At 36.8% G+C, this 57,671-nt stretch carries 49 protein-coding genes and 2 pseudogenes; 27 read left to right on the top strand and 24 right to left on the bottom strand.

The window, feature by feature from the left end; translation table 11 throughout:
• Positions 1-45: 45 nt before the first annotated feature.
• The 4 genes from ACOH2D_RS12140 to ACOH2D_RS12125 all read right to left on the bottom strand — a co-directional run bounded on the left by ACOH2D_RS12140 (position 46) and on the right by ACOH2D_RS12125 (position 5,511).
• Complete coding sequence (locus tag ACOH2D_RS12140) at positions 46-876, bottom strand: sensor histidine kinase (protein WP_348035036.1); 831 nt, start codon at positions 874-876, stop codon at positions 46-48.
• 933 nt (positions 877-1,809) lie between these two features.
• A complete protein-coding gene (locus tag ACOH2D_RS12135) occupies positions 1,810-2,316 on the bottom strand; it encodes a hypothetical protein (RefSeq protein ID WP_449535396.1) in 507 nt (168 codons plus the stop codon).
• Positions 2,317-2,727: 411 nt separating this feature from the next.
• Positions 2,728-3,849: a DUF2891 domain-containing protein gene (locus ACOH2D_RS12130; protein ID WP_449535395.1), complete on the bottom strand. Its 1,122-nt coding sequence runs from the start codon at positions 3,847-3,849 to the stop codon at positions 2,728-2,730.
• A 123-nt stretch (positions 3,850-3,972) separates the two neighbouring features.
• On the bottom strand, positions 3,973-5,511 hold the full coding sequence (locus ACOH2D_RS12125) for a YifB family Mg chelatase-like AAA ATPase (protein ID WP_449535394.1): 1,539 nt from the start codon (positions 5,509-5,511) through the stop codon (positions 3,973-3,975).
• 273 nt (positions 5,512-5,784) lie between these two features.
• Between ACOH2D_RS12125 and ACOH2D_RS12120 the strand changes: the two genes are divergently transcribed.
• Complete coding sequence (locus ACOH2D_RS12120) at positions 5,785-7,254, top strand: SLC13 family permease (protein ID WP_449535393.1); 1,470 nt, start codon at positions 5,785-5,787, stop codon at positions 7,252-7,254.
• A gap of 248 nt (positions 7,255-7,502) precedes the next feature.
• Here the strand turns inward: ACOH2D_RS12120 and ACOH2D_RS12115 are convergent, their stop codons facing one another.
• The 5 genes from ACOH2D_RS12115 to ACOH2D_RS12095 all read right to left on the bottom strand — a co-directional run bounded on the left by ACOH2D_RS12115 (position 7,503) and on the right by ACOH2D_RS12095 (position 13,434).
• Positions 7,503-8,468 (bottom strand): YheT family hydrolase, encoded by a 966-nt coding sequence (locus ACOH2D_RS12115; protein ID WP_348036704.1) that lies wholly within the window; start codon positions 8,466-8,468, stop codon positions 7,503-7,505.
• A gap of 88 nt (positions 8,469-8,556) precedes the next feature.
• Entirely contained in the window at positions 8,557-10,179 is a 1,623-nt protein-coding gene (ade, locus tag ACOH2D_RS12110) for an adenine deaminase (protein ID WP_449535392.1), read from the bottom strand.
• Positions 10,180-11,490 (bottom strand): tRNA lysidine(34) synthetase TilS, encoded by a 1,311-nt coding sequence (tilS, locus tag ACOH2D_RS12105; protein ID WP_449535391.1) that lies wholly within the window; start codon positions 11,488-11,490, stop codon positions 10,180-10,182.
• Entirely contained in the window at positions 11,490-12,125 is a 636-nt protein-coding gene (locus ACOH2D_RS12100; protein WP_348036698.1) for a hypothetical protein, read from the bottom strand. Before ACOH2D_RS12100 ends, tilS begins: the two co-directional genes overlap by 1 nt.
• A gap of 19 nt (positions 12,126-12,144) precedes the next feature.
• Positions 12,145-13,434: an anthranilate synthase component I family protein gene (locus tag ACOH2D_RS12095; protein ID WP_449535390.1), complete on the bottom strand. Its 1,290-nt coding sequence runs from the start codon at positions 13,432-13,434 to the stop codon at positions 12,145-12,147.
• Between the two features lie 81 nt (positions 13,435-13,515).
• On the opposite strand from ACOH2D_RS12095, the gene ACOH2D_RS12090 reads away from it, so the two are divergent.
• The 3 genes from ACOH2D_RS12090 (at position 13,516) to ACOH2D_RS12080 (ending at position 16,656) form a co-directional block, all read left to right on the top strand.
• Positions 13,516-14,406 carry an aldose 1-epimerase family protein gene (locus ACOH2D_RS12090; RefSeq protein ID WP_449535389.1) on the top strand — a complete coding sequence of 297 codons (891 nt, stop codon included), beginning with the start codon at positions 13,516-13,518 and terminating at the stop codon, positions 14,404-14,406.
• A gap of 112 nt (positions 14,407-14,518) precedes the next feature.
• A complete protein-coding gene (locus ACOH2D_RS12085; RefSeq protein ID WP_348036692.1) occupies positions 14,519-15,871 on the top strand; it encodes a DEAD/DEAH box helicase in 1,353 nt (450 codons plus the stop codon).
• A gap of 5 nt (positions 15,872-15,876) precedes the next feature.
• Positions 15,877-16,656 carry a S1/P1 nuclease gene (locus ACOH2D_RS12080; RefSeq protein ID WP_449535388.1) on the top strand — a complete coding sequence of 260 codons (780 nt, stop codon included), beginning with the start codon at positions 15,877-15,879 and terminating at the stop codon, positions 16,654-16,656.
• Between the two features lie 626 nt (positions 16,657-17,282).
• Here the strand turns inward: ACOH2D_RS12080 and ACOH2D_RS12075 are convergent.
• Entirely contained in the window at positions 17,283-17,639 is a 357-nt protein-coding gene (locus ACOH2D_RS12075; protein ID WP_348036688.1) for a hypothetical protein, read from the bottom strand.
• A 306-nt stretch (positions 17,640-17,945) separates the two neighbouring features.
• Here ACOH2D_RS12075 and ACOH2D_RS12070 point away from each other — a divergent pair, with 306 nt between their 5' ends.
• Positions 17,946-20,186, top strand: coding sequence for a TonB-dependent receptor (locus ACOH2D_RS12070; RefSeq protein WP_449535387.1), 2,241 nt, complete (start codon positions 17,946-17,948; stop codon positions 20,184-20,186).
• A gap of 75 nt (positions 20,187-20,261) precedes the next feature.
• Positions 20,262-20,720 (top strand): heavy-metal-associated domain-containing protein, encoded by a 459-nt coding sequence (locus ACOH2D_RS12065; RefSeq protein ID WP_449535386.1) that lies wholly within the window; start codon positions 20,262-20,264, stop codon positions 20,718-20,720.
• A gap of 214 nt (positions 20,721-20,934) precedes the next feature.
• Here the strand turns inward: ACOH2D_RS12065 and ACOH2D_RS12060 are convergent, their stop codons facing one another.
• Together ACOH2D_RS12060 and ACOH2D_RS12055 are read right to left on the bottom strand one after the other, a co-directional pair.
• Positions 20,935-22,290, bottom strand: coding sequence for a tyrosinase family protein (locus ACOH2D_RS12060; protein WP_348036682.1), 1,356 nt, complete (start codon positions 22,288-22,290; stop codon positions 20,935-20,937).
• 20 nt (positions 22,291-22,310) lie between these two features.
• On the bottom strand, positions 22,311-24,422 hold the full coding sequence (locus ACOH2D_RS12055; RefSeq protein ID WP_449535385.1) for a fibronectin type III domain-containing protein: 2,112 nt from the start codon (positions 24,420-24,422) through the stop codon (positions 22,311-22,313).
• A 785-nt stretch (positions 24,423-25,207) separates the two neighbouring features.
• Between ACOH2D_RS12055 and ACOH2D_RS12050 the strand changes: the two are divergent.
• Positions 25,208-25,375: pseudogene (locus ACOH2D_RS12050) on the top strand (glycosyltransferase); the annotation flags it as partial.
• Between the two features lie 522 nt (positions 25,376-25,897).
• Here ACOH2D_RS12050 and ACOH2D_RS12045 read toward each other — a convergent pair.
• The 4 genes from ACOH2D_RS12045 to ACOH2D_RS12030 all read right to left on the bottom strand — a co-directional run bounded on the left by ACOH2D_RS12045 (position 25,898) and on the right by ACOH2D_RS12030 (position 30,287).
• Positions 25,898-26,260: a hypothetical protein gene (locus ACOH2D_RS12045; RefSeq protein WP_348036678.1), complete on the bottom strand. Its 363-nt coding sequence runs from the start codon at positions 26,258-26,260 to the stop codon at positions 25,898-25,900.
• 522 nt (positions 26,261-26,782) lie between these two features.
• Positions 26,783-27,403 carry a MarC family protein gene (locus tag ACOH2D_RS12040; protein ID WP_348036676.1) on the bottom strand — a complete coding sequence of 207 codons (621 nt, stop codon included), beginning with the start codon at positions 27,401-27,403 and terminating at the stop codon, positions 26,783-26,785.
• 506 nt (positions 27,404-27,909) lie between these two features.
• Positions 27,910-29,502 carry an FMN-binding glutamate synthase family protein gene (locus ACOH2D_RS12035; RefSeq protein ID WP_348036674.1) on the bottom strand — a complete coding sequence of 531 codons (1,593 nt, stop codon included), beginning with the start codon at positions 29,500-29,502 and terminating at the stop codon, positions 27,910-27,912.
• 227 nt (positions 29,503-29,729) lie between these two features.
• Positions 29,730-30,287 carry an HdeD family acid-resistance protein gene (locus tag ACOH2D_RS12030; protein WP_348036672.1) on the bottom strand — a complete coding sequence of 186 codons (558 nt, stop codon included), beginning with the start codon at positions 30,285-30,287 and terminating at the stop codon, positions 29,730-29,732.
• Between the two features lie 419 nt (positions 30,288-30,706).
• Here ACOH2D_RS12030 and ACOH2D_RS12025 point away from each other — a divergent pair, with 419 nt between their 5' ends.
• Together ACOH2D_RS12025 and ACOH2D_RS12020 are read left to right on the top strand one after the other, a co-directional pair.
• Positions 30,707-31,333 carry a DedA family protein gene (locus ACOH2D_RS12025; protein WP_348036670.1) on the top strand — a complete coding sequence of 209 codons (627 nt, stop codon included), beginning with the start codon at positions 30,707-30,709 and terminating at the stop codon, positions 31,331-31,333.
• Positions 31,334-31,492: 159 nt separating this feature from the next.
• Positions 31,493-32,203, top strand: a complete 711-nt coding sequence (locus ACOH2D_RS12020; RefSeq protein WP_449535384.1) for a DUF1003 domain-containing protein — start codon at positions 31,493-31,495, stop codon at positions 32,201-32,203.
• A 64-nt stretch (positions 32,204-32,267) separates the two neighbouring features.
• On the opposite strand, the gene ACOH2D_RS12015 is transcribed toward ACOH2D_RS12020, so the two are convergent.
• Complete coding sequence (locus ACOH2D_RS12015) at positions 32,268-33,989, bottom strand: APC family permease (protein ID WP_348035000.1); 1,722 nt, start codon at positions 33,987-33,989, stop codon at positions 32,268-32,270.
• 451 nt (positions 33,990-34,440) lie between these two features.
• Between ACOH2D_RS12015 and ACOH2D_RS12010 the strand changes: the two genes are divergently transcribed.
• The 9 genes and pseudogenes from ACOH2D_RS12010 to ACOH2D_RS11970 all read left to right on the top strand — a co-directional run bounded on the left by ACOH2D_RS12010 (position 34,441) and on the right by ACOH2D_RS11970 (position 41,149).
• On the top strand, positions 34,441-35,313 hold the full coding sequence (locus ACOH2D_RS12010; RefSeq protein ID WP_449535383.1) for a universal stress protein: 873 nt from the start codon (positions 34,441-34,443) through the stop codon (positions 35,311-35,313).
• Positions 35,314-35,525: 212 nt separating this feature from the next.
• Positions 35,526-35,819, top strand: a pseudogene (locus ACOH2D_RS12005) (type II toxin-antitoxin system HigB family toxin).
• Position 35,820: 1 nt separating this feature from the next.
• Complete coding sequence (locus tag ACOH2D_RS12000) at positions 35,821-36,177, top strand: helix-turn-helix domain-containing protein (protein ID WP_449535382.1); 357 nt, start codon at positions 35,821-35,823, stop codon at positions 36,175-36,177.
• A 182-nt stretch (positions 36,178-36,359) separates the two neighbouring features.
• Positions 36,360-36,968, top strand: a complete 609-nt coding sequence (locus tag ACOH2D_RS11995) for a GNAT family N-acetyltransferase (protein ID WP_449535401.1) — start codon at positions 36,360-36,362, stop codon at positions 36,966-36,968.
• Between the two features lie 120 nt (positions 36,969-37,088).
• On the top strand, positions 37,089-37,682 hold the full coding sequence (locus ACOH2D_RS11990) for a Crp/Fnr family transcriptional regulator (protein WP_348062896.1): 594 nt from the start codon (positions 37,089-37,091) through the stop codon (positions 37,680-37,682).
• A gap of 84 nt (positions 37,683-37,766) precedes the next feature.
• On the top strand, positions 37,767-38,291 hold the full coding sequence (locus tag ACOH2D_RS11985; RefSeq protein WP_449535381.1) for a YceI family protein: 525 nt from the start codon (positions 37,767-37,769) through the stop codon (positions 38,289-38,291).
• Positions 38,292-38,303: 12 nt separating this feature from the next.
• On the top strand, positions 38,304-39,182 hold the full coding sequence (locus tag ACOH2D_RS11980) for a pirin family protein (protein ID WP_449535380.1): 879 nt from the start codon (positions 38,304-38,306) through the stop codon (positions 39,180-39,182).
• A 467-nt stretch (positions 39,183-39,649) separates the two neighbouring features.
• A complete protein-coding gene (locus tag ACOH2D_RS11975; RefSeq protein ID WP_449535379.1) occupies positions 39,650-39,934 on the top strand; it encodes a GNAT family N-acetyltransferase in 285 nt (94 codons plus the stop codon).
• Between the two features lie 294 nt (positions 39,935-40,228).
• A complete protein-coding gene (locus ACOH2D_RS11970; protein WP_449535378.1) occupies positions 40,229-41,149 on the top strand; it encodes a WD40 repeat domain-containing protein in 921 nt (306 codons plus the stop codon).
• Positions 41,150-41,421: 272 nt separating this feature from the next.
• Here the strand turns inward: ACOH2D_RS11970 and ACOH2D_RS11965 are convergent, their stop codons facing one another.
• Complete coding sequence (locus tag ACOH2D_RS11965) at positions 41,422-43,089, bottom strand: formate--tetrahydrofolate ligase (protein ID WP_449535377.1); 1,668 nt, start codon at positions 43,087-43,089, stop codon at positions 41,422-41,424.
• 1,205 nt (positions 43,090-44,294) lie between these two features.
• Between ACOH2D_RS11965 and ACOH2D_RS11960 the strand changes: the two genes are divergently transcribed.
• From ACOH2D_RS11960 to rapA, 9 genes are all read left to right on the top strand, one after another.
• Complete coding sequence (locus ACOH2D_RS11960; protein WP_449535376.1) at positions 44,295-46,337, top strand: BCCT family transporter; 2,043 nt, start codon at positions 44,295-44,297, stop codon at positions 46,335-46,337.
• Positions 46,338-46,745: 408 nt separating this feature from the next.
• Positions 46,746-47,045 (top strand): type II toxin-antitoxin system RelE/ParE family toxin, encoded by a 300-nt coding sequence (locus tag ACOH2D_RS11955; RefSeq protein ID WP_348034857.1) that lies wholly within the window; start codon positions 46,746-46,748, stop codon positions 47,043-47,045.
• 3 nt (positions 47,046-47,048) lie between these two features.
• On the top strand, positions 47,049-47,333 hold the full coding sequence (locus tag ACOH2D_RS11950; protein ID WP_348034856.1) for an addiction module antidote protein: 285 nt from the start codon (positions 47,049-47,051) through the stop codon (positions 47,331-47,333).
• Positions 47,334-47,544: 211 nt separating this feature from the next.
• The gene (locus ACOH2D_RS11945; RefSeq protein WP_449535375.1) at positions 47,545-47,736 is read left to right on the top strand and encodes a hypothetical protein; all 192 of its coding nucleotides are present in this window, start codon (positions 47,545-47,547) and stop codon (positions 47,734-47,736) included.
• 93 nt (positions 47,737-47,829) lie between these two features.
• The gene (locus ACOH2D_RS11940; RefSeq protein WP_449535374.1) at positions 47,830-48,378 is read left to right on the top strand and encodes a DinB family protein; all 549 of its coding nucleotides are present in this window, start codon (positions 47,830-47,832) and stop codon (positions 48,376-48,378) included.
• Between the two features lie 293 nt (positions 48,379-48,671).
• Positions 48,672-49,340: an RluA family pseudouridine synthase gene (locus ACOH2D_RS11935; protein ID WP_348034853.1), complete on the top strand. Its 669-nt coding sequence runs from the start codon at positions 48,672-48,674 to the stop codon at positions 49,338-49,340.
• Between the two features lie 310 nt (positions 49,341-49,650).
• Complete coding sequence (locus ACOH2D_RS11930) at positions 49,651-49,776, top strand: hypothetical protein (protein ID WP_449535373.1); 126 nt, start codon at positions 49,651-49,653, stop codon at positions 49,774-49,776.
• A gap of 310 nt (positions 49,777-50,086) precedes the next feature.
• On the top strand, positions 50,087-50,794 hold the full coding sequence (locus tag ACOH2D_RS11925; RefSeq protein WP_449535372.1) for a DsbA family oxidoreductase: 708 nt from the start codon (positions 50,087-50,089) through the stop codon (positions 50,792-50,794).
• A 246-nt stretch (positions 50,795-51,040) separates the two neighbouring features.
• On the top strand, positions 51,041-53,869 hold the full coding sequence (gene rapA, locus ACOH2D_RS11920) for an RNA polymerase-associated protein RapA (protein ID WP_449535371.1): 2,829 nt from the start codon (positions 51,041-51,043) through the stop codon (positions 53,867-53,869).
• Between the two features lie 254 nt (positions 53,870-54,123).
• Here rapA and ACOH2D_RS11915 read toward each other — a convergent pair whose 3' ends face one another.
• The 6 genes from ACOH2D_RS11915 to ACOH2D_RS11890 form a co-directional block, all read right to left on the bottom strand.
• Entirely contained in the window at positions 54,124-54,486 is a 363-nt protein-coding gene (locus ACOH2D_RS11915; RefSeq protein ID WP_348034850.1) for an arsenate reductase family protein, read from the bottom strand.
• 242 nt (positions 54,487-54,728) lie between these two features.
• The gene (locus ACOH2D_RS11910) at positions 54,729-55,460 is read right to left on the bottom strand and encodes an oxygen-binding di-iron domain-containing protein (protein WP_449535370.1); all 732 of its coding nucleotides are present in this window, start codon (positions 55,458-55,460) and stop codon (positions 54,729-54,731) included.
• Positions 55,461-55,816: 356 nt separating this feature from the next.
• Positions 55,817-56,275: a hypothetical protein gene (locus ACOH2D_RS11905; RefSeq protein WP_348034848.1), complete on the bottom strand. Its 459-nt coding sequence runs from the start codon at positions 56,273-56,275 to the stop codon at positions 55,817-55,819.
• An 18-nt stretch (positions 56,276-56,293) separates the two neighbouring features.
• Positions 56,294-56,728, bottom strand: a complete 435-nt coding sequence (locus ACOH2D_RS11900; RefSeq protein WP_449535369.1) for a hypothetical protein — start codon at positions 56,726-56,728, stop codon at positions 56,294-56,296.
• Between the two features lie 132 nt (positions 56,729-56,860).
• Positions 56,861-57,406, bottom strand: coding sequence for a YceI family protein (locus ACOH2D_RS11895; RefSeq protein ID WP_449535368.1), 546 nt, complete (start codon positions 57,404-57,406; stop codon positions 56,861-56,863).
• On the bottom strand, positions 57,312-57,671 hold a 360-nt coding region (locus ACOH2D_RS11890; protein ID WP_449535367.1), incomplete at its 5' end, for a hypothetical protein. The genes ACOH2D_RS11895 and ACOH2D_RS11890, both read right to left, overlap by 95 nt.

Raw genomic sequence — 57,671 nt, 5'->3', positions numbered from 1 at the left:
ATTTTGAGTTCAGAAAATCCTCCAAAATTTTGTTGGCTCATATTTCTAAAGTAAATCATTAGCTTTTAAAGAACGCTCAACAATTGGATAGGCAATAGTCAGTTGGACGCCTTCATCAGGTTGCGATACCAAACGATATGAAGATTCAGTCAGTTCTGCCCTACTTTTCATGTTCAACAAACCCGAACTATCTTTTTCATCATCAATTACAAATCCAACACCGTCATCACTGGCTTTAATAAGCAACTCATCTTGTTTGTAATGTAAAACAATCTTCAATTCAGTTGCGTTCGAATGTTTTACCGTATTTGAAATGAATTCCTGTAAAATCCGGAATAAAATGATGCCATCTTTTTTATTCCCGAATGGGATCGGATTACCTTCCACTGAAAATTCCGCAGCAATTAATTTCATACGATTAAGGCGTTCAATTTCAAACTTAATGGATTCTGAAAATCCTCGATTTTGAATAACATCCGTATTTAAGGCTTTTGACAAGGTCCGGACCTCAGCTAAACTGTCCTTAATTATTTTTTGCGTTTCTACGTAAGAATCTTTAATATCTTCAGATATTTTCACACTTAACATGCCCAACTGCATGCTCGCTAAAGATAATAACTGACCAATATTATCATGTAATTCTTGACCAATATATTTAAGGGTTTGCTCTTGAATTTCTTCACTTGTCTTAGCTACAGTGTCCTCAAATTCCTTTTGCTGTTTTAATTTATCTAACAAAAGCTTGTTCTTTCGCTTTTGGAAAACGATAAAAAAAACAATAATAAGTGCCGTTACAATTACCAAAACGGCAATCATATACAATAACAAATACCGTTGGGCATCAGTACTAATCAGTCGTTCTCCGGTTTGCACCATAGTAAAGCAAAGCTAAAAGATAAATACATGAAAACATTCGCAAAGAGAAAAATTTGCCATTTTAAGAAGACAAAATTCCAATCGGCCGTTGAAAAATAAATTTCATGAAAAATCATGGGTGTTATGATTAGCCACCAAATCAAGACTGTGGAGGCAATATAGAAATGGAGTGACTTGTAAAATGTCAAAATAATTTCACTGTTCAATATTTCATAAAAATAAAGACTGACGGCTAAAAAAACTGCAAATACTGAAAGAAATTGAATAAAAGGAACAAAGCCTTCAAAAAAGGACTTATGAAAGACGATCAAACCAATCAAACAGAATGGCACATATAAAAGTACAGCAAACTTCAAAATTATTTTCAATCGTGGTGTCTTAATAATTTTTCTGAAATATAAAAGATAAAAAATGGTTCCAACGATTATCCAAAAAAAAGTTAAGAACAAATAATTAGTATTGAATATGGTCCCTTTTAAAAAATACAAGAATCCATTCTCTTTAATAAACACGGTGTAATTTCCTGAAAAATCAATTAATACTGAATAAATTAGAAAAAAAATAAAGTATTTGGCAACAGTAGATTTATATTTCCTAAGACTAAACAAGCCTATAACTGCTGCCAATGCTTCACTTGAATAAATAATCAAAAAATAATTTTCTATTAAAAATTCATTCATCTTTTGGGAGTTGAGGATATTTGGCACCTGGTGGATGTCCCCAGATTTGACTCTGGAGGGATTCCCTTTTTTGATTTAATTCTACTGCGCGCACTTAAAAAATTAGACCTTTCAGCTATTAGCTGATTTTCTAAAACCTTGTTTTCACGTCCTCAATAGTACGACTTTAAATAACCAATTACATACAGAAAGAGATCACAAAATTTGAAATAATTTTTTCATGAAATAACATATAAAGGTTAATAATTTCCTGTCACTGAGGGTAATTTGCTCTAGGAGGGTTTCCGCTGCTACCCAAATCCATTCCTCCCGCTCCAGGAATATCCCCGCCACCTGACTGCATAGAGAAATTCAACATCGAGGCCTCTGCTTTATGAGATTTTCCTGTTGGAATAAAAAACATGGTGGTATATCCTGCTTCTCCGTTTTGATCGGGATGTGCACCCAAATAGATGCGCACACCATCCATCGTGTAACCTAATTTTTCGGCCTCTCTTTCAGCATAGTTTAGATAATTTCTTACTTGATCGAGTCCATACCAAGACGAACGGTTATCACCACCTTTTCGAGTAACTAAAGAATCACTGATTAACTTGTATCTCGGATTATAAGCCTGATCTAAGGCTTTGGCTTGGTCAGGAGTAATCAGACCTTTCGGAGCGCTGCTTATCACTTCTTCTTCATTAGATTGGCAACAATAAAAATACATGGCCAATGCGCCAAAAAGTATTCCTATAACAAGAATCATAAAATTTTTCATAATTGGTTGGTTTCTTCGGTTTGGAGGATGAAAATATAGAAAATTTACATATAAATGACTAAAAAATAGATAATTCCGCAAATGAGATGCTAAGTTCTAATTAAAAAAGTCTTGCATATTTCTCGCAGAGACGCGGAGGCGCAAAGCAGCTAAATTAAATTCCAAAATAAAAAGCACCAAATTCCAAAAAGTGATTCATATAAATAAGACCCAAAAAAATCAGTAAAAAACTTCCCAAATCAGCATCACTCGCCTGAACGGACGGGCTGGTTTGCGATTGAAAAAAATCAAAAAGAAAAAGCACCAAATTCCAACGATCAGTTTGAGTAAAACCTTTAAAAAAATCAGTGAAAATCCACCAAAATCAGCGTCATCTGCGTTCTAGTCCAAACAGATAGTCTCCTCTATATTTTAATCACGCGCCACGGTATTTAGCGCATAAATAGCAAAACTTCCCAACCAATGACCGCCTTCATAACTATCACCCACAATACTTGGTAAGGAATAATTAATATGTGCATTGGCAATATTTTTGAGATGTGCATATTCTGGTAAACCTTTAGAAATCTCATATAAACTCCATGCCCGTGAAAAATTGACCCCATCGAGATGCACTAATTTCCCATCGCTTCTATCACTTACTTTCCCTGGTTCCAAAGTGAAGTTCTTGTCTCTTAACTGTGGGAGAAAATCTGACAACCACGTTTTAAATTCTTCTTTAGGAAGGACACGCTTCATCAAAGCCGCTTCTTCAAAACAAGGCGACAAAAAATCAAAGCCGCTGGGTTCCCATGTCAACGGGCAATTCGCATCATTCAAATAAAAGTCTTTCGAACGTTGTGTGATTAAAGATCCTAACGTTTCATTTCCTACAATTTTGGCGTAATCATAAGCAAATGACAACCCGAAGGCCGTATTTGAATGTTCGCCCACACGTATTGGATAATTGAGCTTTGGCAAAAACTCGAGGTATTTGGTAACAATCAAATCAGTTAAAGGTTGCAAGTTGGCTTCAAGTTCCCTTGCCAATGGCGTATCCCACGGATGTAATTCCTCAGCAAGTTTCAATAACCACGCCCAACCGTAAGTGCGCTCATAGCTCGTATTGTGTTTGTCATAAAAATAACTGACTTCGTCCATGATGTTTTCTTTAGATAGGTTTTGCAAGAGCATCTGTGTTATCTCATTTTTCTTATCCAACTCTGGAAACTGTTTCAACAAACTGACCAAACTCCAATGCCCATGAACAGACGAATGCCAGTCAAAACAGCCATAAAATGCAGGATGAAGGGTTTTTGGTTCTTTTAGATCTGCACTACTACCAATGGTTTGGCCAAGTTTGTTAGGATATTCGGTTTGGATGCAATTCATCGGCAATTCTGCTAATCGATTGGCTTCTTCCAGATGTAATGTTGGTGCTGGGATTTGTTCGATCTTTTGGGTTGGTGGGGTGGTATCTTTTTTTTCTTCGGAAGAAGAGTTGCAGGTAAAAAGTAGTAATAGGAATGGGATTGTGTAAAGGAGTGATTTCATTGTGATTATTTGTGTGTGTGACTGAGTTGTGTTTTAGTATGTTTATTGTTTTGGGATTGCATTTGGTACATGAGGTTCCTGCCGAAGTTTATCTTGAGCAAAGTCGAAAGGCAAGAAATTTATCTACCCCAACCACCCTTCGCGATCCAGACTTCGATATTGAATGGCTTCACTGATATGTGAGCCGTTTAAATCAGCCACACCTTCTAAGTCAGCGATGGTTCGTGATACTTTTAAAATACGATCGTACGCTCTGGCAGACAGATTTAACCGTTCCATGGCCGTTTTCAGCAATTGCAAGGAAGCGGCGTCCAACTTACAATGTTCGCGAATTTGCTTGCTATTCATTTGAGCGTTATAATTGACACTGTTACTTTCCTCAAAACGTTTGGTTTGTCGCTCCCTTGCCAAGGTCACACGCGCTCTAATATCTATGGACGCTTCGCCTTTGCGTTCGTCGGAAAGTTTCTCAAAAGGCACCGGCGTTACTTCAATATGAATATCAATTCGGTCCAAAAGCGGCCCTGAGATTTTACTTAAATAGCGTTGCATTTCTGCAGGCGATGACGTTACGGGTGCATTTGGATCATTGAAATAACCACCCGGACTCGGATTCATACTCGCCACTAACATAAATGACGACGGATAGGTTACCGTAAATTTAGCGCGTGAAATCGTCACTTCCCGATCTTCCAAAGGTTGGCGCATGACTTCTAAAACGTCACGTTTAAACTCTGGCAGTTCGTCCAAAAAAAGTACGCCATTGTGTGACAAGGAAATTTCTCCAGGTTGTGGATAACTGCCGCCGCCGACAAGGGCAACATTCGATATTGTGTGATGGGGGCTTCTAAAAGGGCGCTGCGACATCAATCCAGTATTGTCTTTAACTCGGCCAGCCACGGAATGAATCTTGGTAGTTTCCAAAGCTTCTCGCATGGTCATGGGCGGTAAGATACTTGGCAGACGCTTGGCCAACATCGTTTTTCCTGCTCCTGGAGGTCCAATCAAAATAATATTATGTCCACCAGCAGCGGCGATTTCCATGCAACGTTTGATGGATTCCTGCCCTTTGACATCTGAAAAATCGAATTCTGGAAAATCTAAATTTTTATAAAACTCTTCTTGAACATTAATTATAGTCCGCTCAATCGGTATGTTTTTATCAAAAAAATCAATAACCTCTTTGATATTCTCTACACCATACACTTCCAAACCAGCAACGATCGCGGCTTCTTTCGCATTTTGCATGGGGAGGATAAAACCTTTATAGCCTTCTTCTTGAGCCTTAATTGCTATTGGAAGAGAACCTTTAATGGGTTGTAAATTCCCATCTAAAGACAACTCGCCCATAATCAAATACTCCTCTAAATTTTCAGCTTGAATTTGTTCAGTGGCGGCTAAAATACCAATAGCCAACGTCAGGTCATAACTGGAACCTTCTTTGCGTAAATCGGCAGGCGACATGTTAATGATGATCTTTTTGCCAGGGATTTTATAGCCGTTATTTTGAAGTGCTGCTGCAATTCGGAAGTTACTTTCCTTGATGGCATTGTCAGGAAGTCCAACCAGATGATACCCAACGCCATTATCGCAATTGACTTCTACCGTAATTGTTGTTGCCTCAACACCAAATACAGCACTTCCAAAAACTTTTTTGAGCATAGTCGATTGATTTTGATAAATGTAGGTAGAATGATTTGAACTTCAAAGTGGAAAATCAGCATCTAATAAATAAGTGATGACAGCGATTTTACAACCTTTAACTTCCACTGGTCAGATAATCAGATGCTAAAACACTGAAAAACGATAATTCTGCGCACTCGAAATTCATGTCTAATTCCTTAAAACCGCATAACGTATTCATTTATGGGAATACTCAAAAATTTCCCTGATGGATATCAAAAAATCATATCTTAGTCGCATCAACCCAACTATATGAACAACATTAAACGCATCGGTTTCCTCTTAGGACCTCTATCATTTATCCTGATTTTATTGTTTTTTAAGCCTGAAGGATTATCTCCAGAAGCCAGAGCTATATTGGCATCCACAGCTTGGATAGCCCTTTGGTGGATTACCGAAGCGATTCCGATTGCAGTTAATGCCTTATTGTCGATTGTGCTTTTTCCATTATCTGGCGGATTGGATCTGGGTACGACCACCGAATCTTTCGGACATAAATACATTTTTTTATATATGGGCGGATTTATCATCGCCATCGCGATCGAGAAATGGAACCTTCATAAGCGGATTGCGCTCAATATCATCAATGTAATTGGCTCTGACATCAAGAAAATAATTCTCGGGTTTATGGTGGCCACGGCATTTTTGAGCATGTGGATTTCCAACACAGCTACAGCTGTGATGATGTTGCCCATCGGTATCGCCATTATCACACAACTCAAGGATAATCCGAATACCATTGAAAACGAAACGCGTTTGTTTGGAAAAGCGCTCATGCTCGCCATTGCGTATAGTGCTTCTATTGGCGGGATTGCAACCTTGATTGGGACGCCTCCCAACTTAGTTTTGGCAGGTGTAGTCTTAAATACCTACGGATATGAAATTACCTTTTTACAATGGTTTATGTTTGGATTTCCCATCTCTGTACTATTGCTTTTAATCTGCTGGAAATATTTGACCACATATGCCTTCAAATTTGAACAGAAAGAATTCCCTGGAGGCAAAACTGAAATCAAGCGCTTATTAAAAACCTTAGGAAAAATCACTTATGAAGAAAAAATGGTGGCTATTGTTTTTGGCACCACCGCATTCTTTTGGATTACGCGTTCGCTTCTTTTTGATAAATTAATTCCGAAATTGGATGATACGATTATTGCCATCATTTTCGCCATTGTATTGTTTCTTATTCCTTCTAAAAACAAAAAACACAAACTGATGGCTTGGGAAGATGCTGTGAAATTACCTTGGGGTATTATTTTACTTTTCGGTGGTGGGATGGCCATTGCCAGCGGATTTGAAACGAGCGGCTTAGCAGTTTGGTTGGGGAATCAAATGACGACTTTTTCAGGTCTATCGACTTTTCTTCTTATTTTAATGCTCATTACAGCGGTCAACTTTTTAACCGAAATCACTTCCAATTTGGCCACTACGGCGATGTTATTACCTGTATTGGCGCCGATGGCTATGACCGTCGATATCCATCCGTTTATTTTGATGGTCGCGGCTGCGGTTGCTGCGTCTTGCGCATTTATGTTACCGGTGGCAACGCCTCCTAATGCGGTTGTTTTTGGCTCTGGTTACCTGAGGATTCCGGATATGGTCAGCAAAGGGTTTATGATGAATATTATATCGATTATTGTTTTGACTTTGTTTGTATATTTCGTCTTGCCTATCCTTTGGGATTTGATACTAGAAGGGTTTCCGGAAGATTTTAAAAGTTGATTTTTTTTGACACTAATTTCACTAATTAACACAAACGACTCCATTTCAATAGAACGCTGACCTGCCCGTCCGTTCAGGCGGGTGACGCTGATTTTTGCTGATGTTCACTACACGTTATTACACAGAGTTACACGGAGATTTCACAGAGTCTCACGGAGAATTTTGAATATGCTGGTACTCCTACCAATCCCTAACACCTCATTCCTAATGCCTTTTTTCTTTGTGTCTCCCCGCCTCCGCGAGAAATTTTAATTCTTATTAATTTCCTTCACAAACTCCAAAGCGCGTTTCTCATTATAATAAACCCCGCCGCGCTGAATAAAGCCGACATGACCTCCATATTGTGGCATTTCTAAATACAGATTGGGATTGTTTTTTGCGTCTTTTACAGGAAAGCATTCTGGGGTTAAAAACGAATCGTTCAAGGCGTTGATGATAAGGCTTGGCACTTTCACATGAGGCAGAAACTGAAGACAACTGCTTTTTCTATAATAATCTAAGGCATTTTTGAATCCGTGGGCTCTTGAGGTATAGACTTCATCAAAATCGTGCAGCGTTTTGATGGTCTTAATTTCTTCTAGAGATAATTTATCGGGAAACTTAGCCTGTTTTACTTTCAGACTTTCTATCAAACTATCTCTAAATCGGTCATGAAAAGGTTTATTCAAAAAACTGTGCAATTGTTTCGAAGAATGTTCCAAACTACAAGGCACGGAGACTGCGATACATCCTTTAACTTCAGATGGCAGATCATCGCGTTCGCCCAAATATTTTAATGCCATATTTCCACCTAAACTGATACCTTTCAGATAAACTTCAGTATAATTTTTATCCTTGATCGCGTGCATCACAATGGTATGCAAATCGTCCGTTGCGCCAGAATGGTAGGCATAATACTTTCGGTTGGGTTCGCCGCTATTTCCCCTGAAATTGACACTAAGCGCATCAATCCCATTTTGATTGAAGAGTTTTGCTGCACCTGTGAGATAAGGTCGTTGGGCATGACCTTCCAATCCGCTGAGTAAAATAATAACCTTATCGGATTTTTGATCCGCGTAACTCCAATCTAAATCGATAAAATCGCCATCTGCCAATTCCATCCGTTCCCGCGATTGTTTTATTTGGACTTTTCGGATCAATCCGGAATATACGGTGGCGACAAATGCTTTTCTGAAATAGAAAGGTGGTTTAAATGTGGAATCGATAATGGGCATTAGGTTGTATGTTGTTTAGATGTTTGTTATTAAGTTGGATGCATTCCGCAGAGTTTCCCTGAGGAATTACAGAGATTCACGGAGTTTTTTATTCGACTGCAACGCTGGTAAACTTGAAGTCCTTTCCATTGAATAAACCTTTATCGCTGAGTTTTAATGCTGGGATTACTAAAAGTGCCATAAAAGATAAAGTCATATACGGTGTTTTCAAAGTACTTCCCAACTGTTTTGCCATCTCGTCTAACGCAGCATATTGTTTTCCTATGGTTTCACCATCTTGATCGCTCATGATTCCTGCAACTGGTAAGGGCAAAATCTGTACTTCAGAATCAGAAACGGCACAAATTCCGCCTTTGTTTTCAATCAGCAAATTCACGGCTTTACAAATGGCATCATCTGAAACGCCGACCGCAATAATATTATGTGAGTCGTGACCTACAGAACTCGCAATCGCACCGGTTTTTAATCCGAAGTTCTTAATAAACGCCATAGAAGGCGGCTGATCTTGATAACGATTAACCACGGCCATTTTTAAAATATCCTTTTCTAAGTTTGACACGAGATTGCCATCTTCAATCAAACTATCAGCTATCATTTCATTGGTAACCAATTGACCTTCCAAGGCTTCAATCACACGGATTTTTTTGGAGGCAGATTCAAATTTAAAATCGCCTATTTCCTTTTTAGAGGTATTGAAATTATTGAGATTTTTAAAAGCTATTTTCTCAATGAGAGAAGTTCCGTTATCATATACTAATTGGCCGTCAATATAGGTTTGCAAGGTTTTAAATGTTTTTAAATCATCCACAACAATCATATCAGCTGCATCTCCTACATTTAAAGTACCTACATCCAAACCATAATGTTTTATAGGATTGAGGCAAGCCACTTGAAGAATTTTAAAAATATCCATGTCTTTTGCAACAGCTCTCGCACACAGTTTATTGATATGATGCAATAGTAAATCATCAGGATGTTTGTCATCGCTACAAAACATCATGTTCTCATAATGTTCGGGCAGTAAATCGATCAAGGATTCAAAATTTTTGGCGGCACTTCCTTCTCTAATCAGGATTTTCATGCCTTTTTGTAGTTTTTCCAAACCTTCTTCATAGGTAAAACACTCGTGATCGGTGGTAATTCCTGCGCTAATATATTTTGTTATGTCATCCCCTAAAACTCCGGGTGCATGACCATCTACAGGTTTATTATGATGTTTTGCCCAAGCGATTTTTTTCATCACTTCAGCATCGTTAAAAAGCACTCCTGGATAATTCATCATTTCAGCCAAATACTTAATGTCCGGATTTTCGAGTAGTTTTTTGACGCCTTCAGCATCTATAATAGCGCCCGCCGATTCAAAATCAGTCGCCGGCACACATGAAGGCGCACCGAAATTGAATTTAAACGGGACTTTTTTGCCATTGGCAATCATAAATTCGACACCTTCAACACCCAGAACATTTGCTATTTCATGCGGATCAGACACTGTCGCCACGGTACCATGTTTTACTGCTAAAGGCGCAAATTCACTGGGCACCAACATGGAGCTTTCAATATGGATGTGTGCATCTATAAAACCTGGGAGAATATAGTGATCAATATTGTGATGCATCGCTTCAATGCGCTCTATTTTCCCATTTTGAATAGTGACTTCGCCTCTAAAAATTCGTTTGTTATGGATATCGACTATTTGACCTTGCAACTTCATTTATCGTAATTCTATTTTTAAAATATTGGTGGTGTTTTCTGTGACTTTAAAACGGTCATCAGCTCGTTTTCCGATGACCCAAACGACCTCTTCTCCAGAAAAAAGAATCCAAATATGCTCCTTTTCAATTAAAGACAGTTTTTCATCTTTAAAATATTTGCTCAACTTTTTCTTGCCGTTCATTCCCAACGGATAGAAGACATCGCCTTCCTGCCATTTCCGAAGGGTTAAAGGATATTTCACTTGATCAGCATCGGCATAAATAGTATTCTTTGAGGTTTCTGAGATCGCATCAACTTGGTCGAAAAACAAATGACCAACTAACGTTTTAACTTCTCGATCTTCTATTAAGATTGAAATGGGATTTTCTTGAGATGCTGAATCAATTTCGCTCAGCAACAAAAAATCGCGATCTTTTAGCAATCGATGGGTTGAAGAAAACACTTGTTTTCCGGATTGGGCATCCAATAAATGAACCACATCATGCCACGCCGTAAAATTAAAATCCTTTAATAATTGGTAGAGATAGGCTTTGGGATTGGAGAGCTTTTTTATTTTTTTAATGTTCAGTTTTATCTGATTATCGGCCACTTCAACAACTTTTTTCTGCACTTCAAGAACGGCATCTTCAATAAGATCCTGACTGTCTTGCAAATTGGAAATAGTGGTTTTAAAATTTTGAAGCAGCTGCGGATTCATCTGTTTTAAAATCGGAATAATATCATGGCGTAATTTATTCCTCAGATATTTTGTTGACGCATTGCTGCTGTCTTCTCGCCATTTCATATGTTCAGAAATGGCATATTTCTCAAGCGTTTCTCTTGAAAACGGCAATAAAGGCCGTACGATTTTGTCCGATACTTCAGGAATTCCTGTTAAACCTTCCAATCCGGTGCCTCGCGTTAAATTGATCAGGAAAGTTTCAAGATTATCATCGACATGATGTGCGGTTAGGATATAATCAAAATTTAGCTGTTCTGCCAATTCAGAAAACCAATTATAACGCAGTTCACGAGCAGCCATTTGAATTGAAATGCCTTCTTCTTCGGCATAAACTTCTGTTTCAAAACTTTCTATAAAAATCTCCAGTTCTAAATCTTCTGACAACGCTAACACAAATTCTTCATCGGCATCACTTTCTGCACCTCTTAAATTAAAATTACAATGTGCAAAAGACACTTTTAAATCTAATTTATGGCATAAATGTGCTAACACCACACTGTCCAATCCACCAGAAATCGCCAAGAGCAATCGGCTATCTTTAAGAAAATCTAAATCTGCGTCGAGATGTTGTCGAAAAGCCTGTAACATTAGTTGAATTTTAAATTGTCGATCATTTTATGAAGACTTTCTTTTTGAAGATCATCATTATATGAAATGACCATAGCAATGGCAAATCCGTTATCAAAAGCTACAAAAAACTCTTGCGTGATGTCATAATCTGGACTAAAAACTTCCATGCTGGCAAATTCTTTACCGCCAATAGTTATAGAGTTGGGCTTCTCTTTGTAAACAAAATTCAACGGCCCTGAGTCCAGCATACTTTTAGTTTCATTAATATAATCTTTCGGCGTCTTTATCTGCGGTAAACTTTTAAGATTTTCCGCATTGATAATCAATGAAGGATTAAACTCAGAAACCGTCCCCTTTGGAAACTTAAATATGGCAAACAACTCCGCAAAATTAACTTCGGATGCTTTCGAAGTTGCTTTCAAATTTTCATTATCCCCATTCACAAACTCTCGAACTTGTTCAGTCATTTCGGTCATTTGTTCTCTTGATTTAGGGCTCCAATCTTTGTTATAGGACAATTCTAAATTGAAAAACTTATTGCTGTAGACGCCGTTCTCAATTGTACCATAATCAAAGTTTTCTGGGATTTTATTTTCTTCCTTACAAGACGATAATAGCAAAACAACACACAGACTTAGGATAATTGTTTTCATAGTTTTCTATTAAATATAGTTAGTTTTCTAACACTTCTCTCATCGCTTTCGCCTTGATCAAGCATTCCTCATATTCCTTTAAAGGATCACTTTTGGCAGTAATGGCGCCACCTACGGAATAAGAAACATAGTGGTTTTCGGCATTATATAAGATACTTCTGATGACGACGTTAAAATCGAAATCGCCAGCTGGATTGAAATAACCAATAGCGCCAGAATACAATCCGCGTTTGGTTTCTTCAAGATCTTCAATGATTTTCATGGCAGAAATTTTAGGTGCTCCTGTCATGCTTCCCATCGGGAAAGTGCTTTTCAAAATAGCTACTGGAGCTGTCTTTTCGTCAACAATTGACGTGATCGTCGAGATCATTTGATGCACTTGCTCAAAGGTGTAAACTTCACAAAGTTCTTCGACCCTCACACTGCCTTTAATAGCGGTATGTGATAAATCATTGCGTACTAAATCGACAATCATGATATTTTCACTGCGTTCCTTCAAATCATTTTTGAGCTCTTGTTTTGAATTATCATCCGCAATAAGATCTGTTGAACGTTTTGCAGTTCCTTTAATTGGTTGTGAAATTACTATCGTATCCTTCTTTTTCAAATAACGTTCTGGAGATGCTGATAAGGCATAATTATGATGATTTTTGAAAAACGTAGCAAATGGTGCTTTTGAAATGGCATTCAACTTTTGATAGGTTTCAAAGGGATCAATGGTTGTATTTTCAGCATAAAATTCCTGACAAAAATTAGCCTCATAAATATCGCCTCTGTGGATATGTGCCAGCATTGCATTGACCTTTTCAAAATACTGATCTTTGGTCACTCGTAAATTGATGTTGATTTTCTCTAAAACGACAATATTTTCAATGTTGGATAATTCTTCGATTTCTTTCAAATCAGATTCAAATTCATCGTCCACCATCCTCAGATAGTGCATGTCCACTTGATCGCCTTTGATCAAAACTATTTTTTTAGGTTGAAAAAAGAACAATTCCGGAAAGTTTAAACCGTCAAAATTAGTCGATTGTAGATTTTCGAGATCATTTTTTAAATCGTAAGTCAAATAGCCGAAAATCCAGTCGTTAGTCAGGGTTTGATATTCCTGCAATTTGTCAAAAGCTTGCTGACTATCTGTAGAAATGCAGGTAAACGCATCGACCGCCAAAACCACATCATAATCGCTGTATTTTTGATCATGACTGTTGGAGTCCAACCAAACGACTTCTTCAAATTGCTGACTCCATTGCAAGAGCTGGCTTTTAAAGTTTGGCGTTTTTATCGTAAAAGTATGCTGTGTTCTCAAAATTCAATTTTCCGAAGTAAAGTTAATGAGATTCTACAAACTAAATCAGAAGTTCGTATTTTAGTTGAAAATATCAAAACCATGTTTAGCTTAAAAAATGCGCTTTTAAAAATATCCGTTCATCCGGTGGGCGCCGAATTACGAAAAATTTCTTCTGTAAAAAATGTTAATGAGTTTATGTGGAATGGTAATCCGGATATTTGGAATGGTCATGCACCCAATTTATTTCCTATTGTTGGTGGGTTAAAAGATGGTGAATATCTACATGGAACGGATATTTATAAACTATCTAGGCACGGATTTGCCAGAAACAACGACGATTTTGTGCTTTCCGAAAAAAACAATGATCAGCTTACGTTCACATTGAAATATTCAGAAGAAACTTTACTAAGTTATCCTTTTAAATTCGAATATTCAGTGTCCTATGAATTGTTGAAAAATACAATAAAAATCACTTATGAAGTAAAAAATATTGATGATAAAACCATTTATTTTTGTCTTGGTGGTCATCCTGCTTTCAAATGTCCTATGTATCCTGATGAGAATTATGACGACTACAATTTGAAGTTTGAATATCCAGAAACTTCTCAAACACACTTACTTAATTTGAATACCGGTTTGTTTACCGGTCAAACAGAAGCTACATTTAATACGCCAAACACCATTGACCTCAATTACCATTTATTTGATAAAGACGCGCTTGTTTTTAAGGATTTAAAATCGAAGAAAGTCACCTTGGAAAGCAAAAAACATGGCGAAATTTTGAGTGTTAAATATCAAGACTTTCCTTTTCTGGGAATTTGGGCAAAACCAAATGCCGACTTTGTATGCATTGAACCTTGGCAAGGTTTGGCAGATTCTGAAAACAGCAATCAGATTTTAAAGGACAAAGAAGGGATTGTAGCTTTAGAGAAACATAAGACCTACTCCGCCTCGTACACCATCGAAATACACGAAACGCATTTAGTATAAGTTGAATTTTAGCTTTAACTTTGCAGCTTGGAAATAAGTACAAAGTACGAAGTACAGAGTTCTTAATACTTAATTCTTGATACTCTAATAACATCTTAACAACAAACACACCTTGAGTTTTAAAAACCTAAATTTAAATACCCCGTTATATAACGCCTTAGACGATTTAGGGTTTACCACACCTACTCCTATTCAGGAAGAAGCTTTTAATGTGGTGGCTTCCGGTAAAGATGTGGTAGGAATTGCGCAAACTGGTACTGGTAAAACCTATGCCTATATGTTGCCCATTCTTAAAAATCTGCCGTTTGCAAAACAGGACAATCCGAGGGTTATGATTATGGTTCCCACTCGGGAATTGGTCGTTCAAGTGGTTGAGGATATTGAAAAACTTACTAAATACATCAACGTCAGAGTCCTTGGGGTTTATGGTGGCGTAAACATCAACACTCAAAAACAAGCTATTGCACAGGGATTGGATATTGTAGTCGCTACTCCAGGTCGTTTATTTGATTTGGCGGTTAGCCACGTGCTACAGTTGAAATCCATTCAAAAAATGGTCATTGATGAAGTGGATGTCATGCTCGATTTAGGTTTTAGACATCAGCTTTTAAATATTTTTGACATCTTGCCTGAGCGTCGTCAGAACATTATGTTTTCAGCAACCATGACTGATGATGTTGATGAATTAATTACCAATTTTTTTACAGCTCCAGTAAAAGTAACCGTTGCAGTTTCGGGAACACCTTTGGAAAACATCACTCAAGAGCGTTATAATGTACCTAATTTCTATACCAAAGTAAATTTGTTGGAACATTTGCTTCGCGATAAAGAAACCTTCAACAAGGTCTTGATTTTTGTCGCTTATAAAAAAATGGCCGATCTTTTATTCGACAAAATCGAAGAGATTTTCCCGAATGAAGTTTGTGTCATTCATTCCAATAAAACTCAAAACTATAGACTTCGAAGCATAGAGCAGTTTAGAGAAGGTACTAATCGCATCTTGATTGCTACCGATGTAATGGCGCGTGGACTGGATATTGATCATGTGAGTCACGTTATCAATTTTGACACGCCACACTTTCCAGAAAACTATATGCATCGTATCGGTCGAACCGGTCGTGCTGAACGCGAAGGCCATGCCCTTATGTTTTCTACGGAAGTGGAACAGGAATTTGTGTCATCTATTGAGGACTTGATGCAAATGGAAATTCCATTAAAAGAAATCCCTGAAGACGTTACCATTTCTACCGATCTTATTGAAGAAGAACGTCCGCAGAATAAAGAACGCAACAATCCTATAAAGCGACGTGATGAGGATATTGCTGGCCCCGCTTTTCATGAGAAAAAAGAAAAAAACAAAAAAGAAAACTTAGGAGGATCCTACCATCGAGATCTTGCCAAAAAATATAAGAAGCCTAAAACGAGAGGTGATAAAAATTTTAATAAAAGAAATAATAAAAAATAGTGAAAATGCCATCTAAATTCCTTTACATTTTAACAACGTTTATCCTTTTTAGTTTCAATAGTCAAGCTGCTTTAAAATGGGGTGCTACAGGACACCGCGTTGTGGGCGCTATTGCCGATCAATACATTACAAATAAAACGAAACGCCAAATAAAAAAGATATTAAACCATCAATCGTTGGCCTTGGTGTCTACTTTTAGCGATGATATTAAATCAGATCCACGTTATAAAGAATTTGAATCTTGGCATTATGTGAATATGGACTTTGATCAGACTTATGAAACCTCCAAAAAGAATCCGGCAGGCGATTTGGTCACTGGAATTGCCTATTGCAAAACCGTTATTAAAGATCCGAATGCCACAGATGCCGACAAAGCATTTTATTTAAAAATGTTAGTGCATCTCGTAGGCGATTTGCATCAACCACTGCATATTGGTCGTTTAGAAGACCGCGGCGGGAACGATATTAAAGTACACTGGTTTTATAAAGACACCAACCTTCATAGAGTTTGGGACAGCCAAATGCTTGATGGTGACAAGATGAGTTATAGCGAATTTGCTGCAAATGCAGACTTCCTTTCAAAAAAACAAGTCAAGTTTCTTCAACAAGGTTCTGTTATTGATTGGGTTAATGAAACTCAAAATCTGGCCAAAACGATTTATGCTTCCGTTGGGCCAGGCGAAAATTTAAGTTATGCGTATTCTTATAAATTCATGGACGTAGCACGCAGCCAATTGCAAATTGGTGGGATTAGATTAGCGAAGGTCCTGAATGAGTTATTTTAGTTCGAAATAAATATTCTGAAAATTAAATCATAAAGCTCTGCTTAATCGAAGGGCTTTTTTTATGAATAATTGAGCGCGTTTGAATTGAAGTTAGTCTAATGCCTCTTTTTTAAACGCAAGGGGCGTAATGGATTTTCGCAAAAGATCGCCAAGAAATTTTATAACCTTGCGAACAATGCGCTTTTGCTTTGGGTTTAAATTAGAGTGCTCCATTTCGTTTAAAGTTTCTTTTTAAACAAAAGCCGCTCTAAGGTTTTTCGCAAAGAACGCTATGAAATCTTATAAACCATACGCTTTTGCCTTGAAACATGATAAATAAATGAATTGTGATGGTCCCAACGAAACCCTTAATAGCCCTTAACTTAATGGTTTGGTTTTTAATTTTTGAAGCATTAAGAAATTTACGTGGTGTTTATTTTAATCGAACATTTATAAGGCATTTGAGTTTTTGCGATTTCCTTGACAGCCCATTTTTAAATGCAAGGCACGAAAATACTTTTCGCTAAGGTTCCGCTGAAATTCCAAAATATTCTCATAAACACAATATTTAGGATTGATCTGTTCAATTTAATATGGTCTTAGAATCTGACATGAAGTGAAGAAGTTTTTTTCGCTACCCGCCTCAATCAATCTTCATATTTAGTAGTAATATATAGAATTCCGTTTTGAATACTATCTATGAGATAAGAAACATTTTTCACCTCATTAACGGGTATTTCCAAATATCTGGCAAAATTGACACCGCCAACTGAACAATAAATTAAAGAATCATCTTTTAAAGGGTCAAAATTCAGAACTTGATATTCGGAGGTGTCTCTCGGTTTAAGATCTTGAAAATTCATTGAAAATAACATCACATTAGTAAAATGTTCTTCACTGAGATTTATTACCCTTATCTTGGTTTTTTGTACCTTATGAATCCCTTCTTTGCTTGAACAAAAAGCACAAAGTCCCAATACCCCTACAATAAGCAAAATTTTCATCGGATTAAAGAATTAAGTAAAAGCTTTAAATTACTGCCGGCTATAAAATAAGGATTAAATATAAATATTTTAAATGCCTTGGCCATAGCATTTTATAGTAATAACCAAATAACTTTTGTTTATGCTATATTTTAAAAAATTTGGGATATATTTATCTTTAAATATTGATGTGCACTTGAGTTTATCCAACATTAATCTGCCGAATAAAATGAGCCTAGAATTATTACAATAATAAAAGTACTTCAAGTAATTTCTTTTGGAAACAGCTCTCTAGCTTAAAAAAATAGCACAGTTAAAATATCTGACATGAAAATTTCTTTTTTTGTTGTATTACAATTATTGAGTTCTGGCCTATACAGTCAAGTAAATATAACAGGAACCGTTTTAGAATTTAACAATACTCAGAAGGACAAAGTGCTATCGGAAGTAAATATTGTATGGCTAAATAGTACGATAGGCACGACTACCAATTCTAAAGGAGAATTTAGCCTCGCATTTAACAAAGAATTTAAAAAACTTGTTGTGAGTTATGTAGGATATAGAACTGATACCATAATTGTTAATAGACCAAATTTGGGAAAAATATGGCTACATGCCAATTTGGACCTAGAAGAAGTGGTATTGAATAAAAAAATAAACTCCATCAGAAAATCGTTATTTAATGTACAAAATGTAGTGACTGTAGATAGCAGGGAAATGTTAAAGGCGGCATGTTGTAATTTGTCCGAAAGCTTTGAAACGAATCCTGCCGTAGATGTAAACATTTCAGATGCCGTTACCGGAGCCAAGCAAATCCAGATGCTAGGTTTAAACAGTCCCTATTTATTGTTTACCCAAGAAAATATACCATCTATTCGGGGTGCTTCTCAAATATATGGACTTTCCTTTATTCCAGGTTCTTGGACAGAAAGCATTCAAATTACCAAAGGTTCTGGAAGCGTTGTGAATGGTTTTGAGAGTATTTCCGGCCAAATAAATAGTGAATTGGTAAAACCATTAACTGATAGGAATGTTTTTTTGAATATGTATGCTAATAATTATGGACGGTATGAGCTAAATGCGCGATACAATAAGAAATTTTCCAATAAATTAGCGACTGGATTGTATGTACACTCAAATCTTAGAAATGGTGTAATAGACCGGAACTCTGATAATTTTTTGGATGCTCCGCTTGCGAAGCAACTGAACTTTATGAATAGATGGCAATTTTTGGATCCTGAGAAAGGATGGGTAAGTTTCTTTACAGCGCAACTCCTATTCGATGAAAAACAAACTGGGGAGAAAAACTTTGATTCAAAAACAGATAAATTCACAAACAATGCATGGGGAAGTGAGGTGAAATCGAACAGACTCGACCTCTCTGCCAAGGTGGGCTACGTTTTTCCAGAATTACCATATCAAAGCTTTGGATATCAAACGGCCTTTAGCTATCACGACCAAAACTCCTATTACGGTTATAATATATACGATATTCAACACACGTCCTATTATTCAAATGCCATTTTTAACAGTATCATCGGAGGTTCGCACAATAAGTTCAAAACAGGGCTCAGCTTTACCTATGATTATTTTAACGAAAAAGTAAACAACCACAACTTTGACAGACAAGACAATTCATTAGGCGCCTTCTTTGAATACACCTATGATAATCTTGAAAAACTGAGCTTTGTTGCAGGAATTAGAGCCGACAATCACAATAGGCTAGGGAGTTTTATTACGCCTCGCTTGCACGTACGACATTCCCTTTGGAACAAAGCCAGCCTACGGTTCTCTGCTGGCAGAGGAAAAAGAGCTGCCAATATATTTGCTGAAAACCAGCAACTTTTTGCTTCCTCTAGGGCAATACATATTATTCCCAATAATGGAAACCTCTATTCTCTAAATCCAGAAATTGCTTGGAATACCGGTCTTGGTTTTGTCCAAAAATTATATCTATGGAACAGGGCAATGGACTTTTCAGTAGATTACTATATAACTGATTTTAAGGATCAGGTCATAGTCGATTGGGAAAACCCACAGGAAGTATCCTTCTATAACCTGAAAGGAAAGAGTATTTCAAAAAGTTTACAAGTAGATTTAAATTATGAAATAATCCAAAATCTTAACGTTAGACTCACCTATAAATATTATGATGTGAAAATAAACTACTTATCTGGTACATTAGAAAAACCATTGCAGCCAAAACATCGTTTTTTCACTAATCTAGGTTATGAAAGCATCAAAAAATTTAGAGAAGGCCAATGGAAAATGGATTTCACTCTACATTGGACAGGTGAACAAAGGTTGCCAAACACCTCGACAAATCCTGTAGAATATCAGCTTGTTCCATTTTCTAAACCTTATAGTATTATAAACTCCCAACTAACGCGGGTCGTTAATGAAAAGCTAGATCTTTATTTAGGAGGCGAGAACATGGGAAATAGTGTACAAAAAAAGCCTATCATTAGTGCCCAGGATCCATTTGGCCTTTATTTTGACAGTACTATATTATATGCTCCGGTATTAGGAGAAACCTATTACGTTGGGTTTAGATACAAACTGAGATAAAATCCATCTTTAAAAGATACGCCTGCAAATAAGAAAATGACTCATTGGATATTTATAATCAAGACAATGAGAGTTATGCTCAAAACACTAAATCATTATTCAAGTAATAATAACTATTTTTTAAAAACGAAAAAAAAAGAAATTATGGGAAGATCAATCAACATTAAAAGTATATTCTTAATCGTCACTGTTTGTTTTTTGAGCATTAATGTAAATGCCCAGGGTAAGGACAAAAACAAAAAAATAAGTATCGAGGTTAAGGGAAACTGTGGTATGTGCAAGTCGCGAATTGAAAAAGCTTCATCGCAGGTAAAAGGAGTAAAATATGCCAATTGGGATATTCCCTCAAAGCAGCTGACCTTGATATTGGATGAAAATAAATGTACGCCTCTTGATATTAAAAAAGCAATAGCTTTAGTAGGACATGATTCAGATACAGAAAATGCAAGCGACAAGGTCTATAACAACCTACCTCCTTGTTGTAAATTTAGAGATCCCAATAGCTTGCATATGGACCACAATAACAAGCATTAAGAAGCTATTATATAAATAAGATTAACCTTTTTTTGGTTCCATAAAAGACCGCTTTAAATTGTTCAAAATAACGAAAGTGTCTCAATACTTCCGGAACCCTTGTAAGATTTGAATATTTGAAGATCATTCTTGAACAGGAGACCGAGAAGAAAGTATGAAAAAAACCGTTTCAATCAATTCTGAGACGGCTTCGTTATTTTAAGTTTTATGCGTATTACATTTTTATAACGCGCTTCGCCAATAGAATTTTGCCATCCGCATCTACCACACTTATAACATAAAAGCCAGGGGAAAGTCCATATAATTTATTTATAATTATGGTATTAGTATTATGAAAGGCTTCCTCTCTAATCACCCCCCCCATCATATTGTATACCGCTACAGTACAATTGGTATTCTTATTGAGCTTAATGGTAATCTTATCTGAAAATGGATTTGGATAACTGTCTATAATTATAGGTGTATCATCTTTATTATCTTCCTCCCATATAATTGCGGTGTTGATGTTTTCATCATAATTATATGGGTTTTTCGCTCTAACTTTGTTTTGAGGCCTTTGCTGAGTAGTGGCAACATCTATGGATGCAACAAATTTAGAGCCAGAATCTGCCACAAAACCAGGCAGTAATTTGATTTCGTTTACCGACTCGATTCTACAATTTGCACCCTCTGGAATAATAAAATTGTTACCAACTTCTATCCGATATTGGTAATAAAAAATCTCTTCAGGTCTATACGTATTGCTCACAATATAATTGTTGAGTTTTGCCAATCCGTCAGATCCATAGAAAACTCCCAATGACCTCGTATCTGTAATGTCGTTGGGATTTACCAAGGGCAAAGTTTGTCCATTGAAAACATAAGTCCCATCATATCGTAACATGGAAGTGGTTATATATGCGGAATTATGATGGATTTCTTCCCAATTGTACCAAATAAAATCGGCATATACATGATGGAAATAAAATATAGGATCTCTTGGTGATAAAGGAGTGGGCATTGCACCTCCTGTCCAAACATGTGCCCCTCTATGAACGTTTCTCCTTTCAAACTCATTAGAAAACTGGAAGAAATTTGAAATACCATACAAAACGCTTACCTCCGATGGTGTAGGCAGTGGACCATCATGCCCTAGCCTTCTACGCAAATCCCAATTGGTATTAAAACTGCCCATGAAATTTTCATCCCATAGAGCCGAATTCAAGGCTTGATCATTTGTAGTATTCCAAAACGCTAGGCTTATTTTAGGATTTATATTTTGTACCGCCTGCTCCATTTCGAACATTTGCCGTCTATGCCAAGCCAAAAATATCTCACGCTCCGCTTCGTCGGGAAGATTAAAGTGCAAATCCAGACGTGTTGGATCAATGGTATTGTCAAAATTAAAATATTGGCTATGAAAAACGGCCAGATCATTAAACAAATCAGGTCCATTCCTTAATTCATAAAAAGCATTTACAAGTGCAGTCTTCTCATAATTGGTCATTTCCTGATAATTCTTCCGAATACTTTGCGCGCTTAAGCTATGGGCAAAACATAAAAGAATTAATATTCTATAAATCTGTTTCATCTTTAATTTAGCTGCTAAGCTTATTTATGGTTTTCTTTAAAGAATTGCTCCAACTTCATTAATTTATCGGCAATTGAATCTATTCGCTTATTTTCTTGTTCCAGTCTCTGTATCTTCTTTTCTTGATCTATAGCATACAAAGTGAGCTCTTCTATTTTTCGCAACAATTTAGCATTCATCTTTCCTATGTCTATACCCTCTTTTGCTACCTCTTGGGCACTCGGCATATTTAGTAAATACCCTTTTTGCAGAATGTGTTTCTCTACCTCTTTTAATGAAGGCAGTATATAATCTTCTTCAAAAACATAATCAGGCCAGTTTACCTTTAATTTCACATTCACTTCTTCAGCAACCATTTTTCCCGCCACTGCAAGCCTATATCCATGTGTATCGACAGTGCCAATTCCCACGTTTCGATCTGCGAACAAATCCCTTGCCTTCCAATCCACAGTTATTAAGTTTGAGTTTTCAGAAGTATAATCAATTATTCCGGCACTACCAGTTGTGGTAACATTTACGGTGTTGCTCGATGGTGAAACATTCCCCGCGGCATCCCTAGCCGTTACCGTAAAAGAATAGGCAGTACCCTGTGTAAGCCCTGTCACATTAAAGTTAGTTGCACCGGTAGTTGTACCTACACTTGTGCCGTTCCTTAATATCGTATATCCCGTAACACCAACATTGTCCGTTGATGTTGTCCATGAAAGGTTGGTTGTAGTGTTAGTTGTACCGCTGGCAGTCAAATTACTTGGTGCCGTAGGAGCTTGGGTATCTCCCCCTAATAGTGTAGTTACGTTTGCAATATTACTCACTTGGGAAACATTCCCTGCGGCATCTCTGGCAGTTACCGTAAAGGCGTAGGAAGTGCCTTGGGTAAGGCCTGTTACATTAAAAGTAGTTGCACCAGTAGTTGTACCTATACTAGTGCCGTTTCTCAATATGGTATATCCAGTAACTCCAACATTGTCCGTTGATGCCGTCCATGAAAGATTGGTAGTAGTGGTAGTTGTACCGCTGGCAGTTAAATTACTTGGTGCCGTAGGAGCTTGGGTATCTCCCGCTAACAGTGTAGTTACATTAGCAGTATTACTCACTTGGGAAACATTCCCTGCGGCATCTCTGGCAGTTACCGTAAAGGCGTAGGAAGTGCCTTGGGTAAGGCCTGTTACATTAAAAGTAGTTGCACCAGTAGTTGTACCTATACTAGTGCCGTTTCTCAATATGGTATATCCAGTAACTCCAACATTGTCCGTTGATGCCGTCCATGAAAGATTGGTAGTAGTGGTAGTTGTACCGCTGGCAGTTAAATTACTTGGTGCCGTAGGAGCTTGGGTATCTCCCGCTAACAGTGTAGTTACATTAGCAGTATTACTCACTTGGGAAACATTCCCTGCGGCATCTCTGGCAGTTACCGTAAAGGCGTAGGAAGTGCCTTGGGTAAGGCCTGTTACATTAAAAGTAGTTGCACCAGTAGTTGTACCTATACTAGTGCCGTTTCTCAATATGGTATATCCAGTAACTCCAACATTGTCCGTTGATGCCGTCCATGAAAGATTGGTAGTAGTGGTAGTTGTTCCACTGGCAGTTAAATTACTTGGTGCCGTAGGAGCTTGGGTATCTGAAACCCCAGTAGGAAGAATAGAAACATTGTCTATAAGAATTGTATTTCCTGCAATCAGCTTTGTGGCACTACTATTAGTATAAGCTACTATTGTAGGATTTGTGGAAGTGGCCGTTACATTAAATACATATTCCCTCCAAACAGTGCCCGATATTGGAGTGGTATCCCATCCAGAGAGACCTGTCCAAACCGCAAAAGCACCGCTAGAATTATTATTTACTCTAGGTCCATATTTAGCCCAAATACGCACTGTATAGGCTTGTCCTATGACTGCCGAAAAACGATAACTCACTGTTCGCCCGTCATTGGCTGTAGATACAGCCTTTATTGCATAACTCCCCAGCTGTGGATCGCTGGAGTCGGAGGTCAATGTGGCCAATCCGGTCCAACCAGACGTACTGTTAGCTTCATTATTAACGGATGCGGCATTGGCGCTGCTATGCAAATCTTGAGCGCTAAGTCTGGCCGTTAATGCAAAAACAAGGACAGTTAAAAACTTAGTTAAGTTCATTTGAAAAATATTTACGTGAAACAAATTTAGGGGAATGGCTATTCAACTTCAAATTTAATTATAGTTTCACGAAAAACCATTTTAAATCGCTGAAATGCAATTAATTAAGCACAAAACACAAACTCTCTGAATTCTTATCAGATCAACGTCTAGAAAAATTTAAAAAACAATATTAAGCATACCTAAATCTAATCAAAAAATAAAAACAAAACTTCAAATAATTAAATTTAGTAAAGTGGATTCTCCAATTTAAAGAACTTAAATTCTCACATTTATAACCATTAAAAATGACCTCTGCTGTTAAATAGGATTCTCTTAACAACAAATCAATACCTTATATTATTCGGTCAATATTAAGATTATAATCAGTGTCTATACATAATAATTAATACGAACTTATCAAACATATTGTTCATATTATTTATGATGCAGTTTCCAATCCACCTTCGTTATTTTATTTAAGGTTTTTTAATTATACCAGAATCAAATGTTTTCAACGAATTTTATGAGAAAAAATCGCTAATTAAAGGTTCTCTTTCGCTATTATAAAAAACACCATAAACTTTTGAGCTTTTTATAAGGATTAAATAACTATTCAAAAAAAAACTAAACTTTGAATTCACAAACATCTTGCGTCTTAAATAAAAATTCTCCCAGATTATAAATTTATGCTATGGGACGCAAAAAGATCGGAGGACATTAAATGCGGATGGACGATAGAAGCTTTAAAAAATAAAAAATATGCATTTGCTTCTGATCTTATCCGGTAATATGCGGTTTACACCTATGGAGGAATTTACTTAGACTGCGATGTACAGGTTTTAAAAAGTTTTAATAATCTTCTTCATTTCCCCTATTTTATGGGTTCGGCAAAAAAAATGTTTCATAGAAGCTGCCATTTTTGGTTCCGAGAAGAACGCCCCATGGATCTTAAGTACCATGAAGCATTATGAAAACAGGGCTTTCAGAAAGAAAGATGGTTCTTTTAATATTACGGTATTGCCTGGCATCATGAAAGCGCATATACAATTGACGAGATATATTAAAATAATGGATGCAAATGAAGTACTACAAGTAACACATTTAGAAAAAAATAAGGATACATTCTGGTTATATCCTTTCGGTTATTTTAGTCCCAAGGATATAGAAACGGGGAGAATTTCGGCAACGAGAAACACCTAAACCATCCATCATTTTGCTAATTCTTTACTGCATACAACATCAGAAATAAGACGTAAAACAATGGACGTAATAGGCATTGGACGGACAGAAAAAATCATTGCCTCGCTCCGATTAAGACAACTGCAGACTTTCTAAAAGTCTGTTTGGTCAAAAAACAGGATAAAACTGTCAGAATAATTTTCGCAGAAAAGACCACAATTATTCCCGAAAGTTAGTTTCTAAATTCAGAGAAATCTTTTCAAAGAAGGACAGCCTTTTTCAAATTTGGAAAAGATTGACTTCAGAAAAGACTTTTAAAGGGTATGGTTCCAATCTCTGATCTCGTTATTGACATCCTCACGATTTCTGTTGGTACGTTTTGCAATTCGACCGGTCATGTTATCGAAATCACCTGATTCGTAATCTAAATCTTCATCAGTGATATTGGGATATTTTTTTCTGTAGTCCGATTGGATGTTTTTCCATTGCGTTTCTTTTCTAAGATGGGAATCCTGATTACCTTGACGTGTGTTTTCGTCGTAGCTGACTTCCCCCTGAACGTCATTGGTCAATTTGTTCATGCGGTGGTTAATATCATGAAGACGTTCTGGATCAGGAATCTGAAGCTTAACGTCTTGATCTTTATCGTTTTTACGATTATGTTTTTTCGCGCTCATGAGTTTAGTTTTTATATTACTAATTCGTAAATTTCAATATTTACAGTAGATTTTTGATTGAGCGGTCTTAGTATAATTACATGAAGTTAGTTTTTTTTATCTGCGTTTTTGTCCTCATTAAATGAGACTTTTAACCCAAAAAAAAATTAACATACACCAGATTTTTAAATGAACCTTTACGGTTCTAACTTATATAATTTTAATTTTTGATTCTGTTAAGCTCGGCAAAAGTGAATGGCTTCATACTCTAACAACACAAAATCCTATTTTGGTTGGTGGGCAACAATTTAAATAAGGGGACTTCAGAATAGGGAGCGCGTTTTTTCTGTTTTATAGGATATTTCCAAATTTGGTACCGTGCAATTTAACCAAGAATTTGAATTTTGTTAGGAAAGTCAAATTAAATCAAGTCGTTTAAAGGGACTAGGACAGCAGGTGGTATGAAGAAGGATTAATTGATTTCATACGAACACTCTATTTTCAAAAAAGCAAATATCATATTTCCATCTGTCTTAATTCTATTTAAGCCAGCAAGTTAAAAGACAGCTTAATGCCTTCGATGATCATTCCTGTACCAATAATGGCAATAATTAAACCCATTATTTTACCAATTACGGCAATTACATTATAACCTACCAGTTTCACAATATACTTGCTTAATCTAAAGGTCACATAGGTGATTAAACTCATGGATCCGAAAATAGCAATGACTAAAAACACCTGAATAGGCTTCACATTAGACACAAAATTCATCGCAGTCACGATGGTTCCAGGTCCCGCCAAAATTGGAATAGCCAAAGGTGAAACGGCAATATTTTCATCAATTTGTACTTTTTTAAGGCTTTTAATATTGGATTGCTTTGATTGTAGCATGTCAAAACCGATGTAAAATATAAGGATTCCACCAGTAATTTTAAACGCAGGAATACTGATATTAAACAATTCGAAAATATATTTTCCTAATAAAACAAAGACAAGTACAATTATAAAGGCAATAAAATTTGCTCTTTTATTGATATCCCTTTTTGTTTCTTCATCTGCACCTTGGGTTAAGGATAAAAAAACAGTCATGTTTGATATCGGATTGGTAATCGCAAAAAAGCCCGTAAATACGGTAATTGAAAATGTAATTAAGTTATCCATTTATAGTAAAATTTTATTCTTGTAAGAAATATAATTAATGATATAAATCCAAGTAATTTCAAGTTATTTTGATTATTTCGTTAGATAACTTGATCTGACAATGTAACGCTTAGATTTGAAGAAAGGAGCATACAATCATAAAAAATATCAGTATTTTCCAGGAAAAGAATCAAGACCGCTTCGCTGTTAGAACCAAGAATTAAGACACAAACCGCAAAACACTTAAAACATAGCTTTTATCAATTTATATTTACCAGGAAATTAGTATTTTATTAGCATTTCCCAAAAATGAAAAATGATGACATTAACGAACATAATGTTGAAAATCCTTTATCAGCATTATCTTTTGAAGGCCGACGAAATTTTTAACCAGACAACAATAAAAAAATATTATAATCAGTAAATTGTTTGTCGTTCATTGCAAACCTTTTTAAAATCTGGTAAACGGTGATAGGTTCCAATGAAGACAATTACACATGAAAAACAAAACTGATATAAACTGCTTCTTATGGATGAACTCCCCAGCGTGTTTTATCGGCAAAAGCAAAATCCAGTTTATACTTCTCAGGGATCTCAGCATTAAGCATTGACCCTATTTTTATGGACGGAAATAATTCTTCATAGGTAATCATACTATTGAGGGAAACCCGACGATAAATATGAGAACGCCTTAAATTTTCCGTTTCCGTTACACCAGTTGCTCCCAGAAGTTCAGCGAAATTTTTAAGTGTTGTTTTATGATAATTAGCCACACGAATCTTTTTATCCTCAACGACCAATCCTCTGGTCAGTTTAGGATCTTGCGTTGTAATTCCGGTGGGACATCTATTGGTGTTGCAAAGTAAGGCCTGAATACAACCTAAGGCCATTTTCATACCGCGCGCTTGATAACAGCCGTCAGCCCCCAATGCAATAGCACGCACCATATGAAAAGCGGAAGTGATTTTACCAGAGGCAAGAATTTTAATATGTTGTCGAATATCCAATCCATTGAGGATATTGTGGACAAAATCGAGGCCATCAATCAATGGAGCTCCTACATAATTACAAAATTCCGGCGGTGCGGCTCCTGTCCCTCCTTCTCCACCATCTACAGCAATATAATCAGGGTAAATGTCCAGTTCTATCATCGCTTGACAAACAGCTATAAATTCACTTTTATACCCTATACATAATTTAAACCCAACGGGTTTCCCTCCAGATAATTCCCTTAACTGCTGAATGAATTTTACCATTTCCAAAGGCGTATCAAAAGCGGAATGATACGGTGGTGACACCACTTTAACAAACGGTATAATATGTCGTATTCTAGCAATTTCCTCGGTATTTTTCTCGGCAGGCAATATCCCACCATGTCCAGGTTTGGCACCTTGGGAGATTTTAAGTTCAATCATTTTCACATTTGGATGTCTTGACTTTTCGGCGAAAAGCTCCCGGTCAAATTTCCCTTCTTCATCCCGACATCCAAAGTAAGCAGTACCGATTTGCCAAATCAAATCTCCACCTTCTTCTAAGTGATGGTCACTCAAACCTCCCTCACCAGTATTATGGGCGAAATTCCCGATTTTAGCTCCAGCATTCAGGGCTTTAACGGCGTTAGCACTGATGGATCCAAAACTCATCGCTGAAATATTCAGGATACTGGCTGAATAAGGCTGTTTGCAATCCTTATTACCGATCATGAAGCGAGGATCATGGTTTAACGTATCAAAAGGCTTGGGCGACATTGTATGGCAAAGCCATTCATAACCCTCGGCATATAGGTCGAGTTGCGTACCAAAAGGAATGGTGTCTCGTTCGCCTTTTGCTCTTTGATATACCGTTGAGCGATCCACCCGATTAAAGGGACGACCATCAATATCAGATTCAACAAAATACTGATACACTTTTGGGCGTAATTCCTCCATTAAATAACGCAGTCTCCCCAATACGGGATAATTCCGCATAATGGTATGTCGGGTTTGAAAAAGATCATAATATCCCAAAACCGTCAGGATTACCACAATCCCAAAAAGAACATACCAATTTGAACTTAAAAAAACAGCCAACGCGAGGGTAATTAGTAGTGCAGCCGTCGAGGTTAAAAAAAAATTCCTCATAATCGAAGTGTTATTGAAATTAGAAGTTATATTTCAATAAAAGAATCTCATTTATCTAGAATTTAAAACTGACAATCAGTGATTCTTAGATGAAAATAGCACCTACAAATTACAGTTTAATTCTGAAATAGCAAGTCCTTCAGCTTAAATAAAAGTTGAGCATATTTTTTAAGAGGATTTCAACATCGTAAAGTCATGTCTAAACATTTCAACATCCTTGTTATTGATTATTTCAATCGATGCTGATACAAACTCCGCCCTAAGGTCACTCGAAAAACTCCTGTGATAATAAAGGCGATGCTTGTGGCATACACAATGGTATAAGTGCCAATACGAGGCCTAATTAAAATAAGCATACCCATGGCAATAATCAAAATCCCAAAAAACAATAACACAAACCAGGTAGCATATTCACTTCTTTTAACCTCCAGACTCAAAACAATATAAAGCATCCCCCTAAAAATAATCCAACTTCCTAATACTATGGGTAACAGTTGCATCGTCAATTCAATAGTTCCTAAAAAAACAAGGCCCACCATTGTATCAACGATTCCACCAAATAAATACCACCTCCAATTTTGAGAATAGGGTATGTTTTTGATGGCCCGCGTGATTTCAAATACCCCCGTTAACAAGATAGCAATCGCAAAAAACAAGCTCAAATGCACATAGTTTTCTTTTGGGACTAGCACAATACAAATTCCAAAAGCAATAAAAATGGCGCCCAAAATTATTTGAAGCCACCATAATTTAGTGTACACTTTGGTCAATAAACTTGTCCTCATTTGGCCATAAATTTACTTGGTTATTTTTCATCACGGATTTCACTGGGAAAAGGATAAAAACAACTTCCTTACTAGCTTTTTATGCAAAACCTTTCTCATAGTCTACGGTTCAAATTTAGAATGCTTCACGCTTATAAATTGCTACTTAAGTAGCACTTTAAGATTTTTTATTGGCTTAATATTGAACTACTCTTGTGAGGGAGATTTCAGCTGGAGATTTCAGCTATTGTGCTACCGTTTTTTCTTTAGTTGGAACCTCATTCCTTTTTTGAACATGACATAGAATAAAGAAACTAAAGACTTAGGATGTTTTATCGCAATAAATTGATCTTTATCAATACATAAAGTTGACGACAGCTTTGGTCATAAGCCCTCATAAAAGTGGCATTCATATTACCGATTAAAATTATCTTAGAATCATGCTAACAGAATTCACCATAAACCTTGATGAATGGTTGGACAACCTCTCTACATTATATCCTGTTGGTGTCTATTTCGTCATTTTTTTAATTATTTTTATGGAAACCGCTTTTTTTCCAATAGCACCGGTGCTTCCTGGCGATGGTCTGCTCTTTTTAATAGGGATTTTAGCGGCATCTGGTTCGTTAAGTTTTTGGATGGCGGCCATTACCGCCATATTAGGTGGTATCATAGGAAATATTGTAGCATACGAAATGGGGATTTATCTCTCGCCAAAGCACGGCACAAAAATAAGATGGCTAAAACACAAACGCTTTACCACCGCAAATAATTTTTATAATAAATACGGGATAAAAGCACTATTTTATTCTCGGTTTATCCCAATCATTCGATCCGTCGTACCGTTAGTAGCAGGGATTGCCTTTATGAACCATAAAACATTCGTAAAATACAGCATTCTCAGCGTGGCCTTATGGGTTTTTCTGATTATGACTGCGGCCTACTTTTTAGGTCAAATTGATTGGGTAAAAAGACACTTTACCGCCATCGTTTTAATTTTCACCTTGGTAAGTACATTGCCAATGTTTATCATGTGGATTAAAATCAAACTGTTGCAACTCAAATAAAACTTTGGAATGAAAGTAAGATTCGCGAAAAAATTAGTAAACACCATAATAACAACGTCTTATATTTGTGTTGATTTGTGATCGAGTTAGCTATCGGAAGCAATGGAATTAGCGGGTTTCAATCCTTTTCTTGATAATAAAACAAAAAAAAAAACCACCATGGAATTATTAAAAAGTACACTATCAGGGCAGGAATTCCCAAAATCTGAAATGATTCCTGCAAAGCAGATTAGGGAATCGATATTTAAACTTATCAAAAGTGAATATCCAAAATTTAGTAAAAATAGTGCGATATCAATTTCTGAATTAAACCATTACCGTCAAAAGTATTTAGAAACCTATCTTATTAGTGAAGCTGGCGAACTTTCGCAGTTGGAAAAAGAGGTCTTATCCAGTATTGAAAAACAAGAACTGATTACGGCAGGCTCACTTACAGAACCCGAAGAATCCACCAATTCTTTTGGGCAACAATTGGCTGACAAAGTCGCATCGTTTGGTGGCAGCTGGAGATTTATCATTCTTTTTTCAGTGTTGATTGCCATTTGGATTACTGGAAACATCGTATTTCTAGCCGATAAAGGATTTGACCCCTACCCCTTCATTTTACTCAATCTTATCCTATCGTGTTTGGCCGCTTTACAAGCCCCAGTTATTATGATGAGCCAAAACCGTCAGGAAGACAAAGATCGTGAACGTGCAAAACAGGATTATATGATCAATTTGAAAGCTGAACTCGAAATACGGACCTTGCACGAAAAGCTGGACCATTTGATCATTCATCAACAACAGGAATTACTAAACATTCAAGAATTACAGGTGGAAATGATGGAAGATATCATGAAACAAATTAAGGCCAACAAGACTTCGTAAACTATAAATTCTAATCAATGTTTCACTTATTTACGCTGCAAACTATCGTTTGTAAAATCCTCAATCAAATAACCAAGCGAACCTCGCCCAACTCCTGAATTTTATAGGGAAAACCATCTCCCGGCGACCCCATAAACATAAAGTTTGTTGGAATATGCCAACGTTTAGACAATTGCTTTATTTTTTCTGGTCCAAAAACACCAACCTCCCCAATAAATTCGACATTTATAGAAGGATACGCTCTATTCAAGGTATCAATATCCTTTTTTAAATCACTGTTTAAGCTTTCGCCTTCATCAAGAATTGACACGATTTTGAGTCGTCTTGCCGATTCATTTTTTATAATATACAAAATGACTTTGTTTAAGGTTTCAACGTCATCATTTTTAGTAAAAAACACAAATTGTTGAAGATTTACTTCTTGGAGCAATTTTCGTGTTTCCTTATGAAGTTTCAAGAATAGCGCGCCTTTCTCTGGAAATACATAATTTAGAACCTTTAAAAAAATAGTATAGATGCGCGTGCGATAAAACATAAAAAATACGACAGCCAGCGTCGGAATAAGATACTCCATAAAAATACCGAGATAGCTCGGATTTAAAATAACATTGCCCAAAATTGCCGCAGCCACCGCAAAAATTCCAATAAATAGACCGAACCAACTTGACTTTTCAGGTCGCGGTAAACTTGCCCGGTTAACTTTCAATAGTAGATTTCCAATCCCGAATAAAATCATGACTGACAGAAATGCAATCGTATAGACTCCTGCTAATTTTGCCAAATTTGCTTTGGTCACTAACAAAATGGACACACACAAGGCAAAAAACAACATGAAAATCACATAATTACTTCCTTTTCTACTCGTTTTTAAAAGTATTTCTGGCAAGATGCGATCTAAAGCCATACGTCTCATTAATCCACCTACGCCAACAAACGACGTCAAAACAGCACCGCTTAAAACGAGTGAAGCATCAATACCTATCCACGTGGAAAGCCAATTACCACGAGCTGTTTGCCCCATAACAGAAAGCAAAGCGTCCGGTTGTTCAACAACGGTGTGTATCGGAATAATAGCGAGAGCCAGAAAGGCAATCATCGGATTGAAAACCGTGACCACGATCCACATATTCCGCAAGGTTTTCGGGAAGATGCCTTTTTGCTGTTCTTCCACATAATTGGCAGAACTTTCAAAACCACTAATCCCGAGCATTGCCGCCGAAAAACCCAAAAATAACGCCGTCGCAATTCCTCCTTCAACCGGTGCAGTAAAATTAGAACGCAATGTAGCTGTCCCATTTTCAACAAAATAGAAGATGCAAAATCCGCAGAGAATCATCAAAGAAACCAAGTGGAAAATAAAAATGGCCATCGCAACTTTTGACGATTCGCCAATACCGATTATTACCAATATCATAAATATCAAAAGCAAACCAATGGTCACGGGAAGCACAGGAATAACTTCCCAAATGCTATGCGCATACTTTACAGCCTCACTTCCCGAAATTACAGCAGTTGCCATGTACGACAGCACCGTCAAGGAAGCAGCCAGTGAAGCCGTCGATTTTTTGGTGGTATTCAGTAAAGCATTATAGGCGCCACCATTAAGAGGTAACGCTCCAACAACTTCGCCGTAGATTTTCCGATAAAAAAACAGAACGGCGGCAACCATTAATAGCGAGATCCAAGCATATTGACCCGCATAAACAATAGCCAAAGCTGATACATATAAACATGAGGAGCTGATGTCATTGCCACAAATGGCAGTAGCTTCAAGTTGATTGAGCATTTTTGGCATGGAGCAAAACATTTATATTCAAATATAATTCCGGATTATCGCCAAGACTGCTACTTAGGTAGCACTTAAAATTGAAGGAAAGCGATAGTTTTGATTAGAATGGAATTAAGACTTCGGTGCTTTGAGAATTAAGTATTAAGACCTGAACCAAAACCCTTCGAGATGCGCTAGTCAGATCATCGTTTCTGACCTGTCTTAATAACAGATGGAAATTCTGTCGTATTTGTGAAATTTATAATTTCTAATCGTATTTTTAAATGAATGCGTGAATTTGTGGAAATCCGTGATCCCGATCGCTCATGGGACGTTTCAGAATATTTAGAAGCTCAAAACAGATTCCATAAAGGATATTATTTTCAACTTAATGTCAGGCCAATTAATTTTCATATGAAGGAATCCTTGAAACACATTGCAAACCAAAGCGTATTATAACACTAAAGCTATGAACACTATTCTTGTACCCACCGATTTTTCAGAAACCGCCAATTACGCACTCGAAGTGGCGGTGCAGTTAGTAAAAAAATACAATAGCAAACTGATTGTTTTACATATGCTCGAAATTCCGCTACATATATTGCCTGAAGTCGACCTGTCCTATGATGTGCAACTTGTACAACCAGACCATCAATCTGATTTGCCACCGGCCCTCTTTTATATGAAACTGGCACAAAAACGTTTTGCTGAAATTGCTGAACTTCCTTTTTTAAAAGGAATGGATTACGAAGAAGCCATCCAAAATCATATGGATTTTAACGACATCATTACCTCTGCCCATAAATACAATGCCGATTTAATTGTGATGGGTTCCCATGGTACAAGCACTTTTAAAGAAATGTTTGTGGGTTCCAATACCGAGAAAGTTGTAAGAACTTCCGATATTCCCGTGTTGATCATTAAAAGTAAAAATGAAAATTTTAACGTGAAAAATTTTGTTTTTGCGATCAATTGGGAAGAAAATAACACACACGCCATAATTGAGGCCAATAAGCTCTCCAAAACCCTCGACACAAAATTAACACTGCTCTATATCAACACGCCCGGGCATTATCTCACAACCAAAGAGATCAATGACGAATTTAAAAGCTTGTTTAAAGATTCGGATATCAAATCCAATGACGTCATCACAGCGGTTTATAGTGATAAAACCATTGAAAAAGCCATCTTAAATTTCTGCGAAGAAAATCATGTCGATTTAATTGGCCTTGCTACTCATGGCAGAAGAGGTCTTTCCCACTTTTTAAATCAGAGCATAACCGAAGATGTCTCCAACCATTCCGGAATCCCCGTGGTTACTTTTAAATTGGATAGAGATTAGAATTCGGTAAAAATGTATTCAGTTATTCAATACGTTTAAGTACAATGTATTCCATAATAATAAAAGAATTACAATAATATCCGATTTCTAATCACAAAGAAATGGTTTTAAGTGCTTTGTGCTAGACATTGATATTAACCTTCATTCAAAAAACCAAGTAAAGTTATCATTTAGGTAACTTTTTTTATTATATTTAAATCAAATCATTTGGTGTGAAAATATTTTCGAGAGGAACATTACGGGATTTTTGGGGAAAACAAGGCAATTGCGAACTTCAATTGAAAACTTGGTACCAAGAAATCGAAAAATAAAATTGGACATCTATAAACGAACTCAGAAAGGATTACCCACAGGCAAGCATTCTCAAAGATAATCGGATTGTTTTCAACATCAAAGGCAACGATTATCGGCTGATAGTCAAATTCAACTTTGAATATCAACTCGCGTGGATTAGGTTCATTGGAACTCCCGCGGAATATGACAAGATTAACACAAACGAAATTTAAAATGAAAATAAAACCGATTAGAAACGAGATGGATTACCAAAACGCGCTGGAGCGTTTGGAGATTATCTTCGATGCAAAAAGAGGAACTGAGGAAGGCGATGAATTAGAAATTTTATCCATTGTGATTGACAATTACGAAAACCACAATTTCCCAATGGGAATGCCCGATCCTATTTCTGCCATCAATTTCAGAATGGAGCAAATGGGTTTGAAACAAAAAGATCTGGTCGAAATGATTGGTTTCAAAAGTCGTGTTAGCGAAATCATGAATAAAAAGCGCAAACTGACTTTAGATATGATCAGAAAACTAAATGCTGATTTAAATATTCCGACAGAAATCTTAATCCAAGATTATTGAGCCACACATCCAAACGAAGGGTAACATGATCATAAAGGCAACAGCGGATAAGTGATTGACCAAAAGTGATTTTATAAATTTGAAATTTGTTATAATCCTATAATTCAATAAGTAAATCCCGCCAATACGGCTATACGACTTTTGGCAAACCTCTTTAGATTTTAACCCTAGAAATCTGAAGGATTAAAAAGGTTGAAAAAGATGAATTAAAACAGCCTAAAACAAATATCTCGTTTATAACAACAAAAACCGAAGCTGATTTAAAAGGTATTTACGCTTTACAAAAGGACAATTTAAAAATAAACTTATCAGAACAGGAAATCACTAAGGGCGGATTTGTTACCATAAGCCATGACTGGGAAACGCTTCAAAAACTAAATTCTATTGAACCCCATGTCATTGCGAAATATGATGAACATATCGTGGGTTATGTTTTGGCCATGACAAAACAGTCTAAATATGACATCCCAATTATCATCCCGATGTTTGAGGAATTTGATAAGATCATTTACCAAGGAAAATTGGTTTCAGAATATAACTATATGGTCGTTGGTCAGGTTTGCGTTCACAAAGACTTTAGAGGTATAGGTATTTTTTCAAACTGCTATGACCTCTATAAAAAGACATTTGAAAACCGTTATGACTTTTGCATTACCGAAATTGCCGTGACCAACCAGCGCTCAAGAAATGCCCATAAAAAAATCGGGTTCAAGGAAATACATTTCTATGAAGATTCCAGTCAAATTGAATGGGTCATTGTTGTTTGGGATTGGAACAGCTTAAAAACATAGCCACCACGATATCAGCCATTGAACACTAGTCTCTTTTTAAAATTTTAGTCCAATATATTCCGAAAGGTTCGTACCTTAACTTTTCATTATAGTAACCTCTTAGAATATCGCAAACGAAAAATGAACGACACCAATTTTAAAACATTTTTAGCGACAAATCTAGCTATTGATGAACATGAAATTTCGCCACTACTAGAAAACTGCAGGATTAAAAGAGTTCAAAAAGATGCGTTTTTATTGAGACCAGGCGAATATTGCAAGCATACATTTTTTGTAGAAAATGGACTTATGCGCCAATATTCGATCGATGAGAAAGGTAAAGAACACACCATATCTTTCGCACCAGAAAACTGGTTCGTTACCGATAGAGAAAGCGTTTATTTTAACCAGCCCACCGCTTATTATATTCAAGCTTTAGAAGACAGTACAGTGACCATTATTGATGAAAATCTCATTCAAGTCCTTACGGATAAAGCTCCTTCATTTACTGAATTTAACAATAGGCTACTTCACAATCACATTCGTCAATTACAAAATCGTATCAACCTATTGTTAAGCGCAAGTGCCGAAGAACGGTATCTAAACTTTATTGAAATGTATCCCGACATTCTTTTACGTGTGCCTCAAACCATGGTTGCCTCTTATTTAGGAATTACTCCAGAAAGCTTAAGCCGCGTCCGGAAGGAACTCGCACAAAAAAACTTCAAAAAATAGCTTCTTACCATACATCAATGCATAGGATAACCTTGATGTCTACCTTTGTTTAAAATTAATATATAACACATTAAATCGTAAAACATGGAAACAACAGGAAAAACAAAATGGAAATTAGATCCGGTACACTCTGAAATCGGATTCAAGGTAAAACACATGATGATTTCTACCATCACGGGGAATCTGAATGAATTTGAAGCGAGTGTTGAAAGTGACAATGCAGATTTTAAAAATGCAAGTTTCACATTCACTGCAAACGCCGATTCAGTCAACACTAAAAACAAAGACCGAGATAATCATTTAAAATCAGCCGATTTCTTTGATGCTGAAAAATACCCGAAAATCTCATTCAAATCGAAATCTTTTAATGGCGACACCATGGTAGGCGATTTGACCATAAAAAACGTGACCAAAGAAATTGCTCTTGACGTTAGTTTTAACGGCGTTGCTGAAGATCAATACCAACTCACAAGAGCGGGATTTGAAGTTACTGGAACCGTTAGTAGAAAGGACTACGGTTTAACCTGGAATGCCTTAACTGAAGCTGGCACAATCGTGGTAGGCGATAAAATAAGATTGGGTATCGATCTTGAATTTATCAAACAATAAAAAAGAAAATTAATGAAAACAAAAACGGTAGAATTAGTAGCAAGCCCAAGAGCGCCACATTTTGTAGGCGATGGATTTCGCGTACATAATTTCATTCCGAGTGGTTTTCGTATGGATATGCAACGGATGAGTCCATTTATTCTGTTGGATTATAATTCCACCTATAATTTCCCACCTTCCGAAAAACCAAAAGGCGTTGGCGTCCATCCACACAAAGGATTTGAAACGGTAACCATCGCCTACAAAGGTAAAGTTGCCCATCACGACAGCAGTGGTGGCGGTGGGATTATTGGCGAAGGCGATGTGCAATGGATGACTGCTGCCAATGGCGTATTGCACAAAGAATACCACGAAGAGGAATGGAGCAAAAAAGGTGGCGACTTCCAAATGGTTCAACTTTGGGTCAACTTGCCCGCAAAGGACAAAAAGACGAATCCGAAGTACCAAGCCATAAAATATGAAGCTATCAACCGGCATCAATTAGACAACAACGCAGGTACCATTGAAGTCATTGCTGGCCAGTACAAAAACACGAAAGGCGTCGCTTCCACGTTTACACCAGTAAACATGTTTAATGCGAAATTAAATAAAGGTGGAAAGGCAGACTTTCAGTTTCCTGCGGATTATAATACTGCACTTCTGGTCATCGAAGGCAATATTATCATCAACGGTAAAGAAAAAGCGCCAACCGATCATTTAGCATTAATGGCTAATGATGGCGAAACTTTTGAAATCGAAGCCTTAGATGATGCTTTTGTACTGGTTTTAAGCGGCGAACCTATTAATGAACCCATTGCAGCTCAAGGCCCTTTTGTAATGAATACCAGAGAAGAGTTAATGGAAGCTTTTAATGAATATAATGTGGGAAAATTCGGTTATTTAGAAGATTAATAATGTAAACTAAATTACCATGGATTAAAGTGCCATACCAACCCGAGAAACGTTCTAGCGGAGGTTTTTAAAACAGACTAAAAGTCTGTTACATTAGTGAAATTTATGATCAAAAATTGAGCCGACATTTTTAATATAAGAGTAAGTTCGTGAAAATCCGTGAAATTCGTGTCTAAATTTTTAGTAGCTAAATTAAGAGGCACTAAAGTACATACCAGCCCATCATACATTCTGATAGGGCTTTAACTTAATTTGAGATCAATAAAATTTAAAAACCTGAAAAGGACTTAAGACATTAAGATGCAGGACATAAGACTAAAAAAAACATCATTAAATTGAATATATTTATTTGAAAAGTTTTGAGTCCTATGTCTCACGCGATGCACTGAGTTAATCGAATTGTCTTTTAATCCTATGTCCAATTTGATCTTTAGGAAGATTACGGACAGTTATTAAACCAAAAAATTATGACCACAATAAAACAAGAGGATAACGGTAAAAAAGGACGGTTTGTTATTTCTGAAGATGAGGAACTAGCTGGAGAGATGACCTATACTTGGGCTGGAAAAGACAAGTTTATAATTGACCATACTGGCGTTGATGACAAGTTTAGCGGAAAAGGATTTGCAAAGGATTTGGTCATGGCAGGCGTTGATTTTGCCAGAAAAAATGAGGTCAAGATAATTCCGCTGTGTCCTTATGCCAAAGGAAGATTTGATAGAGACGAAACTATCAGAGATGTTCTGGCTTAACTATAATTTGAGTATCTTGTTTTTATTACAATAACATCAACTTTTATGATCCTATTTTTAAGGAGTTTGTTGTATGGCAAACTCCTTATTTTTTTAAATAACAACTTGATATTAAAATTTCAAACCATGTCAAACATAGAATTAATCATAGCCGAGCACGCCGTAGGAACAAATCAGTAAAAATTAGTGATCCCGACGCTTCGGGAGTGTAAAAATTTTCAGAAGCTGAAGCAAGACGCATTATAACACAAAATTTCAACTTAATTAAAGACCAATAAAAAAACTCCTTCATAAATGAAAATTGAGGTAAATAAAATAGCCGAACTAAATGGGCACACCAGCCCTATATACACTTTACATAAAGGAACTGCTGATCATCTTATTTTATCTGGCAGTGGCGATAAGTTAATCGCTGAATGGAATTTAAAAACATTGCAATCTGAAAGAGTTGTCGCCAGTATTCCTGCGGTTATCTATGTCATTTGCCACATTCCAAAAAAACAATTAGTACTGGCAGGAACTTCAAATGGCAAGGTTCATATATTCGATTTAGAAAAAAATGAAGAAATCAAAGTTCTGGAGACCCACACGTCTGAGGTTTTTAATATCAGTTATTCTCTTCAAACCAATTGCATTTATACATCTGGTGGCGATGGGAATCTTGCCGTTTATGCATTGGACACTTTAGACTTCATCCAGATTATAAAACTGTCAGATGAAAAAGTACGCCATCTTGATTTTAATTATAAAACGTCTGAAATAGCCGTGGCTACTGGCGATGGCAACATTCATATTTTGGATCTTAAAACATTATTGGAAAAGAAGGTTTTTCTCGGACATCAACTTTCGTCAAATGTGGTGCGCTACAGTCCTGATGGAAAATTCCTTTTAACGGGAGGCCGAGATGGTTATTTGAACATCTGGCAAGTTGGAGATTATGAAATGAAAATATCAATCCCGGCACATGAATGGGCGATTTATGATATTGCCTACAGTCCAAATTCCGACTTATTTGCCACGGCCAGTCGTGACAAAACCTTAAAAATATGGGATTCTAAAACATTTCAACTCTTAAAAGTAATTAACAAAGAAGATGATGCTGGACATCAATTTTCTGTAAATAAATTAATTTGGAGCACCTATAATAATTACCTGATTTCCGCCTCCGATGATCGAACGATTATGATTTGGGACATAATTAGAGACGAAAACTAAATTTATGAAGTAGAAATATTTGTTTTTATTCCGCGTAATCTTCGGGAGAATTTTCACAGTCCCATGGTTTAATTTTTCGCTGATCACGCAGATACTCGCAGATATTTTTAAATTCTATAACAATACACCTATTTACAAAAATCCGATAAACCAAAAGGCCGAAATCTTTGTCGTCAACAAAAATTTCAGCCTTATGAACTCAACTAAAAACACTTTAAACTAAAACACTTAAACCAAAACTTTATCAATAAATCAATTAATTGGCTCAGCATTTAAAACAAGCCTTTAATTGTACCATTCTTGTCAATCGTGATTTTCTCGGCTGCAGGAGTCGCAGGTAATCCAGGCATACGCAACATATTGCCCGCAATCGGGATTATAAACCCGGCGCCTGCTGCTAATTCAAACTCCCTAATATGTATATCAAACTGCTCCGGACGGCCCAATCGCTTTTGATCGTCACTAAAACTCTTTTCTGTTTTTGCCATACAGACTGGTAAATTTCCATAGCCCATTTCCTCATATTTACGTAATTGTGATTTTGCAAGTTCACTTAAAACAATGTTTTCTCCACCATAAATAGTTTGGCAAATCTTTTTCATTTTGATGTACACATTGTCATCAAGGTCATAGGTAGGATGATATTGGTTCGTACACGATTCCGCTGCCGTAATGACTTTTTCAGCAAGATCCAAACAGCCTTTCCCTCCCTTTTCCCAACCAAAGCTTAATGCTACAGGAATGCCCAATTTTTCACATTGGTCTTTTACGACTTGTATTTCAGCTTCCGTATCGGATTTGAAGGCGTTTATCGAAACTACGATAGGAATTCCAAAACTTTTCAGACTCGCAATATGCCTCTCCAAATTGGGAATTCCCTTTTGAAGTGCTTCTACATCTTCTTGCGTAATCTCTTTTAAGGATTTTCCTCCGTGGTATTTTAAGGCTCTAATGGTAGCCACCAAAACAATAGTTTTAGGAGAAATTCCAGCCGTACGACACTTGATATTCAGGAATTTTTCCGCACCTAAATCAGATCCGAATCCGGCTTCAGTGATGGTATAATCACTTAGGGTCATCCCCATTTTTGTTGCTACGATAGAATTCGTTCCTTGTGCGATATTGGCGAAAGGGCCGCCGTGGATAATGGCCGGATTTCCTTCCAATGTTTGAACCAAGTTAGGTTTTATGGCATCTTTTAATAAAACTGCCATGGCACCATTGGCATTTAAATCTTTGGCAAAAACAGGCGCTCCTTCCCAAGTGTCCCCCACATAAATATTCCCGCATTTTTCTTTTAGATCTTCTAAATCGGTTGCTAAACACAAAATCGCCATAATCTCAGAAGCTGCCGTAATATTAAAACCTGTTTCCCGAGGAACACCGCCAGCCTTTCCACCAAGTGCGGCAAGGATATTCCGCAAGCCGCGATCGTTCATATCCATACAGCGTTTCCAAACGACGGTTCTAGGATCGATACCCAGACTTCTCGTTTTACTTTGAATGTTATTTTCGATGAGCGCCGAAAGTAAGTTATTCGCTTTTTCAATGGCGTGAAAATCGCCCGTAAAATGTAGATTTATGTCAACCATAGGAATAACCTGACTCCACCCGCCACCAGCTGCGCCACCTTTCATACCAAAAACAGGTCCTAAACTAGGTTCTCGGATGACCACTGCAGCTTTCTTTTCTAAAATATTGAGCGCATCAACCAATCCAATGGACGTGGTGGTTTTTCCTTCACCAGAAGGCGTAGGTGTAATTGCCGTCACTAAGATGAGCTTGTTGTTTTTTATTTTTTCTTCATCAATAATATCTAAAGGAAGTTTTGCTTTGTCGTTACCGTAGTACTCCAATTTCTCCTCAGGAATTGCCAATTTTGCCGCTATTTCTTTAATATGCTTAGGCGTAACGCTTTGTGCAATTTGTATTTCTGTCATAAGATTAATATTTTAAAAGTGGAATAAAGGTAAAGTTTAGATTCCTGAAATTGTATAATTAATGTCATCCTTTTCTACTGGACTGACTTTATTTGTAGAATTGAAGCGTCCAATCCATTGCCCCCTTTAAGAAAGAAATATTCGAAACCTTCTCTCTTTGCAGCTTTAAAAAGACAAGTATTTACGTCAAAAAAGAACTTAAACCAAAACGGAATCGATTATAAAAATTATTTGAAGAGCATAACAAGAATTTCAGGACATTATCAACTCAAATTATGCCCAATTAGTTAAAAGTGATCGCCTCTTTTAATCCGCTGACCTACATGGTTGACCCGCTTCGCTACATGATGATCGGAAGTCCCTCGGAGTTCGGTTTGCCTTTCGATTGTGGAGTTTAAACACCGGTAACCTTTGAACAACCCCATAAATCCATAAAAACCGAACGTAATTAAGCCCTTTTTTATGGCTGTTTTATTTATTATCTTGGAGTTTTAGCTAAATTCCGGACAGCTTAAATCAAATAATTAACTGGAAACACATTGATTAATAGCGATACCAAGTTGGTTTTAAATTTTTTATTCCAGTTATCAGCGTGATGCTTATACTTACCTAATTCACTGATTTATATAGGGCGATAAAAGTCCTCTTAGTCGCCGCCACACAAGATCATAAGCGCCTGCCCGCTCCTTCCACCCTCCAAAAAAAGCAGTGACGAATTTAATACTTATTGACCGTATTGTTAAAAAATCTTTTTAAATTAGTGTATTGAATAAACCATTCAAAAATGAACCGAGCAAACGTGGTTTTTGAGGAAAAAGGAATGCAACCAATCTGGTTGGCAGATCAATCAAGAAAAGGCCAACCTATGCAAACGTCCTATATATAAGTCGTCCCAATTATGGAACGACTTTTTTTTTGGGCACCCATTTGAAAAACCTTTGGCTTAAAGGACCATTAAAAACTGAACCGCAGAAAAGCCTTTGGACTTTAGCGCTAGGATGATGACTGACTATGGGTCATCAAAAAGCTTAATCCTTCGGGCTCCTTAGTTCAAACCCGTTTAAATGGGCAAGCTTTATATTAATAAAACAGACCATATAATAGGCAGCTTTACGCCTCTGTTGTGAAAGTGGCTTTTTGTGGCCTACCCCTACCGTCATTGATTTAAATAGGATCTCATTTATATAATCATTAAAAAGAGTGTCATGGCAGAAATACGCACCAATAAATCGACATTAAACAGGGGCATCACAGTTCCTAGTTTGATTTTCATTGTAGTCACCTCTTTTTTAGCCGCCCTGTTTCCCGAACAAACAGGAGCTGTCCTAGATCAGATAAAGCATTTTATCTTCGTTAACCTCAACTGGGTCTATGTATGGTCGGTCACCATTTTTGTGTTCTTTATGTTTTATTTGATCTTGAGCAAATACGGTAATATCAAGCTCGGTAATAATGATAGCAAACCCCAGCATTCTTATTTCTCCTGGATTTCCATGCTCTTTGCCGCGGGTATGGGGATTGGGCTTATGTATTTCAGCGTGGCAGAACCTATGCAGCATTACAGCAACCCAATTTTTGCCGATTTAGACCCGATTAGTCGTGCCAAGAATGCACAGCTCTACACCTTTTTTCATTGGGGCATCCACGCTTGGGCTATATATGGCATTGTGGGTTTATCTTTATCATATTTTACCTACCGCTATAAGCTGCCGCTCTCTTTGAGAAGTTGCTTCTATCCGTTGCTTAAAGAACGCATACATGGCGTTTGGGGAAATGTCATTGATATATTTGCCCTTTGCAGTACGGTATTTGGGATTACAACCACTTTAGGATTTGGAGTGGTGCAAATAAATTCAGGGTTGGTCAATATGAATATTTTTCCCGATACAAGTTTCTCGTACCAAATCATCATTGTTGCCGTTTTGGTTGCCGCCTCTATTCTATCTGCAGTGACAGGCGTTAGCAAGGGCATAAAAATATTGAGCGGCATTAATATTGTGGCGGTCATTTTCCTATTGATATTTGTAATTGCCGTGGGGCCTACCACCCTGCTTATTGGGAGTTTCACCGAAGGCTTAGGGAATTATATCAGTAGCTTTATAGAATTGACCTTTAACACTCATTCGTACAAAACAGATGAATTGCCCTGGTTTTATGACTGGACGATCTTGTATTGGGCATGGTGGATTTCCTGGGCGCCTTATGTCGGTTTGTTTATTGCGAAAATATCCCAAGGCCGTACCATTAGAGGTTTTGTAGCGGCCGTGCTTATCATACCTACGATGTTCAATTTTATTTGGATGACCGTATTTGGGAACAGTGCAATGTGGGCCGACCGTACCATAGCCGATGGCACCTTGAGCAGCATCGCCGGTAATCCGGATGTCCTAATGTTCCGGTTTTTAGAATACCTGCCACTCTCTGGAATAACCAGTTTTTTAGTCATATTCATCATTATCATCTTCTTTGTCACCTCTGCCGATTCAGGGATCCTGGTTATGGATAGCATTGCCACGAAGAACTCGTCCAAATCCTCTAAACTGCAAATCGCGCTTTGGGGCGTTTTATTGGCGATCATTTCCCTTGTGCTCTTAAATGCCGGTGGTTTGGACGCCTTGCAAAGCATGACACTAATTACGGCCTTGCCGTTCTCGGTTATTATGATCCTGTTTATTGTAAGCTTGGTGAAGGCCTTGCGCATTGATTATAAATATTACGATCGGGACTTTTCGGCAACAACCGATTTATGGTCGTCGGATACGTGGGAGGATAAGTTGAATCAAATAGTCACTTTTAAAAACAGGTCCGCCATTGATAATTTTATCAATACCACGGTAAAAATGGCTTTTGAAGAAATGAAAGCGGTTTTATCAAAATATGAGATCACTTCCCAAATCAACACCTATCAAAAACCGAATAGAATAGAATTGGAAATACATTATGACGTCTTAAATAACTTCATTTATGGGGTAAGAACCGAATCACGGAATTTGCCCGACTATTTTCTAAACGAAGAAAACCTGCCGGATGCGAATAGCGATAAATCCTTTTACCCTCTTTCCTATTTTGGGGATAACCGACAAGGGTACAGTGTCCTCTATTTTACTAAAAACGAATTAATAACAGATGTTTTGAAGCATTATGAACGGTACTTAAAGTTAACTTCAGAAGAAAAGAACGTGATGTTTATAAGTCGTAACCGCCACCTCAAAAAACTCCAAAAGGTGAAACAAAAGCTTAAAAACTAGGTGTATAAAATTAAAGAACGCTAAAATTAACGCTCTTTCTTATAATAATATTCCCAGACAGCAACGCTGACAACCAGTTTAGTCTTAGCACGACTTACGGCAGCTGCTCTGCTTATAAGGTTATTGTGGCTTAAATTCCTTTTTGAAGACGTTCTTAAAAAATATTCGTTAATCGAATTTAGACTTAATTGCCATTGCATTTAGATTGTCAATTGAATTAAAAGTTGAATAGAAGTGATCTAGTGCTTAACACAAAGTAGTCTTATAAATTTAAGACCAGTTAAACCGATCGATTCCAAAGTCAATCTGACAAAATAAAATCTTCAAAACCATTCTAATAAAACTCAAACATTACTTAACTTACTCAATAAAATAACGTAAATTTGTCTCCAAGTAGATACAGTAATTATGTTCTTTATCGAGAAAACAACTGAATTTGACAAATGGCTAAGAAAGCTTAAAGACCTCATGGCCAAAGCCAAAATCCTGTTTAGAATTCAGAAAATAGAAAACGACGGACATTTTGGAGACTGCAAACCTGTTGGCGACGGCATTCAGGAAATGCGAATAAATTTCGCGAAAGGTTATAGAGTTTACTTCAAAGAACAAGATGGAAAGATTATTATTTTACTTATTGGTGGCGATAAATCCACTCAACAAAAAGACATTACAAAAGCCAAAGAAATTTGGAGAAAATTAAATAAATAGAAAATGGAAACCTCAAAATTTGACATTGCAGATTATTTGGATAGTAAAGAAATGATTGCAGAGTATCTCAATACCGTTTTAGAAGAAGGAAATCATGCAGATATAATTAATGCCATCGGACATATTGCAAAAGCGATAGGAATGACAAAAATATCGGAGGAAACTGGATTGAGCAGACCGAGTTTATACAAAGCATTATCGGAAGGATCCAAACCTCAATTTGCGACGATAATGAAAGTTCTAAAAGCCATTGGAGGACAAATCCAAGTGACCCCAAAGTCTATCTAAAAAAACAAAAGCATAAATAAATTTTTTATTGTGCAAAAACTTCGAGATGCAGGATTTATGTTTTGGACGAATTTGAGGAAAACACAATCAGGTTTGGCTATAAAGAAAACTTTATTGCATCCTTGGATTCATTTATAAGTGAAAAATCATCAGATTTATATATCTAAGCAATCAAAAAGATTACTTTAATAGTCATAAAAAAACAACTTTTATGGATTTCATATCAAATTCAGAAGAAAACATAAAAATCCGGCATATCATACTTGAAGAGTTGATATTTCAACATATGGAAAGAGAACGCGATATTGTGACTTCTTCGCCTTTAGAAAGATATCAAAGAGTTTTGGCAAGAAGTCCACAATTATTCCAAGAAATCCTCAAAAATACATTGCCTCCTAATTGAGAATGACGCCTGAAACATTGTCGAGAATCAAAAAATCTTAATCCAAATCAATGTTTTCGCAAAGAATAACACCGATTTTTGAGAAAAAAAACAATGACCATAGCATCGGAAAAATTAATACAGGACTTGATCGAAAGAACGCGGTTAAACATCAACCAAGCTGAATATTTTAGTACGCTTTCAACCATAAATCTTAATTGGAAAGCTCGACCAAACAATTGGAGTATTTTGGAGTGTTTGGAACATTTGAATTTATATGGCGATTTCTATATTCCAGAAATCAATAAGAAAATCGAAAGTTCAAAAGCAACTTCAAAAAAGAACTTCAAATCTGGAGTTTTAGGTAATTATTTCGCGAAAAGTATGTTGCCAAAGGAGAAGCTGAATAAAATGAAGACGTTTAAGGATAAAAACCCATCAGGTAGTACCTGGAATAAAACAACAATCGCGCGTTTTATCTCGCAACAAGAACAATTATTGAACTTATTGGATAAATCAAGGAACATCGATTTGAACAAAACCAAAACAGCAAGAAGTATCACAAATTTGATTAAATTAAAACTTGGAGATACTTTTAGAGTCATTGTCTATCACAATGAACGTCATTTAGTGCAAGCAAATAGCACAGTAGAACGTTCTTAAATTAAATCACTATTAACTAAAGTGCCATACCAGCCCGACAAATGTTCTGACGGGGATTTTAAAACAGACTGAAAGTCTGGTATTCTTGAGATTTATGCTAAAAAATTTGAGTCTGCTTTCTCAGAGTACGAATAAGTCCGTGAAAATTCATGAAATTCGTGTCTAAACTTTTAGAAGCTGTCAGGTTTCCTGGCCATAATTAATTTAAATGACTTAAACTTGGATAAATAGATCATAACGGAGTTTCTTTGCCATTACAATCCCATTCTAAAGTTTAAAAATAAACACCACTAATGACGCCCCTTCAAGTAATACATGAAAACAACGATTATATTGTCGTCAACAAAAAGGCAGGACTTATTAGCGAAAAAAGTCCTTTTGAAAAAAACACGGTTGAGGATCAAGTTTTTGAACACCTCTTAAAAAACACTCGAAAACCCTATGTTGGCGTAGCACATCGATTAGACCGCGTGACCAGTGGCTTATTGATTTTTGCAAAGAAAAAAAGCATTTTAGTAGAATTAAACAATCTCTTTAGCAGCCGGAAAGTTCAAAAAACCTACTTGGCAATTGTATCTCATAGGCCGCCAAAAAACAAAGGCTCTTTAATCAATTTTCTTGTAAAAAATAATCCCGAAAAAAGAGCGGAAATCCTCCCAACAAAATTAAAAGACGCTCAGGACTGTCGACTCTCCTATCAAGTTATTGACCAAAATGAGTTTGGTTATCTTTTGGAAGTCAAACCAACCACGGGCCGATTTCATCAAATACGAGCGCAATTATCAAATATTGGACTCCCTATTATTGGCGATGAAAAATACGGCTCCGATCAAGATTATTTCCCACTTTCCATTTGTCTTCATGCCTGGAAATTAACCTATGAAATCCCAGGTTCGAAAGAATTAAAAACCTTTGAGGCGCCACTGCCAAAAAACGCTTTTTGGGAATTCAAGAATATCTAAATTTAAGAGGTGTGCAAATTATGAAATCAACCACACCTACATTTGACTGTTTTTTTAAAACAGATTGAAAGTCTGTTGTATTCGTGAAATTTATAGTAAATAATTTCCGTCTGAACATTCAGAGGACGATTCCATTCGTGAAAATCCGTGTAATTGGTGTCAAAAAATTTTAGCCAATAAAAACCGATTCAATCGACTCATATTTAAGATTAAAAAAGAAATGTTTTTGAAGGCATAACCATAAATTCCCTTTTTAATCACAACCGATCATAAAGCAACTGCAACCTGTGATATTTATCCTTAAATTTGAATGAATAAATCTTTAAAAGAAAATATCATGGCAAAAAGTCAAGACGCAAAAAAGGCCGTTAAAAAAGAAGCTGCTAAAACTCCAAAAGAAAAAAAGGCAGAAAAGAGACTAAAGAAGTCTAAATAAGCTGAACGGTACTCTGACAAACTCCACACTAACACCGTGTGCAATTTATTGGTTTGTGTTACTTATAAAATCCTGCTACACCTCAAAACGTAGCAGGATTTTCTTAAGTGAGCATTTACCTCTCTACAGTTGAGCAGCCAATTTTGTAAACTTTATGCAAAGTCGTTTCTGCACTAATGTGAATTTTATAACTGGTTTATTAAGATTTTCGATATCCAAAGTAATGAACCTAGCCATAGCTCGACCAAATAGCAATAATCTACAAGAAGAAAATATAAATTCAGTAAATAAAAAAATAATGAAAAACAAAATGAAAATAGAAATTTGGAGTGATGTCATGTGTCCGTTTTGCTATATTGGAAAGCGGAATCTTGAAACCGCTCTTGAACAATTTCCACATAAAAATCATATCGAAATCATCTGGAAAAGCTACCAATTAGATCCTGCTTTTCCTGAATCAGTAACGGAAGATTACCAGCAATATCTTGTGAAACGCAAAGGAATGACTGCTGAGCAAGTAAAAGGTATGTTAAACAATGTGACCCAAACAGCCAAAAAAGTTGGATTGGACTACTATTTAGATAAATCGGTCATCGTGAATTCATTAAACGCTCATAAGTTTATCCAATTTTCCAAAACCAAAGGTTTGGGAGACCAGGCGGAAGAATATTTATTTCATGCTTTTTTTACAGAAGCAAAAAACATAGCCGATTTAGATACTTTAACTCAAATAGGCAAAGACATCGGCTTGGATGAAACCGAAATTAAAACCGCTTTTACAGATGAAAAATATGCTGCTCAAGTAAATCACGATGTTCAGGAAGCTCAGCAAATAGGGGTTCAGGGCGTTCCGTTTTTTGTACTGGATCGAAAATATGCGGTATCAGGCGCACAACCACCACAGGCATTTTTGGAAAGCCTGGAGAAATCCTTTTCAGAATGGAGAGAAAAAAATCCTGTAACTAAACTAGATATTACGCAAGGACAAAGTTGTACGCCAGATGGCATTTGCGAATAATTCTCAGCTTAAACTGGGAGACAAAAAAAGACAAAAGGCTTTAACCAAACACCTCTTTTAGGCAGCATTTGGTTGAGGCCTACTTTACTTCTATACCATGACTCTCCGACCTAAAGCTCAGAGTTATTCATGCTTGCCCTGAGCTAAAACTCTAAGCTATTCCTAAATCGAAACGTTCCTTCTTTTAAAATGAAGTAACTTTGCCGCTTAGAATTTCGGCATTCAACTAAACAAGAAACATACTATATGGGAGAATTTTTTCCTGATCAAAGATATACCAGTTCTGGAGAACCTGAACTTGGACTAGGCATCGTCACAGAAGTAACCAAAGGAAAAATACAGATGTATTTTCCCGTAGCAGACGAAACGCGACTGTATGCCACAGAAAGTGCGCCTTTACGCCGAACAATTTTTAAATCTGGAGATTCCATTGTCGATCAACAAGGACAATCCATGCTCATTGAACACGTGAAAGTCGTAGATGGACTTTACGTATATTATGGAAGCGACCGAAAGCTGCACGAATCGGAAATTGCTGGTGGAACCATAACCCATAACGTGGATGATCGTCTTTTTATGGGCGATGTAGACTCACCTGAACTCTTCGCATTGCGTAGAGAAACGCTTTATCACAATTATAACAGACGGACATCTCCGGTTCATGGCTTTGTGGGTGGTAAAATTGATTTAATTCCACATCAACTTTATATTGCTCATGAAGTAAGTTCACGATTTGCCCCGCGTGTTTTGTTATCAGACCAAGTTGGACTTGGTAAAACCATTGAAGCTTGTTTGATTTTGCATCGTTTATTGGTCACGGGACGTATTTCAAGGGTGCTTATTCTTGTTCCTGAATCGCTCGTACATCAGTGGTTTGTGGAGGTATTGCGAAAATTCAACTTGTGGTTTAATATTTTTGATGAAGAGCGTTGTGTTTCTTTGGAAGAAAGCGCGCCCGATGGCAATCCATTTTTAGATAATCAGCTTATTATTTGCAGTACTGAGTTTTTGGCCGGTTCGCAAAAACGCGCGCAACAAGCCATTTCTGCCGATTGGGACATGCTTGTAGTTGACGAAGCACATCATCTGGAATGGTCCGTTGATAAAGTAAGTCCGGAGTATGCTATTGTTGAATTATTGAGCCAAGTGGCCAAAGGATTGCTGTTGCTTACTGCGACGCCGGAACAATTAGGTGTAGAAAGTCATTTTGCGCGATTGCGATTACTCGATCCTATCCGCTATCATAATTACAATGATTTTATAAAAGAATCTGAAGGCACTAAAGACATTGCTACGTTGGTTGAAAAGCTATCTTCAGGAGAAGATTTAAAACCGAAGGATAAAAAGCAATTAGAAGCTCTATTTCCGAAAGACCGAATTGCTGCATTAGCTAAAAACAATGACCTCGCAAAGCATAATCTTATTGAAGATTTGCTCGACCAACATGGACCAGGTCGTGTTTTATTTCGAAATACGCGCTTGGCGATGAGCGGATTTCCTAAACGCATCGCTAATGTCATTCCGATTGAAGTTGAAGAAAATCACAGTCTTTGGATGGAGCGTGTTACGGATGAGTTTAATTCGGATATGGAACTGGCTTCAGAAATAAAAGCAGAACAGGAATTTGACTTTGATAAAGATCCTCGCGTGGCGTGGGTTTTAAATAAAATGGAGGACATCTATCCTGAGAAAATCTTACTTATTTGTACTTCTAAAGAAAAAGTTTTGGCTTTGGAATCGGCCATAAGTAAAGCCATCAACATGAATGTTGGCGTTTTTCATGAAGACCTCACACTCGTACAACGCGATAGAAACGCCGCTTGGTTTGCCGAACATGATAGTGCACAAATTCTCCTCTGCTCAGAAATAGGAAGTGAAGGTCGAAATTTTCAATTTGCACACCATCTCGTACTATTTGACGTGCCTTTTCATCCCGAATTATTAGAGCAACGCATCGGGCGTTTGGACCGTATCGGTCAGAAAAAAGACATCCACATTCATATGCCCTATCTTGTTGGAAGTCCACAGAGCCTGCTTGTAAGATGGTATCATGAAGGTTTGAATGCCTTTAATACCAACCTCGAAGGTGGCAACTTAATTTCTAAATTATTTAGTGATCGCTTATTGGATATTGCTAAAACATCTTCTTTTGAAGATGTCAATTCCGAACTCGACATATTGATTACCGAAACCGTAAACTTTCAAAATAAACTTAAGAAAGATCTTGCCGAAGGACGTGATCGATTATTGGAGATGAATTCCTTCCGACCGAAAGTCTCTAAAAAATTGATTCAACAAATTCAAGCCGAAGATAAAGATACCACGCTTGAAAATTATTTAACCGAAGTATTTGACCATTTTAATGTGGAGATGGAAGATCTTGCCGCCCGTACTTATTTATTACATCCGGCTTCTTTTAACTCGGAAATATTTCCGTCCATTCCGCAAGAAGGCATCCAGGTGACGTTCGATAGAAAACGCTCGCTTAGCCGAGAAGATGTGAGCTTTTTAAGTTGGGATCATCCCATGACCACAGGGGCGATTGACATGGTGCTCAGTTCAACCACGGGAAGTGCTAGCAATGGCGTTATTCGAGGCACCGGCTCTCCTGCCCTGCTATTGGAATTGATTTTTGTGTTGGAAACATCAGGCAAACAAAGCATTGACATTGACCGTTTTCTTCCGCATACGCCACTACGCATCATCGTAGACCATACAGGAAAAGAAGTGACCGACCGCTATTCGGTTGACATGCTCAACAAAAATTTAATGCCAAGCAATATCGATGCCTTATTAGAAAATGACACTTTAGCAAATATCATTTTACCAAATATGATTTCATCAGCATCAAAAATCGCAAAAGAACTGGGAGAAAAAGAAATTGCAAAGGGTTTACAACAGATGACACTCAAACTCGATCATGAAATTGAACGGCTTAAAACTTTGAAAACAAAAAACAAAGACATCAGAACCGAAGAGATTGAGTTGGCCATTGAAGAACGTGCGATCTTAGAAACACTCATAAAAAATGCACGTGTACGTTTAGATGCCTTGCAATTGATTCGGAAAGAATGATTTTTTAAAATAGACTGAAAGTCTTTTGCCATTGTAGAATTTCATTGAATTTTGAATACCCCCTTGCTTCAGCTGGGGGTCAGAAAAAACAACAAAAGTAAAGAGCTTTAGCCAAACGGTACACTTAGGCGAATGAATTTGTGAAAATTCGTGTAATTTGTGTCAACAATTTTAAGACCACTAAATCCTAATAATAAGTTACCTCTACTTTCGAATTAATCAAATACTGGAAAATAGTTGATGAGCGTTCGATTCTAAAGCCGTGACAAATCACTGGGTGTTTTTACAAACATCGCTTGATGCCCGCGGATGGCTATCGGCTCTTTGATGAGTTGCGGGTTTTTACACAAAATCTTGATCCAATCATCATCGGAGAAATCGTTGTCCTTATAGTTTTTAAAATCTGGATGATCCTTGTTCACCAAACCATCGATATTGACGTTCAGCCGATCGGCCAATTCCTCTAGTTGTGTTCCTGTAAATTGATGTTGAAGAACATCCACATCGCGCAAAGGATAGCCTTCGCCTTTGGCATAACTTAAAGTTTGCGAACCTGTTGGGCTGTTGGGATTATAGATTAATAAAATCTCATATTCTGATACTGCTAATTCTGGCATAATCATTTTATTTAAGTTGTTCCATGAGCGAAATTCTGTCTATTGATACTCCAAGGTGTAATTTTACAATGACCGCTAACGTTTGTGTATGTGACGTTGCGGGCTTTGAAAAAGTAAACTGTAAAACATAAGAAAACATTGTTTGAAAACTAAAATAGAAATTTAAACTGCACCCCGCAATGTTCAAATACATTTAGTTAGCGACTGGGCTTTTGTAAAAGCTTTGATCAATTGATTTATTTCTACTTATCCTCATTCCCCCAAATCTCTTTCATTACAAAATTAAGATCTATTAATGCCTGACTGCAATCACCATAGAATGAGGAGCCATGCATTACTGCAAGTGTTTTTGGTTTAAGGTCTGCCAATGAATAAAGTAGTTTTGCGGTATGATGGGTATAAGGTGTATATTCCATTAAAGGTCCTTGTTCAAATTCAATCATCGAATTCTTATGTGAACCTAAAATGTCCTTATCGGTAATATCAGCTACATTTCCATTTTGATGGAATAAGTCTGAGCACAACAAAGTTTTATTTGTCTCTTCGAACATTACGCCTGCATCCCAACCGTGAGGTAAGTGAGGAGTTCTAATAAAACGATAATTATATTTTCCTGTACTTAGAACAGCATTCCCTGCCATTGCATAGGCCGGCCTTATTGCGAAGTCCTTCATATTGACAATTGCACCTGCTTCACTGCATACAGCTTTAGCATTTGGGGCTACTTGCAACCATTCATTAAGTGCTCCGCATTCATCTACCTCAAAATGACTAAACCCAATCCACCTAAGCAGAGATGGAGAAATGATTTTGCTCACAGCTTCCAGGACTGCAGGAAACATTTGTCTCATTCCAGCGTGATAGAGCATAGGTTCATCATCCTTAATTAAAAAATGATTAAACTGTAAATTAATTTCTGGCACGAATACGGAAATTCGATATACATCTGGGGCTATTTCTGAAACTTTAATCATGGCATTATCTTTTTAATCAGTATTGTCCGGGAAAAGAATCAAGACACTTCGACAAGCTCAGTAACCGCCGCTTCGCTGTTAGAACCAAGAATCAAGACAAAAACCGCAAAACACTTAAAACCTCGATTTTATAAATTTATAATTACCAGGAAATTAGTATTTGGGTAGCATTTCCCAAAAATGAAAAATGATGACATTAACGAACAAAACGTTTAAAATCCTTTATCAGTATTTTCTTTTGAAGGACGACGAAATTTTTAACCGGACATCAATAATTTTTAATTATTAATCATTGTTTTATTTTTAATGATGTCGCTTTGAAGTCCGCCAGCCTTGCCGCTAACATTAGTATAACTTTAGTGTGTACGATTTAACTGCTTCAATTCCTGATGAAAAGCGAGCAGCCAATTTTTGATTTTCTTACCAGATTCTGGGTCCGATTTGGTGGAGTAATACGTACCATCACTCAATTGAATCCAAATGGTCATCATCACCCCTGTTTCGGTATGATTGGGCGAAAATCTTGAATGTATGGTCACTAATTGATCATTCAATAAGGGAAATGCAACGTGTTCACTTTCCAACTCAATATCTCCTTCGCCATAGGAAATCACATAGGTGGTTCCTTTATGCTTTTCAATAAATTTCTGCCAAGTATACATAGCCAAACTTTCGCCAGCGCCTACCACATTAATGGTAAAACTTGTGGCTAACTTATTATAAGGCAGGTTTTGCTCAAGGACATCATAGTCGTTTTGGGAATTTGAATGTGTAATCATAAAAACGACTAATACAAAAAATAGCTTGATTTTCATTTTTAATTGGTTAAAATTCTACAAATCCTTTATAAAACGATCTAAATCAAATTTGAACGGATGATTTTTGAGGTATTTGAACAAGGCTTTTTTAAGTTTTTTTACACCTATTTTAATTTGCATCATTTTATCTAAAAGTCGACTGTGTTCTTTTGCACATTCATCATTATTAGATAGGTCAATGGGATCCAAAAGATGAGATAGTGTTTTGAGATGTTCTTTCAATTGAAATATAACTTCATCAGACAACTTAAAAAGCAGTAAATCCATTTTTCGAAACAAATTCTTATGGTCTAAATCCTCTGTGGTCGTTGTATCTATTCTATCTGAGATTAGGGTGTTTAAAAAATTAAATTCTATTTCATAAAATTCCATATCCTCTATCCATTCTTTGGTCTGGAAATACATGGTTTCAAGTTTTTCTTTCAAGAGATTATCTACATCCTCATTCATAGGGCAATTTTTTAATCGGTTCAAATAGGGTTCTATTTTCGAGACTTGAAATATCTTGTTATATTTTTTTTTGGTATTTCAGTACATATCTAACAGGACTTTCTTTTCAGTAGTGGATTAAATGACAACTAATCATTCTTTTAACTTCACGCTGTCAAAAACTAAAGTCACTTTGAAAGGAATCCAAGTGGGCACCAAATCGCGATGCGGTGCTATGATAAAAAAATCACTGGTATTTAACGTGAAATCTCCCGATAAAATGATAGTAGTCCCAATGGTCTTTTGAGTCATCCTAACTTGGACGAAAGATGTTCTTCGTCTAAATTCAAGTCGGCCGTCCACCATGAGGTCATTTCCTTTTTTGGCAATGGATGTGCTGGTAAATTTCATGTCTGGATTTTTCCAACTATTGCTAATCCATCCTAAATAGCCTGAATTTATGCCAATAAAAGTGTTGACATCCACATCAAAGCTTAATTGTTCAAACGCACCGGTCTTGTCATTTAGGGCAGCTTTTCCTGTTATGGAACTGCTAGTTCCTTCAATCGGATACACGGGCCCAAAATCAACTTTATAAGAAATTTCATTTGAAACCTCTTGTTGGCATAAGGCGATGTTGGTTATAAAGAACATTCCCGCCATTAACCATAAAACTCTGAAACCTGTTGAATTTTTCATCTTTATAAAATATTATATGTAAACCATTGGCATGTCCTTGTCTTAGCATTTTATTTCGTCTTCTGTTAGAACTTGGCGCTCTAGAACTAGGTGCTCTTTGTGCACGTTCTCCCGATCTAAAGGTATTTTGAGGCGCTTTGTATTCTGGCAATGCGCGGACTCTTTGTTCCTGTTGAGCATGGTTGACAGTAGCTTCTCTTGATTGTGCTTCTCTGGATTGCGCTTCTCTGGATTGTGCTTCTCTGGATTGTGCTTCTCTGGATTG

It is taken from the genome of Gelidibacter sp., assembly GCF_053579655.1.
This window is presented reverse-complemented; position numbering and strand designations above follow the sequence as displayed.

Bases quoted from the DNA above. Each gene is read 5' to 3' on its own strand.
- ACOH2D_RS12140 (WP_348035036.1), bottom strand. From the start codon at position 876: ATGGTGCAAACCGGAGAACGACTGATTAGTACTGATGCCCAACGGTAT.
- ACOH2D_RS12135 (WP_449535396.1), bottom strand. From the start codon at position 2,316: ATGAAAAATTTTATGATTCTTGTTATAGGAATACTTTTTGGCGCATTG.
- ACOH2D_RS12130 (WP_449535395.1), bottom strand. From the start codon at position 3,849: ATGAAATCACTCCTTTACACAATCCCATTCCTATTACTACTTTTTACC.
- ACOH2D_RS12125 (WP_449535394.1), bottom strand. From the start codon at position 5,511: ATGCTCAAAAAAGTTTTTGGAAGTGCTGTATTTGGTGTTGAGGCAACA.
- ACOH2D_RS12120 (WP_449535393.1), top strand. From the start codon at position 5,785: ATGAACAACATTAAACGCATCGGTTTCCTCTTAGGACCTCTATCATTT.
- ACOH2D_RS12115 (WP_348036704.1), bottom strand. From the start codon at position 8,468: ATGCCCATTATCGATTCCACATTTAAACCACCTTTCTATTTCAGAAAA.
- ade (WP_449535392.1), bottom strand. From the start codon at position 10,179: ATGAAGTTGCAAGGTCAAATAGTCGATATCCATAACAAACGAATTTTT.
- tilS (WP_449535391.1), bottom strand. From the start codon at position 11,490: ATGTTACAGGCTTTTCGACAACATCTCGACGCAGATTTAGATTTTCTT.
- ACOH2D_RS12100 (WP_348036698.1), bottom strand. From the start codon at position 12,125: ATGAAAACAATTATCCTAAGTCTGTGTGTTGTTTTGCTATTATCGTCT.
- ACOH2D_RS12090 (WP_449535389.1), top strand. From the start codon at position 13,516: ATGTTTAGCTTAAAAAATGCGCTTTTAAAAATATCCGTTCATCCGGTG.
- ACOH2D_RS12080 (WP_449535388.1), top strand. From the start codon at position 15,877: ATGCCATCTAAATTCCTTTACATTTTAACAACGTTTATCCTTTTTAGT.
- ACOH2D_RS12075 (WP_348036688.1), bottom strand. From the start codon at position 17,639: ATGAAAATTTTGCTTATTGTAGGGGTATTGGGACTTTGTGCTTTTTGT.
- ACOH2D_RS12070 (WP_449535387.1), top strand. From the start codon at position 17,946: ATGAAAATTTCTTTTTTTGTTGTATTACAATTATTGAGTTCTGGCCTA.
- ACOH2D_RS12065 (WP_449535386.1), top strand. From the start codon at position 20,262: ATGCTCAAAACACTAAATCATTATTCAAGTAATAATAACTATTTTTTA.
- ACOH2D_RS12060 (WP_348036682.1), bottom strand. From the start codon at position 22,290: ATGAAACAGATTTATAGAATATTAATTCTTTTATGTTTTGCCCATAGC.
- ACOH2D_RS12055 (WP_449535385.1), bottom strand. From the start codon at position 24,422: ATGAACTTAACTAAGTTTTTAACTGTCCTTGTTTTTGCATTAACGGCC.
- ACOH2D_RS12045 (WP_348036678.1), bottom strand. From the start codon at position 26,260: ATGAGCGCGAAAAAACATAATCGTAAAAACGATAAAGATCAAGACGTT.
- ACOH2D_RS12040 (WP_348036676.1), bottom strand. From the start codon at position 27,403: ATGGATAACTTAATTACATTTTCAATTACCGTATTTACGGGCTTTTTT.
- ACOH2D_RS12035 (WP_348036674.1), bottom strand. From the start codon at position 29,502: ATGAGGAATTTTTTTTTAACCTCGACGGCTGCACTACTAATTACCCTC.
- ACOH2D_RS12030 (WP_348036672.1), bottom strand. From the start codon at position 30,287: ATGAGGACAAGTTTATTGACCAAAGTGTACACTAAATTATGGTGGCTT.
- ACOH2D_RS12025 (WP_348036670.1), top strand. From the start codon at position 30,707: ATGCTAACAGAATTCACCATAAACCTTGATGAATGGTTGGACAACCTC.
- ACOH2D_RS12020 (WP_449535384.1), top strand. From the start codon at position 31,493: ATGGAATTATTAAAAAGTACACTATCAGGGCAGGAATTCCCAAAATCT.
- ACOH2D_RS12015 (WP_348035000.1), bottom strand. From the start codon at position 33,989: ATGCTCAATCAACTTGAAGCTACTGCCATTTGTGGCAATGACATCAGC.
- ACOH2D_RS12010 (WP_449535383.1), top strand. From the start codon at position 34,441: ATGAACACTATTCTTGTACCCACCGATTTTTCAGAAACCGCCAATTAC.
- ACOH2D_RS12000 (WP_449535382.1), top strand. From the start codon at position 35,821: ATGAAAATAAAACCGATTAGAAACGAGATGGATTACCAAAACGCGCTG.
- ACOH2D_RS11990 (WP_348062896.1), top strand. From the start codon at position 37,089: ATGAACGACACCAATTTTAAAACATTTTTAGCGACAAATCTAGCTATT.
- ACOH2D_RS11985 (WP_449535381.1), top strand. From the start codon at position 37,767: ATGGAAACAACAGGAAAAACAAAATGGAAATTAGATCCGGTACACTCT.
- ACOH2D_RS11980 (WP_449535380.1), top strand. From the start codon at position 38,304: ATGAAAACAAAAACGGTAGAATTAGTAGCAAGCCCAAGAGCGCCACAT.
- ACOH2D_RS11975 (WP_449535379.1), top strand. From the start codon at position 39,650: ATGACCACAATAAAACAAGAGGATAACGGTAAAAAAGGACGGTTTGTT.
- ACOH2D_RS11970 (WP_449535378.1), top strand. From the start codon at position 40,229: ATGAAAATTGAGGTAAATAAAATAGCCGAACTAAATGGGCACACCAGC.
- ACOH2D_RS11965 (WP_449535377.1), bottom strand. From the start codon at position 43,089: ATGACAGAAATACAAATTGCACAAAGCGTTACGCCTAAGCATATTAAA.
- ACOH2D_RS11960 (WP_449535376.1), top strand. From the start codon at position 44,295: ATGGCAGAAATACGCACCAATAAATCGACATTAAACAGGGGCATCACA.
- ACOH2D_RS11955 (WP_348034857.1), top strand. From the start codon at position 46,746: ATGTTCTTTATCGAGAAAACAACTGAATTTGACAAATGGCTAAGAAAG.
- ACOH2D_RS11950 (WP_348034856.1), top strand. From the start codon at position 47,049: ATGGAAACCTCAAAATTTGACATTGCAGATTATTTGGATAGTAAAGAA.
- ACOH2D_RS11945 (WP_449535375.1), top strand. From the start codon at position 47,545: ATGGATTTCATATCAAATTCAGAAGAAAACATAAAAATCCGGCATATC.
- ACOH2D_RS11940 (WP_449535374.1), top strand. From the start codon at position 47,830: ATGACCATAGCATCGGAAAAATTAATACAGGACTTGATCGAAAGAACG.
- ACOH2D_RS11935 (WP_348034853.1), top strand. From the start codon at position 48,672: ATGACGCCCCTTCAAGTAATACATGAAAACAACGATTATATTGTCGTC.
- ACOH2D_RS11930 (WP_449535373.1), top strand. From the start codon at position 49,651: ATGAATAAATCTTTAAAAGAAAATATCATGGCAAAAAGTCAAGACGCA.
- ACOH2D_RS11925 (WP_449535372.1), top strand. From the start codon at position 50,087: ATGAAAATAGAAATTTGGAGTGATGTCATGTGTCCGTTTTGCTATATT.
- rapA (WP_449535371.1), top strand. From the start codon at position 51,041: ATGGGAGAATTTTTTCCTGATCAAAGATATACCAGTTCTGGAGAACCT.
- ACOH2D_RS11915 (WP_348034850.1), bottom strand. From the start codon at position 54,486: ATGCCAGAATTAGCAGTATCAGAATATGAGATTTTATTAATCTATAAT.
- ACOH2D_RS11910 (WP_449535370.1), bottom strand. From the start codon at position 55,460: ATGATTAAAGTTTCAGAAATAGCCCCAGATGTATATCGAATTTCCGTA.
- ACOH2D_RS11905 (WP_348034848.1), bottom strand. From the start codon at position 56,275: ATGAAAATCAAGCTATTTTTTGTATTAGTCGTTTTTATGATTACACAT.
- ACOH2D_RS11900 (WP_449535369.1), bottom strand. From the start codon at position 56,728: ATGAATGAGGATGTAGATAATCTCTTGAAAGAAAAACTTGAAACCATG.
- ACOH2D_RS11895 (WP_449535368.1), bottom strand. From the start codon at position 57,406: ATGAAAAATTCAACAGGTTTCAGAGTTTTATGGTTAATGGCGGGAATG.